Raw genomic sequence first — 57,671 nt, 5'->3', positions numbered from 1 at the left:
GGTCAGCGACTGTAAAGTCTCTGACCTATTTTTAGTCCCCCAAATGCTTATTCATTTTTTAATATCAAAACAGTCAACATTCGCTGGGCCTGTGCAATTTTTTGCAAGTGGGAAAGCGTTTAAAAAGCTGCATACAATATCGTGTTCTTTTGTGGTAATAACCAGATTGATAAAACCTCTTTCCGTTTAGGCATCATTTGTGCAACTTGATAATAAGTGAAGATATCAACCTAGCTTTAACTGAACTTTATTTATGATTTTAAAGTCATGAATTTAAACATTAAATTCCCTTTAAATTGTGTTTTAAACATAACTAAATATTGGAGAACTACTTTATGAAATTATCTATTTTTGCGATGTCTATGCTTTTTGCCTCGCAAATTGCAAATGCAGGCAATTTAGTAACAAACGGCTCTTTTGAACAAGATGTCGTAAATTCTAAATGGACATTACTCAATGCAGTTACCGGGTGGCAAAGTGAAGGGGCAAAGTTCGAAATTCAAACGTCACGCCTTGGTATCATTAGCGCTCAAGATGGCAAGCAATACATTGAGCTCGATTCGACGGCTAACCATAGCGTATTTCAAAGTGTTGCAACCAAAGCAGGGAAAACATATGAAGTGTCATTCTATTATTCACCACGGGTGACTGGCCATCAGCACACAAATAAAGTGGATGTTAAATGGAATGGCGCAACTGTGTTAAATCTAAACGCAACGCAAAGAGGTTGGCAATCATTTACATTGTCTGTAGAGGCGAGCTCAAATAGCTCAGAGATCCGCTTCACCGGAGCTGGCACTAACGACAGTTTGGGGGGCTTTATTGACAACGTAGTGGTAACCGAAAAACAGGCTTGCTACACAGGCATTTTTGGTATTAATAACTATGGTTCAGCCCAAACGGGTTATGTCTATAAGTTTAATTTAGAGACAAACACTTACAGTGTCGTCGCTGGGGCTCAAAATACGGCGTCAAACATTGCGAGCCACAATGGCAAGCTTTATTTTATGGAGCAGCTTGATTCAGGCACCAAAGCTTCGAAACTTTGGTCACTCGACTTAGAAACTGGCGTTCAAGTTGCTGAAGCTGATGCTAAGTCTTGGCCAATTTATCGTTCAGCGGTAACAGCTAGTGGACAAACATTGCGTGCCACCAGTAAAACTTATATGTATGACTACAACCTACAAACTGGCGAAAAAACAGTGTTAGGCAAGATGCGTTACTCAGGAGATTCTTTCTCTCACGGTGACATTGCTTATTCAGCTGATAACAACACACTTTATGTATTAACCGGCAAATCCCTATATACAATCGATGATGGTTCAATGGATTTAACCTTGATTGGTCATCATGGTATTAATTGGGCATCTGGTTTGGCTATTTCTGATGATGGCACATTGTACGTCTCAGGAAGAGTCTCAGGTGAAAGTGCGAAAATTTATACCGTTAACCCACAAACGGCAGCTTCTACCTATGTCATGGATGCGCCAGAGCATATTAACGATTTAACTTTCGTAGATAACTACTGTAATTAAGCTGTGCTTATAAAAATAGCCAGGGAACAGGCCGTTTTTGAGGAGCCTCAAATATGTTGGTGATGAGATTAGATCTTTATAGTCTTCTGTTGAAACCCAAAAAGTATTGGTATTGTGCGTTAAAGATGTTCTGAAAGAAGTACTTTGTAATAGCACCAATATTTGTGCGCCCTCATAGGAATTTTGTCTCTTGGTGTTTTATGCTGACTACGAAAATGGCCCATAATAGTCATATTGAGTTACGGGCCCTAATACTTTTAATGAAAAAATTAGTACCAGTGAATTATCCACTCTTTGTTGGCATAATGTCCTGACTGGCAATTCCAAACATGAATATTGTCACCATTTTTTGGATAGTGAGTGCCTTTCTTTTGTAAGCAGTAGTTACCGTAATTATACAAATGGATTTGCTCGTAGTTGGGCACCCAATAACTGTTGCTGATAGATCCTGAGTTACAATCCCACAAGTGAATATTATCGCCGTTTGACGCGGAACTTCTACCTTCTTTGCTTAGACAGTAACCAGTATTTCCTAGTTCTATTTGACCTAATCCATATCTGACCTGTCTCCAATACCATCGACTATTTGAATTATTGCGGTCACATTTCCAAACGTGGACATTGTCTCCATTACTTGCTGAGTCAGATCCTGCTTTATGTAAGCAATAGTTTGTATCAAATGAATTGATGATCTGTATTTCTTGAGATGATGCGTGGAACGATGTTGCAAAACAGCTAGTTAATGCGGCTGCAAAGATGGATTTTGAAAGATACTTTAAAATCATGATTAATCTCCTTGTTTAATGATTAGCACTACACAATTCGAGATTAAATGTATGCTTAATTGGCCAAAAGAACATTACAAATCATTACAAAAATTCAAGAGATTGGAATAATTATTTTCTACACAGCAGAAGAAAAATTAACAGGGAACCAATGTTAATTTGTAATTGGTATTTTCCTTTTGAAAGGGCATTGCTAGCCAGTTATTATCGTAAGGGAGTGGCTATTGTTGAATGGCCGTTGTCTATTAGGTAAAGCTAAAATTAGACAATCTATAGTGTACGGTTTTGTTCCCCAAAAGTTACAGCTGATTATTATTGCCGTATATTTACGGGGTTATTTAGTAAAGTGATTTAATAGTGAAGCATTCGCAAGAGTAACTTTTAAAAGTAGTAGATGAAATTTTGTTTTATCTTTGGGATCCGTTGGACTGCAAAAATATTCCAGCCGCAAGGGACGAGTATCGTGATTATGTGAGCCGAGTGTTTAAACTACTAATTTCTGATGCCAATGAGCAAGAGATAGCTGAATATCTTACAAAGATAGAAATTGGCACTATGGGTAGAAATTTAGATTCAGATAATCTAATTGAGATTGCTAGAACGCTCCACGAAGCTAAGGCGTGGTATTGTGGGTAAACTACACTACAAGCGCACGCAGCAGTTGCGTAATGTTATTTGTAGTCACCTGTATTGCAATACATATTTTTTGTGAGGCAGGCTTTTTGAATTGATTCGTCAGTGTTAGACCTAAAGAGACAAGGTTTGTATTGCCATTTTTGATAGGTAGTGCTCTTTTAGGTATGCTAAATAGAGATTGTACTTGTCGCTTTGCAGGTGGCTTGCAAATGCGTTATTTATTTTATTGATCCAAATAAACATGAGCTTTATTGGTTCTGTTGTGGGTTACATGGAAAATCAATCTAACAAATCAAATTATAAGTGCGAGCAAAAAACAGTTGGCTTTGTTCGCACCTTAAAAATGACAATTAACTGTTTTTTACCGTTTTAGTGCAGTGCTATTTTTGGAGTGACCTTTGAAATATTTCGTTTTATTTTTCGTTTTTGTATTGGCGGGCTGCAGTAGCACACACATAGATACCAGCTCAAATATTATTTACGTAAACACGGAAACGGATTCACCTGCTAAGTGGGTGGTTAAAATTGAGCCTAAATACCCTACAGATGCTTTTGAGCAAAGCATTGAGGGTTACTTAAAATTTAGAGCTGTCATAAACCACCGAGGAGCGTTAGAAAATATTGAGGTCATTGAGTCTTCACCAAAAGGGGTTTTTGAATTTGAGGGGTTACGTGCTTTAAAGTTTTGGAGATTTAAACCCGCGCTACTAAACGGTAAGTTAGTGAAGGTTGAATATCAAGATAAGCTTGTTTGGAAATTGAATAATTAATAGATAAAAAGTAATTAGGGTAACAAACTTACGGGTCTTGCCCATCTTAAGTGTGATATCTAATAGGATTGTTTTATAAGTAAAGGAGAATATGTTGGTTGCTGTTCAAATCGCAAGGTACATCATTACGTTCAGCTGGCTGTATCATGGTTTAGCACCAAAGCTAATACAAATAGCACCTCTTGAGCAATTAATGTCTGCTAGCGCAGGCTTGGGAGAGGAGCTAACCTACATATTTATTAAGGCGGCTGGTGTCGCTGAGGTTATCTGGGCAATTGTATTCTTTTGCTTTTACAAAGTTAAAACTGTTTTAGTATTAAATATTGTGGCTCTGGTTGGGCTACTTTTAGCTGTGGCTGCGCTACAACCTCAACTATTAGTCGAAGCGTTCAACCCTGTAACTACCAACATTCCACTGATTGCCTTTACGGTTATTATTCTGAATGTCGTGCACTCAAAGAATAGCAGCTTATAATTTGGTAGTTAGAAATGCTAATAAATTTACTAGAGAAACAGTTAGTAAGCAGCTGGTTAATTTTAAAAATATGCCTTTAATAGACGCTCTGAAGCGAGTGTGTGGGAAAGGTAATAATAACTCTGTCCAGTAAACTGGATGAAGTTGAGTTGATAAATTTAGTTTAATAAATACGCAAAGAGTTAAATTTACCTCTAAAGGGAGCTTTATTATAGAAATCTAGTTTTTTATTTTACATGGATGAATAAAGATACTTTATGGCTAAGCACAGTAAACTTAAAAGATTGAATCTTAGTAGAGACTATATCGCAGGTAACTTTCAAACTCCGCTTAACCTATCTGTTATAGCTGAGAGCTCTTATATGTCTCCATATCACTTTTTGCGTGTATTCAAGGAGACTTATGGAGAAACGCCCAACGAGTTTTTAATTCGACTTAGAATCCAAGAAGCTAAGAAAATACTGATAACGGAAAATTACAGTGTCTCGGAAGTTTGCGAGAAGGTGGGTTACGTAAGCCTTGGCAGCTTTTCATCGTTGTTTTTAAAGCAAACGGGTTTGGCTCCTACATTATACCGCCGTAAGCTTTGGTCTTTGTCTTCTGAAGCATATTGTTTTCCTGTGCAGGCAATACCGGCTTGTTATGCCTACCACTTTTTGGGCAAATTGGTTAAATGAGCAATATTGGAGAAACATCACTTTGCTTATTTCTATAAGATAAAGGTGAATCAACAACAGGAAATGTAGATATGATCACATCCATAGCGCATGCAACAATATATGTACTTAATCAGGACGAGGCTCTTGATTTTTATAAAGGTAAGCTAGGCTTCGAGATTGGCGATGATATGAAAGTAGAGGGCGGTTTTCGGTGGTTAACAGTTTACCCGAAATCTAAACCTGAGCTTCAGTTGGTATTGGCAGAACCAAAAGAGGGACCAATGTTCACCAAAGATTCTGCACAAAAAATACGAAGTCTAATCGCAGAGGGAGCATTTGGTGCAGGCGTTTTTGAAACGGACAATTGCCAAGAAACGTATGAGGAACTTGTAGCTAAAGGCGTGGAGTTTATTCAGCCACCGACAAAGCAGCTATATGGTATTGAAGCCCTAGCAACAGACAACTCAGGAAACTGGTTCAGTTTAGTTCAAAGGTAAGTCAAATTTTACAAGTAAACAAAGCATCACACTCAGCATAACGTGATGCTGCAGGCTCCATGGAGTTAGGGGGGATTACCAATAGGAAGCGTGAAGGGGTGTCATTTATTAGTTGAAAATGACTACTTTGCTTGATGCCTATTCTTAGGTAGCAAAGCGGTCCGGCTTCCTCGTCATTTATTTAGGTGCTTTAGTAAGGTGGTACACCGTTGTCAAAAGAGAAGAAACTACTGATTTTAGATTTAGATGAGACCTTGATTTACGCAACAGAAAAGAAGCTAGCAATTGAGCATAGCTTCGTTGCTGGTCAGTATTACGTATATGAGCGGCCGCACTTAAAAGAGTTTTTAGATTATTGTCTTAGAGAGTTTTTAGTTGCAGTTTGGACGTCATCAAACGAACTATATGCAGAAACGATCGTGTCTCACCTTTTTGGTGGAGACCACGATCTAGAGTTTGTTTGGGCTAGACGCCGGTGTGTGAGAAAGTTTGACCTGGAATATTATGATTGGTTTTATGTTAAAGATCTTAAAAAGGTAAAGAGGCAAGGCTTTAACTTAGATGCGATGATTATGGTCGATGATACACCGAAAAAGCTAATAAGGAATTATGGAAACTTAGTTAGAGTTTGCAGGTTTGAAGGTAATCAATGCGATAAGGAGCTACGTGATTTAATTGCATATTTAGAAGAGCTGAAAGGCATAGATAATGTTAGAACCGTAGAAAAACGCAACTGGAAATATAGAAACGCATAATAACTACCTCACTAAGACTATTAATGTTTGGTTTTATAGCCTTAACTGGCAAAGTGGTAGGTAAGTATAGCGTGACCTTACATTGTATCCATTTACTTTTTAGACTGTTTTTTGTTCTGTATCGCACTGCCTTTATTAATCTAATGTTGTTACATATGTGTGGCTTTGTTTGTATAAATATAAAATTTGTAATTCCGTATTGTTTTTTTATTTATTATTTTAAATAATTTTTAATTTTTAATTTTTAATTTTTAATTTTTAATTTTATATTGAATGTGGGGGTTCTTTGTTTGGCTTTGGTCTTTTCTTTTAATTGGTGGTGCGGCTTGGTGGAAGTAAATGGATTTTTATAGGTTGTAGGTAAAGTATAATAATGTAAAAATAAAAGGCGTGCTACTAGGTTTATAATTAATTAATTTTATTATGATTTAAAGTTGGAGTTGTCAAGCATTCGTCTATTCTATGTTAAGTGTTGCTTGCTACTTAACCCAGGTATTGCCATTAATGAAAGCCTATTAGGAGATAAGTTTGAAATTTAAAGCGTCGGTAGTTGTATTTTCTTTATTTACATTAGCTGGTTGTGCTACTACTTCATTGTCAGAACAAGCTTTTGGTACAAAGCTCCCAAAATATGAAAATACCGAAGAGCAAAAAATTGCCACCATTGAATTTAGCGCGGATAAAAAATATGAAACTAAAAAGGGCGTTCCTTTTAGTGGAGAGCCAGTAGTTTGCACACCTTCTGGGCTAAAAAGCGCATTTGGTGAAAATGAACGAAGCACCAAAATTCAAGTACCAGCAAACGAGTCTATTATAGTGACGTCAATTATCAAGTGGTACAATTCAGGCTGGGAAAAATCGTGCTGGCCTTTTGTTAGTTTCGTACCTGAACTTGGAAGTAATTATGTACTGGTTAATGAACGAATTGGAGGAAAAGGCATTTCGGCACTGTGGACTGGCGTGGCCTTCCAGTCTTGTAAAGTTTCGGTGTATAAGTTGGTGAACAATAAGCCAGTAAAAATAGAAGCTAAAAAAGTTAATCCCTCACATTGTGGGTCATAACCAGAGTGGTGGGCAGGCACTTAACGAGCTGTTAGTGCTCTAACTTCTGTTCCCTAAGTTCAAGCTTTCTTTGCTTCTGATTGAATATACGTTAAGTTAGGAGTTAAGCTTGAACGATTAATTTTCAGCATTGTTAGAGATTTTGAGAATTGGAGCTTAAAAGGTATAGTTTTTATTTAAGCCGAGAGGGAATTCAAAAGGTGTTTAAATAAAACTATAATATAAATGTAAAGTTAAACTAAAAAATAACACGTCAGATTTGAACGTAGTATACTAACTTAAGCTTTCAGAGAGAAAGTTTAATGTAGTAAAGTGGGTCTATATCAATAGTACCACAGCGTAATGTATCGATGAATTTTGTCAAAAAATAAATGGCCATAGTTTCAGTTTGGTATTTTCTACTCGTAAGCTTTTTTAGTGGTTATTTTTTTTGGTAAAAAATCACTTCAAGTTAATAATGATATTTATTATTTTTTGTTATTCCTTATTTTGGAATTGGAGCTTTATTTTGGTTTGCCTTCTCAGGCTTTGGCGTATTTGTTATTTTAATCGAAATGTGTTTTAGTTTCTTTTATGTTGGTAAAATATAAAGTTAGTTATATTTTCACATCTGGTAATCGGTTTTCTTGGTGGTTTAAATTCTAAATTTGTTATTTTAGATTTTTAATTAAATAAGCTTCCAAATAACATGAGTTATTGAACAGCTCAATTGCTAGGATGTAAGCGGGCTTATTCCAGCTCTATGTAGTAAACTCACTGTTTTGCTTTTTCTATACAAGGTTAGTTAAATGAGTTCAGGTTTTTATGGAGGTATCAGGTTTAGTGATGACCATTACCGAGTTTAATTACATAGAGTCATGTTTGTGGTTTGCTATTTCCATTGTGCTATTCTTTGTGGCGCTCAAAACAGGAAGAGCAGATAAGTATTTTAAAACCATGGTTGTCGCGTCTATTACGTTTTTTGTTTTTGGAATATCAGATATCATTGAAGCTCAAACAGGGGCCTGGTGGCGACCTTTAGAGCTTTTAATGTTAAAGGGCGCATGCGTTATTGTGTTGGCTGCATGCTTTCTAAAATATACCGAGCTTAAAAAATCGCAACCTAAATAGGCTTGGCTATGTACACATACATGTGAATAAAATTAAGGCAATGATAATAGCGAAAGTTGGTGTTTCAATGCATCTTTACTGCACTTTACAAACAGAATGGTAATTTAAGAATGGAAGAGTTGCTGGGCAGCCTAAGTAAATTTGTGATTGAGCATAACATTGAATCACGTGCCCATGAGGGGGCGAGGCAGTGGGCTGAATCTGAAGATTTTGAGATTGATAACTCAATTACTAAAAAATCTGAATTCAATTTTTCTGCTCATAAGCTTTGTTTTAAAGATGAAAATAGGTCAATAGTATATATAGAAACCTACTTGAATATCATGCTTGATGACGAAGAAACTGGTTATTACTGTTGGGTCTCGAGCTAAGCGGTGAAGTAATTGACGATATGCTGGTGATAACTAAAAATGAATTAAAATATTGCTGAATTTTTGGATATGACTAAATTAATAGCTTTTTAGTATATATTGTTGCCTTTAAATTTTTACAAGTATATTTCGCTTTTATTGTGGCGGTATATAAGCAGAGGTAGCCTATGAAATATATATTTTTACTCATGTTTCTCTCAATCAATGCATTTGCAGGAGAGCAGAGCTTAGATGATGTTGTTAAGAAAATTGACAGTGATAAAAGTTACCGAACACTTGTGTCTCAATGCCCTGTAGAATTTTTTCCTAAATCGAACGTAGCTTACAAAAACTTTATAGAATACTGCTCAGTCAATGCTTCTCTATGCTTGGAGCTTTGCAATAAAGGGGATGCCAATTATTGTTCTTCTTTAGCAAATTACACGCAAAACAATTTAGAGAGCGAGTATTACTCCGAAGCTTTGTTTTCTAAAGCATGTAAATTAGGCCTAGTTAGTGCCTGTACAAACAGAGCTTCAGGTTTAATAAAGTATAATGGTGATGCATCTTTAGATTGTGCAGTTAAAACCTTTGAACTTGCGTGTTCCCAAAAAGATGAGTGGGGCTGCACGATGTTCGGAGCTTACCTTGCCCAAGGACAAGGCGTTGAAAGAGATTTTAATAGAGCCTTAGAAGTGCTTAAGGTTAGCTGTAAAAATGGTATTGAAGATCCTGCGTGCCAATATGCTCAAAGTATCAGTAACCAAATTAAAGCTGTGTTGCGTGAAGAGCAATAAGCAATACATTGCACAACAATTGGACACCACGCCGCGACTGGTGCCTATCTTCGGATATTTCTGTATGCCTTTAATAGCGGATATCGACGTATAAGGGTTAGTGAGGATGTATGAAAGTTTAAGTGAATTCTATAAAGCTGATACATAAAGCTTTTTAGGGTGGGCAGCATGAGCCATGATTACAACGGTGTTTTACTTTATATTATTTAGTTTAATAATTATGTGGATTTCAAAGTAAATACCAGATTTGCAGGGTAATGGCTGGAACCCAACACCATACGATGCGCAACTTCTTTTTACTCTAAATGAAGTTGCGCCAGAGTATATTCCATCAAGACAATCAAAGCGCAAGGTTTTGATCAGTGAAATCTACCCACTAGTAACAATCTATTGCAATCGTATTCCAAGGGTTAGGGCTACCATCGGCATATTTGTTACAAATGCCTTTAGCAAATAGGTTTTCTAAGTGATAACCAAAACTTGTGAAATCAACAAGGCTACCAAAGAAAGGAAATTTGCCATAGATGTGCAGTTCTCTAAGCATGTTGTCCAAGTTATAACTCGTTTGCTCCGCAATAAAAGCTTGGTCTATCTCTTTTAAATTGATGATTCTTGGATCAGGGAACCCAGGGATAACAACGTGTAAGTATTCCTCATCGTATTTGCCGTCAAAAAATTTCACGTTTTGCATCATCTCAGTGGGAGAGAGCTGAGTCATTGCAAGTTTAAAATCGGTGACTTCCAACACTTCTTGAGTAAGGTTGCGGTTGATGTTTATTTTACCCGGTAAAATATCATGGAGTGCACGCATTACTCCCTGTTCTTCGTCAGTTACGCTTTGAGCAAGGGCGTAAGTTGGGAATCTCGCATTTGTAAAACGTTGGTACGACTCTTTCACCATCGCGATGAAGAACTCATTGGTTTGCCTTCTGGCGATTATATGGGCCTGCTCTTCAGTCACCTCTCTAGACATCAGAAGGGTTGCTTTTTTACCGGCATAAAAACTTACTAGATTTTGTGTAACCGAGTAGACAGCGGCATTTGAAGAGTTTTTAGGGTTTCCTCCCTGGTATATTTTTGTGCCGTTGGCAAAGTCAAAGATAGTACTTAAGTCAAAGCGTCCATTTTCTTCGTTTTCACGAGTCTGAGCGTTCCATTGAAACAGATCGTGAGAAGCTAGGCCTATCACGCCGATATCTACGACACGAATTGGTTGCTTTGCAAAAGCTGGTACAGATAGGAGCAAGAGTAACAGTACAGGAATTAATTTCATCTAGTTATTATCCTTTAATAAAAATGAGAATCATTATTATATTGATCGTTGCAGCGTGAATCAATGAGTATGTGTGAATTTAATGTGAATTATTTTTTGATGGTTGCTCCAAGTTTTTTGACGTTATGTAGGTGGTCAATTTGTCTATTCAATCAGAATTATAAATATGTTTTTTAAAAAATTGAGGGTTTTATCAGCAATCAAAAGAACCGCATTGAGATAGGGAATATGACATTTATTAATTTGATCTTGAAGCTTTTGGTTTTTACACTTTGTTAACTTTTATTCGGGCTAGCGAACACATTTAGACGAGCCTGTTTATTGAAAATGTAAATTTGAAATAGCCTTTCAAAAGGAAAACATGACATGACGGACACATTATTACACCTGCTAACCAACAGGGAAGCTTTAACCAAAGATCAGTTAGATCAATTCGTACAAGCACAGTGGCAAAGAGGCAACCATTTCGATCATGTACCCTTAGATGTATTACCTGATTACAAGAATTTTGAATCCTTTTCTTGGGAGAAGATTGATTGCATGCTGACAAAAATTGTTAAGCAGCAAGCTGATGGACTCTCATTTGGTTTCGATATGTTCCCACCAAAATCGGCAGCAAAAGGAGATATGCATGTTCACCCATTGAGTAGTAGGTTAATAGCCGTGTTAGAGGGTTACGGAACAGCCATTGTACAAACTTGCAGTGGAAAAATGGCGAAAAAGGAAGTTGGGCCTGGTGATATCATTCTTTTCCCGCACGCAACGCCTCATTGTTTCTGGGGGGCGGAAGAAGAGCCCATGGTTGTAGAAGTACTACTTGGCCCATATGTGCCCTTTGAGCATCCATTGCATACAATCAGTCCTAATAGAGCGAAACGAATAAATCTAGCGTTTCCTGAGTTATTTCAACCATGTGAAGTCCAAGAGCTTGATTCGCTTGCATCTAGAGTTGTTGAATTACAAAAGCAAGGGCTCATTGAACTTGAGGAAAATCATGTAATGGATTGGGGGGATGAGTTTATTTATGAATCCGGTGGTTTGGAAGCAGAAGCAAACTGAACTTGTTTATCTAGATAAAGAGAATTAATCTGATTGGTTTAAAAGAGCAAATAACAGTATTTCTACCGTTATTTGCTTTCGATTTGTTGAATTCTATCTTCAAAGCTTGGGTGTGTGCTTAACCAACTCATCTCGTTTGGATATTCCTCAGAAAGCTTTGTCAAAACTGATTGCATTGCACGGGCATTTCCATATAGGGCAACTAGTTGATCAGATGCATATTTGTCCGCTTCAAGTTCTGCTTGTCTCGAGTAGCTTTGATTAATACCAACAACAGCACCTTGAAGAATGACATCGGCCAGCGCTGATACATCACCCAATATTAAGGTTAAACCAGCAAAAACAATGGATGAACTGACAATGGACTCCATTACATGGTTGTGTTCTACGTGACCAAGTTCATGAAGTAAAACAGCACTGAGTTCTTCTTGTGCTGAAGTTAAATTCACCATGGCGTCTGTGATCACAATGGTACCATCTGCAAGTGCCATTGCGTTGGCTTTACCGCCCCAGCTACGGAACTCTAATTTAAATTGGCGCTCACTGGTGCTGTCTTTATTTAAAAGCGACGAGAATAGGGTGCGTAATTCCTGCTGTTTGGCTTCACTTAACTGGGAAGGTTCAAATTCGGAGTCATCTAAAGACTCTAACGTACTTTCGTCAACCGCTGTATAGACGGAGGCGGGTATTGTATCTGCAATTTCCTCAGCTAAATAAGGAAGCCCATGTGTGTAAAATTTATACCCCGCGATGACCACGATTATCAATGCGGTCGAAATCATCCATAGCCAGAGTCTTTGCTGCTGAGCCTTAACTCTGCTCTCTATTGAGTTCATCAATTACACCTTCCATTACGTCAATATTATGCTTTCTAACTATTTTTTGACTTTTAAATAGTTGTGGCAACTCGATAACAATGACCAAAACAATAAGTACCCACCCGCCGACAGCGAAAGTGATAAGGCCTATAAGCATCAATATTGCGTTGATCAATCCTCGTATTACTTTACCTAGGTAAAAATGATGCAACCCAGCGGCGAAAAAGTAATTGAGCACGGCATATGTGTCAGGGTCTTTAACGAGCTGTTCTTCTAGTTGGTAGTAACGTTTGCGGGCATCTGGGGAAAGTGATGAGATAGCCTCTCGTAGGGCTTCTTCTTTTTCTCTTAAACTTGAATCATCCATATTAATACTCCTTAGGGCAGGGGATCTGACTTTATTTCTACACAGTCGGGATCATTGCAACGACGAATACGCTTAAACCCCAACCATCCACCTTTTAGTAAGCCGTATTTTTCAATGGCCTGATACGTATAATGAGAACAAGAGGGAGTAAAGTTGCAAGATAAGTTGAAATGCGCTTTGGCACCGCCATTAGCCTGGTAGCGGCGAATGGCGTTAAGTGCAAAACGTTTAAGCACGCTTTCTACCAAGCGTTAAAATAACGGCTTCGCGGCTCCAAAATAACATAAAACGTTTGTTTTCTATTACTTGGAAAACTAATTGCCAGCCGTCTTGTGCTTCACGGTTTAAAGTTGCTTCAAGCTTTTTAAGTGGAAGACCACTTGAGCCTAATAGTAACGTACCGCATCCACCTTCTACTACGTGGATAACTTTATATTCATCGTATTGAGTCATATTACTTCCATGATTGAGTTTATTAGATTTTTGCCAACTATATCCATAATTTTCTATTAGAACAAGATCTTAGACCTATTTAGCAGGTAAATTGTTGATCTTTTTCAATGCAACCATCAAGTGGAACCGTATACTATTGCCTAAATCTTTGTTTATGAACACTTATCAGCAGTATGCTTGATAATAGGGCTGTCGCGTTACTAACTGCGGTTATTTGAATTAAATGACGTATTCTGAATGAGCTTCTCCTAACCAGCGAGTTAAAAGCATCAACCCCTGCCCAATTTTACGCAAAATAAAAAAGCCTTAAAAGCTACACAATAAATCCAAAAATCCTTCATAAAAAAAGCAAGTTAGCGCAATCAATCCGACATGTTTCGCGATTATTTTGGCATCGAAATTTTTACTCTCTCAGCCTAGTTAGCACAGTAATTAGTGAGATGAGTAATCGCAAAATTAAGACCAAACATGACGAGTATTGGAGAAGTACATGAAAATCAACCCCTTTCTGCTATGTGCATTGATGATAGTGAGCACGCACAGTATGGCCGGTTCACTCAAAGTGATGGCCTACAATATTATGCAATTAAATGTACAGGACTGGGATCAAAGTAACAGAGCGCAGCGCTTGCCTGGCGTATTGGCATCTATGATTGATAGCCCTGACGTGATCTTGGTCAGTGAAGTGTTTAATAGTGATGCAGAGCAAGCGTTGGCTGCACTGTCAGATCTTTATCCATATCAGACTCCAAATGTTGGGCAAGATTGCAGTGGTAGTGGGTGGGACAGTTTATCAGGTAACTGTTCAACGAGCCCTTTTGTCATTCGAGGTGGTGTTGTAATTATTTCTAAATATCCAATCATCTCTAAAAAAGCACATGTATTTCATAACAGCTTAAATGGCTCATGGGATTACTTGGCGAATAAAGGGTTTGCGTATGTTGAGATAGAAAAAGAAAACCTGCGCTATCATTTAATTGGCACGCATTTGCAAGCAACGCATGATGGGAATACAGAGCAAGAGCACAGAATTAGAATGGCTCAATTGGGAGAGATTCAGTTATTTATTGAAGCTGAAAATATACCTGTGAGCGAACCAGTTATTATTGGTGGAGACATGAATGTTGAGTGGAGTAAGCAGCATGAAGTTGCAGATATGCTTAGCATCGCAAAATCAAGGCTGAACTTTGAAACTCCGCTTATTGGTTCTTTTTCAGCCAAAGACAACTGGTTTACGAAGGCCAACGCCTATTACTTTGAATACAGTCTAGATTATAACGATACCCTAGACTATGTGTTTTGGCACCGCGACCACAAACAGCCAAGTAATGCTCCTCAGATGACCGTACGTTATCCAAAAGCATCCAAAAATTGGTATTGGAGTTATTTGAGAGGGAATTGGAACCTGAGCGATGGTCGCTACTATCATAATGGTTATTACAACGAGCTTTCAGATCATTATCCGGTACAAGTGAATTTTGAGTTTTAACATTACTATGAGCGATGCCGAAATGCATCGCTCGCTGTTTCAACTTTACGGCTGTATTGTGACTGGGTCGTATACTCTTAGCCAAGGCTGCTTTTTATTATTTAACTTTGTAGAGTCTGATTGGAAGACTGTATCAACGTGTACGCCATCGACGCATACGTCGTTGTATCCAGTTGTCTTATCTTGCAGTTTGGGTGGGTTCCATTGACAAAGGCGGACCCCATTGCCTGATTTATTGGTCGAATTTAAGCCTCTGAGTGAATCTACATTGAACAGCCATTGGCATTTCGGGACTAGCGCGGCAGTCACAGGGGACATTCCCCCGCTACTCAATATCTGAATTTGAACTTTGTCACTGCCGTCAGTTTTTTGTAGTACTTTTTCTGCATGATCTAAGCAAACTTCAACCCCCACAACGGCCTTACCGCAGTCGATTATACCTTTAACCGTAGGAGTTATTTTGCTTTGGTCGTGATGGGTTAATTCGTTCGTAGGGCTGCTGTTAACGTTTTGACCATCCATGATTTTTGTACTCCGGCCATAATCGATATGTGAGGTCCACCTTTTTAGTACGTATCGGATATTTCCATGGCCTACAGAGTCAAACTTAATAGTAGGTGTAAAGTTACAAGGCAAAGCATTAGAATCTGTTAAACTGACGTTTCCATCTTTTAGCTCATATTCTGTGGTGCTCCCTAAAACAAAGAGCCAGTCAGTTAATTCGGGGCTTTGATCACTAAGAAACGTGACTAGTTCATTGACCACGATAGCCATGTGCTCATTTTCTACAGAGCTTGCGCCATAAGATGTTTGAAAGAAAAACTCAGGCGCGACGAATATTTTCACGGCGTCTTTATACGAAGGTTTTTTACTCGCTTCAGAAATTGCTTTTGTAATACATGACTTCATTACAGCTATTTTTTGATCGAGTTCTTCCTTTTGCTTTGAGTTGTCATTGCCTTTCTCTTGGGGGACTCCAACTTTTACATGTAAGCCTATAAATATGACATCTTGGCCTATTTTTAATTTGGGCATTTGCCTTCTCCAATTCAAGTTATGAAATCAAATGATTCATGGTTTCTGATAGTGATTCAAAGCAGCTCCTAAGTGGCGCAATTGTGACTATTCTTTAAGCCGCTTTTATTTTGTTGTATACAAAATTCTAAACACTAGGAGAGGGGCGTAATTGGCCCAATTAACGATTTAATCGGCCATATTTATGGATTAATTCACAGCGAATTAGCACACATATGAAAGTGACAGCGCTCGTAACCATAAAGGTAGAGCTGTTTGGCAATCTCTGATATTGCCTATTTACCATGCTTCCATACTCACTCCATAATTAAGGACTAATTTACCCAGCGTAGTTTGTTAACGTATTGGTGTGAATAGTGGTAGTTGCTTACCTGTGTATTGCATTGCTTGGTTTATTACTCACTTTGGGTGGGTTTTACGTGTCTTTGATTCGCGGGAAGACAAATGTCGTTGGGGGCGTACCCAAGCCACTAGATGACAAACTACATAAGGCAATTCGCGCCCATGGCAACGCTTGCGAATACAACGTTTTTATCGCGCTGACATTTTACATACTTTCCCAGCATCAGCCGCCCACTTGGTTACTTATCTGTATGATTTGGCTTACCATAGCGAGATATGCGCATTTCTTTGGATTACTCTTCTGTGAAACCATGGCCAAACCTAATCTTTTGCGGTTTTTTGGAGCAGGGAGTACGTTTGTAGCTGGCTCTTTAATGTGCATTTCATTAGCTATGGTTATATTGGGCTGAACTAACATTGCGTATGAATAAAAAAATTGGCTTGCTTGTAAGCTTAGCCTCTTTCAGAGCCTATGCGGTCTCCACAGAAAGCAGTGGTGGTATGTTTGAAATTCTGCTCATTATGGCGCTGATTTTTGCTGTATCTATGTTTACCTATTTTTGTGCTAAAACCCTTTCATACAAACAAGAGAATAATGCCTTGAATAAAAAACTCATGGGCAGAGTTCAGACTTCAAATACGCCGGATTTGGCATCAATAAATCCAATCGTAAGTTTGCCAAAGCATGCCTCAAAGGATGAGCGGTTTTGCTCTCAATTTACTGAATATATTGAGCAAAATTACAGTGAACAATCATTAGATATCACTTTGATAAGTGGTGCTTTGGCAATTAGCGAAAGACAATTGCAAAGGAAAGTTAAAGCACACTTTGGTCAAACTACAAGTGAGTTTATCCGAGTTCACAGGCTAAATTTGGGAGCTAAAAAGCTCTCAGAAGGTCAGTCAGTGACGATAACTGCGCTTGATGTTGGATTCTCTTCACAAAACTATTTTAGCCAGTGTTTTAAAGAGCATTTTGGTGTTTCTCCAACTGAATATATTAATAATCAGTCTGTTCCTAACTAATGTTATGCCTTGTTTGAGATGCATTTAAATTAAAAATCGCCACCCAACGGCTTTGTCTCATTTCAAATCGCAGCCAAAAACACAAAGCCCTCCTTTTATCTCAATGTATTAAAGTTCGATTGCAATTTAGATTTCTATATTTGAGTGCTGAGTGCTGAGTGCTGAGTTCTGATAGGTATTATCTTTAAGTTAAGTTTAAGACTGCATGCTAGTTTTACTAAACCTATTGAGGTACTCAGGCATATATTTAGATGATTAGAAGTGTAGATCATAAAGTGTCGTTGCAAATATAAAAAGGACACACAAAATAACGACATGGTAAATTATAAGTTATTAATTTTATTGCTTATTATGTTATTTGAATGTTGTCGTATATCTGAATGCAAGCTTTTTTGAGCCAGCTATATTACGCCCATGGGAGCATAGAGCGCCCATAATTATTTAAAACATTTGGGAGTCAATATGGCGAATAAAATAGGCACTTTTAGTACAGCTTTAGTAATGGTGGGTTTATTGTCGACGAGTCAGCTTGCAGTTGCTGGTCAGCATAAACTGAATATTAAAAATACGTTTCCGACCAATGTGAAAGTTAAGTGGTTCTGCAAAGGGAAGCACAAAGACTCAGACACGTACCCAATCATGCAAGGAAAAACAAGACAGCTGAATACCGACAAGTGCGAGAATGAAAATGACTTAACTATTCAATTTTACGTTAAGACTTTTTTAGGCTGGATGGGACCCAAGAGCAGAATGGGTTGGTGGGGGATTGATTACTATGGTCAAGCGAACCAGTATGCCCATGTAAGAACCATCAAATACGCCAAGCTACCGGGTAAGAAAAACAGTAAACGGTGTATTGTAATCGCCCCTGATCCGATTTGGGCCGCAACAGGGTGGGCTTGGCCGGCTGCATTTGAACATAGAAACTGCTAATAATTAGCTGAATGGATTGATGTGCTTCTGAAGGATCAGCTTTCTTAAAACTTAAAAACAAAGAATTCGCAAATGAAGATTAAATTGATATTAATTGCTCTGATTTACTTTTCTGCGGGGGTGGCAGTCAGTAGCATATTTATCGCAACGACTGAGCCTGTAAGGCAACATCATGAATGCGTAGGCAGCCTTGTTGATAGCTATGTAGAAACGATACCAGTGAGCAATATCCAAACGGTTGTTGATAATGATTTGAATTCGGCTGCATCACCGAGTTATCGTACTCATGACAGGCATGGATTTGATGACAATGTGTATGAATTGATATTGCACTCTGAGGATATCAACGGTGCTATTGAGCATATTCAATCGAAGCAAATCGCTCAAAAAGTACAGGTAGAGCAGGCAATATTAAATAGAATTTTACAAATACAGATTGGTGATATAGAGGCCATATCTGAGGCTTTAGCGGTCATGCTAGAGTTAGATCTGGCTATATCGGAGCCACAAGTCGTTTCTCACTTGCTGGAAACCGTACTCTTAGCAGATCCTAATCAACAATCTGAAATCACTCAGGTTTTGTCTGTGCTCAATGGCAGTGTGACGACTGAAAGTATTCCATCGCTTTTGAGCATTGTTGAATCTCATTCCGAGTTTAACCCATTGGTCGCTTGGCAAGCGATGGCGTTGCTCGCTCAAACAAGTCATTCTGATAACGTAAAACCATATTTTGACAAGTTAAGTCGCTCAAGTTATACCGCGATTGTTGTCGAAGGGGCGCAGGCTTGGCTTGATTCTAATGGCACAATGAATTTTAATGATGCGAAATACTTAGAACGATTTATTGCGCCAAAAAGCTAAACTTGCTTTACCTGACTTGCCGATTTTCATTGGAAAATAGTTTGAGAGCATTTTGCAAAAGAGGAAGCTTAAAGCCTTGAAAAGCATAAATGTATATTTATTTTGGCGAAAAACTCACAAGAGCGAAAAGGAAAAACTATGAAAGTCGTAAATGGAGACTTGATAAAATTGACGCAAGAAGGTGAGTTTGATGTCATCATTCATGGGTGTAATTGCTTTTGCACAATGGGAGCAGGTATTGCTAAGACGATTAGGTCTGAGTTCCCAGAGGCATATAAAGCCGACCTTGCTACCGCAAAAGGTGATAGAAAAAAATTAGGGACATACTCTCAAGCAACAGTCGAAAGAAATGGGAAGATATTCACGATTATCAATGCTTATTCGCAATTCAATTGGCGGGGGCGAGGCATTAAAACTGACTATGACGCTATTCAAAGCATATTCGCCCGGATTAAAGAAGAGTTCAGTGGAGCGCGGATTGGCTACCCCTTAATTGGTGCAGGCCTTGCTGGTGGTGATTGGAGTGTGATTTCTGAAATTATTGAATCAGAATTGCTTAATGAGAACCACACCTTGGTTAAATTCACGCCTTAGAACCTAGGTTTTAACTTTTAAAGAGAATAAAATGCGATTTATATACGTGATGGATCCCATGTGTGGTTGGTGTTATGGGTTTCAACCAGAGTTAGAGGAGTTTTTAGAAAGACATTCTGACATTGAAGTTGATTGGATTATGGGTGGATTAGCACCTGACACAAACCAACCTATGGAGCAAAGCCTGCGAGAGACGATTTCTTCCTATTGGTATCAAATAGAAGAGCGGACTAGGGTAGTGTTTAATCACGACTATTGGGCTTTAAATACACCATATCGTTCAACATATCTTGCTTGCAGAGCTGTTATTGTGTCGCAAAACTTGTCAGTTAACAGTGCGCAAAAAATGGTTGAAGCCATACAATCTGCGTATTACCAACAAGCAAAAAACCCTTCTCTAGAAGAAACGTTGATTGAGTGCGCAAGTTCAATTGGCTTAGATGCTGATACATTTAAGCATGCCTTAAGTTCAAATGAGACAGAGAGTGTATTTCAACAACACCTTGACCTAGCTCGACGATTGAACGTGAGTGGATTTCCTGCGCTGTTTTACGTCAATGATTTGAATCATGCATACCCACTTACACTTGGGTATTGCCAAGCGAAAGAGCTAGAACAACGTTTTGAACAAGTTAACGACAGCAAATAAAGCAATGCGATTGTGAAATGTTCGCTACATAAATAGTTTTTAAAATATGCCGTGTTGGCAATGGTTTTAAACTTTACATTGCTGGATACGAATTTATAGCAATGGAAATAAGGAGGGTTTGTGAGCGTTGGAGTTGAAAGCGAGCATTGGTCAAAGACTTTTGAGGGGGAGGACTTTTCTGGAGAAGAGTTATCTTCAATTGAGTTCGAGAGCTGCACGTTTATTGGGTGTAACTTCTCAGAGGTGGTTTTCAATCGATGTAATTTTATTGATTGTACGTTTTTAAAGTGTAATTTGAGCATGGCGAAAATGCAGTACAGTAAGTTTTCGGATGTCGTGTTTCGCGACTCAAAAGCCATCGGAGTAGATTGGAGCAAAATAGCATGGCCTAGAATAGTGTTTAACTCTCCGATTAACTTCTACGATTGCATGATAGATGACGGATCTTTTTATGGGTTATCGCTCCCGGAATTGGTTTTGGATAGTTGTGTAGCTCGTCGCGTTGATTTTAGAAATGGAGAATTTCGTAACGCCAATTTTAAGCATACGAACTTCAGTAGTGCGCTGTTTTCTGAAACAAACCTTTCTGGTACAGACTTTACGAGTGCAACGGACTTCGATATTGATATATTTAACAACAACCTTAAGCGCGCAAAGTTTGACCGCTTTGAAGCAATGAGGTTACTGGGAAGTCTGGAAATAGAATTAGTCTAGTGATGTTTTGTTAGCGTATTTTTAATTGTTTAATCAATTAAGGTGTAGAGTCGGCATAATTTGTGGCTCTACACTTTGGCTTTTGATTGATTATTCATCAATTCCGTAGGTTTCATAGATAGTCACTAATTAGTTAGAATCCAAGAACCTTGTCGACGCTATGTTTTATCCTGCGAAACATGATCTCTGCTTTGGTTGGAATGAGCGTTTTTTCTGAGTAGTCTAATGGCTGAACTTGAGGGAGTTCACCGGTTCTCGGGTGCGGAATGGTTTTTATCGATAAGTTGTTCTTAAAGTGGCTGCCTAAAAGATAGGACAGTGCAGGGTTGTGATCGCCAAGTATAGACAAGGCACCTTTAAATTCATCGAGCTGTATACTCGCATTTTCCCATCCATTGGTCTGGATAGACAATTTTAAAATCCGCTGCCTTTGAGGTGAACGGTTGACATTAAATCGATGGTAGAGGTCGCGATTCCACAAGAAACACGTTCCTTTTCTTCCTTTTATATTACAACTAGTTAAGTTACTCTTAAGTGGGCCAGCGTGGTACCTGGGGATGATTTCAAATGAGCCGTGATCTGCATCATTCACATCTGAAAGATAAATATAAATCGAATAAGGTCTACAGCCCCTAACAGATTTTTTACGTGGATCGCTTGGCTCGCGGTGCCAGCCATCCAGCCTGCTTGTAAACTTGTGATGCTGTTTTTGCGCTCCCTCTATTTCAAAGCAACAGCAATGAAAAAACACTGGGCAAGGGTCTAATACACTTATAACGTTAAGCAGTTTAGGTACCATTACTTGACTTAAGATCCCAAGTTCTAACAGTTCATCACTCTCTACGTAGCTGCGGCTTGTTGATGTTCTTTGGTTGAAAATAGGGTCCAGCAGTTTGTTCCATTTGTCTATTGTTTGCCGGGAGTACAAGTTTTGAAATTGTAAAAGCCCATGCTCTTGATACATTGAATGTAAAGCTGTCTCTCTGTTATCCAAAGTTATCATCATTGTCTCCCAGTAATTGCCTGACTTTTAGAGATGTTCCGTTCTCTTTGTTTACGAAATGAATGTTTTAATAAAGCTAATCTCATGCCATAAATGAGCAATAAAAAATATTATTAAATTTCAGTTGTTTACATTTTTTCTTTGGTTTTTTAAGTGGGGTTTTTCAGTTTCTTATTCAATTTGAGAATCAATTTGCAAAGGAAGAGATGTTAATTAGAGCTGGCTACTCAAAGTTGATGATCGGCGTGATTAGAGCGAAATAGAACGTGCTTGGTATGCGGTTTGAAAAAGCGACAATAAAACGGCTCCGATTCATATTAAAATGGGTTAGTTCAGCTATCTTTGTCACATACTCACCGGTAATATCTCTTGACAAAAAGGTGCTATCCCCAAATCATTGCTTATCTTTTATTTTCCTAAAAAAGAGCCATGACATCTTCAAATAATTTTATGTTAAAACTAACCGCGCTTGTAGAGGCTAAGTGGTTCCAAAACTTTTTGATTGCGATCATTTTATTTAATGCTGTTACCTTGGGTCTAGAGACTACACAGTTTGGTAAAGACAATGCTGGACTTCTGCATAAAATAGACTTCGTAATCTTACTGATTTTTACAGTGGAATTAGTACTTAAGCTAACTGTATATCGCTTTAAGTTCTTTAAGTCAGGCTGGAATTGCTTTGACTTTATTATCGTTGCGATTTCATGGGTGCCAGCTGGTGGCGCATTGTCCGTACTTCGTGCATTCAGGATTCTTAGAGTATTGAGGCTATTTTCGGTTGTACCACAAATGCGTCGTGTCATTGGAGCATTGGGTCATTCGTTACCCGGTATGGCATCGGTGATTGGCGTTTTGGGAATCGTGTTTTATGTATCAGCTGTTTTAACTACGAAATTGTTTGGGCAGCACCCAGATGCCAATATGCAAGAGTGGTTTGGTAGTATAGGCGCTTCTGCTTATACTCTTTTCCAAGTCATGACGTTAGAGAGTTGGTCAATGGGCATAGTACGCCCAACGATGGAGCTATTCCCACTTTCATGGCTGTTCTTTGTGCCTTTTATCATCATAACCAGTTTTGCAGTACTGAACCTTTTCATCGGTATTATTGTTGATGCAATGCAAATCATGCATGACGAAGAAGGTAAGCCAGAGCAGGCACTCGCTACTAAAGATGACATCTTACGTGTTGAAGCTAAGCTCGACGCATTGCTAAAGCAGAATAAAGATTAAAAGTATTTATACCGTATTGAAGCCGCGCATTTTGCGCGGTTTTAAAGTTTATTATCTTCATCGAAAAACGCTCCTATTCCATGTCTATTCCGTGTGTAAAGCCTTTGTAGAGGCTGCTGGCCGTATCAGAGAAACTAAATGACTAATGACCGAGCGGAAAACACTAAAAAACCCTCCTGTTGCCAAATAATGACTAAATCTATCGTCCCCTAATACGACTAAATAGTGTGAACATCAATTTTTGAGAACAGATTAATGACAGAGACAATTACTTGGCCGTCTGATACTGATGGAGATATGTTACGTACTCTAGGAGAAAGAGATTTTGACTTCGATACAGTCCATAACATTGAATTTTATGTTGAGTTTGCTGCATGGCCTTTAAGTGAGGTTCAGCAAACTGAAATATCGAAAATATTGCCAGAGGCCAGTTATGTTGAACCAAATGAAGAAGATGAATTGCCTGGTCATGTCCTATTCATCGTGAAAAATAAAGTGACACACGAGTTTGTAACAGAGGAACAAAAAAGGCTGACTAGCATGGTGGCTGAAATAGGTGGATTTTGCAATTCTTGGGCTGTGTGCAGCCCGTGTGGTAGCTAAAGTAACCCCTTTTGAGCAAAAAATTGTTTGTAAGCATAATCATTTATCTCAAACAGCTAATTAATTGCTATATCTTGCACTATCAAAAGTTGTAAAATGGGCCGAAGTGATGAGTGATGCGTCTAAAGCTTGGCTGGCGCACATTCTTAGTAAGTTCTAGTCAAGCTTTTGTATGCCTTGTTTTACGGCGTTAAGTGCACATAAATATGATCAAATTTATAGAGTCCACCCCTTGGTGGTTCTTAATCGTTTTATACATTACAACATTGGTTATTGGCGTTTTTATTGGTGCTCCTATGATGATAGAAGCGTACGATTTATCAATGTCTACTGAAGTTAAGCGACTGTTTGTTTTAATGCCTCTAATTAGAGTTCATTATTTACTTCCGCTGCTAATAATCGCTGCATTTGGACTTAAAGTGGTGAGAAGTAAAAATAACAAACTACTTACTAAGGTATTTATTCTTGCGAGTGTGCTGCTAACTCCAAGTATCTTCTATGGCCTGCATGTGTCTTACATCTATGACCTAACAGGCGCTTAGTCAGCCTGTTCATCTAACACGCAACACACTTGCTTTAGCTAAAAAAGCTAGCAGTGTGTTGTGGAGTAAATTTTTGACGTGGGCAGTTCAAGGTCAAGCAAAGTAAACTACAATTCCCCATTTAACTATATGATTAATATGGTTATAAAATTTTAAATCCCGTCTTTTTCGCGTAAGTGTATATGTAGTCTGCAATCAATAGGCTTTTAGCCTTGGCAAGATTGGCTGAACGACTTGCTTATTTATCAGAATCAAATCATCTCAAAGTCATGGTGACGTCAGGCCTTTTTGACTCGGTTTACCTAGATTGAGTTTAGACATCAGTGTCGCACCAATAAAAATGTTTAACTCTTTGTTCTAAATTATAAAGGTGAACTATGAATCATATTTATATGTCAGCTTGCTTACTAATGTCTTCGATGGCTGTAAGTGGTAGTACTTATGCAAACGAAACTCCTGCGATGACAAAGCTGGACTATTTTGGAGAAACACCGCCAGGTTTAACCCCTAAGCTTTTTGACCCAAAAATAGTATCGCCTGATGGCCGATTTGAAGGGGGGACTTTTTCATCGGATATGAAGGAGTTTTATTTCACAAGAAAAAATGGGAAATATAAAAATCGCGTATTTTTTGTGATTCGGTATGAGAATGGTCGTTGGGGTAAGGAGTCTGAGACTGACATTAGGTGGCCTCAATTTTCTTTGGATGGCAGCATGATGTACGGAGGTAAGTGGTATCGCCAGAAAACAGACGCGGGGTGGTCTGAGCTTAAAAAGCAAGGTGATTTTTTAAAGGAGCAAGGACATGGCGTGTCTATTTCAGCTAAAGGTACGTACTTTTTCCCCTTTTATAAAAAAGAAGATAAGGGCAAAGGGAATATAGGTTACTCCCGTGTAGTCAACGGAAAGAACCAAAACCCAGTTAAACTAGGTCCCCAAATCAATAAAGGAGAATGGATTGCTCACCCTTATATTGCACCTGATGAGTCTTATCTCATGTGGGATGTTGTCCGTGACGATGGGCATGGGAAGTCTGATATCTATATTAGCTTTAAAGACAAAAAGGGCGCTTGGCTCCCCGCTGTTAATATGGGGCCTCTGATAAATACCAATCTAAATGAGAGCTCTCCGCGAGTTACACATGACGGTAAGTATCTATTTTTCTCTCGAGGAGATTGGCATGTACAAGATGATGGTAGCCAAAATTGGGTTGGAAAAAGCTACTGGGTAGATGCGCAAATTATCGAAGGCCTCAGACCTAAATTATAACTTTACACTAGCCTAGGGTACTTGGTGTTAAGTGCCTAGTGCCCTGTGTAATTAGATATCTAATCAATTTTTGAGAGAATATTATGAAGTGTTCGCAGGCTTTTCTTTTAGTCGGTTTAATTTATAGCCAACTTTGTCATAGCGTACAAACGAAACTTGAAGGTCCATACCTAGGTCAAAAGCCACCGAGTTTAATTCCTCAAGCGTTTGCACCTGGAATTGTATCAACCAAAGGGTGGGAGTACGGCGGTGTTTTTACCCCAGATATGAAAGAGTTTTATTTTCTCAGAGAGAGTAAGGCAGATAAAAAACAGGAATTTGTCGTTTTCCAATTCAAAAATAATAATTGGCATGAGTCAATTGTGTCGCCAAGGCGTGGGCAGCCTTTTATCTCACCGGACGGAAAGATAATGCATTTAGGCAAGCGATTTAAACATCGCACAGCAACGGGTTGGTCAGACATCAAAAGCTTGGGACCTGAATTTGACGAGCTTCCTATTATGCGTCTCACATCCTCAATAAATGGAACGTATGTATTTGACGATGCTGATAGAGAAGGCAATGGCATACTTCGTTATTCGCGACTAGTAAAAGGACAGCGTGAAGCACCCAAACCTTTAAGCAAAGAAATTAACACTGGTACATGGAATGCGCACCCATTTATCGCAGCGGATGAGTCTTTCATTATGTGGGACGGCGTAAGAGAAGGAGGGTATGGAAATTCAGATATTTACATTAGCTTTAAGCAAAGTGATGGCAGTTGGGGCGCAGCGATTAACTTGGGTGAAAATGTCAATACAGCTCAATGGGAAGCTGCTGCTGGCATTACACCTGATGGAAAGTACCTGTTTTTTAGTCGCAATACGGGCTCAGAAAAACATCCCAATATCGATATATTTTGGGTAGATGCAAAGGTGATTGAAAACCTTCGACTCAAGCTTTAGCAATAAAACAGAGCGTCGTGCACTTGGGTCTAAGATAAATTTTAGAAAGTTAAGGTTTATTGTCATTTTCCCAAAGGTTAGCAATAGATAGAGGGGGGCAGTAGACTCTTCCCAGACCTTGCTAAAAAAAGCCTGAAATGGCATTCAAGCGATGAATGATACTGAGCGATTATGGCATTAACCCTATGTGCGCTTTTTTTGCAAAACTTGATGCCGCGACAAATCCAAGCGATTGCATTTTTTTAACTTATTTGCTTAAAAAATAAATAAAAACTCGTTTTTTAGTGTATAAAGTTAAAAGATTAGCAGCGCTTGGATTAAAGCCTTTGACATGACGTCCGCTACACACTCTAAAGAGACACTTAAACCAAAGCCGTCGTTGGGCAAACTAAATTATGCGCCCCGCATTATTGGATGCGTATTGATGGCGATTATGCTCATCGGTACTTTTTACAACGACTTTACGTTAACTATTGGTATTTGCATCTTCTTAAATTGCGCAGTATGGCCTCACGTAGCGCGATTGCACAGCAAGCTTTCTGCGGAGCGAGTGGGGGCTGAGTACATAAATTTATACATGGATGCGTTACTTTACGGGATATGGTGTGCAGCAACAGGGTTTCAGATTTGGGTTGTATTTGCCCTTTTAATCGTTAACTCATTAAATAGTTTGATTTTAGGCGGTATCAAAAGATACTACATTAGCACATTGGTTTTAGTCCTAGGAGGTGCTTTGGGTGGGGGCTTTTTGGGGTTCGAATTTGTAGAGCAATCGCCCCTTGTCACTAAAGTGGTAGCTGCTGCAAGTGTTTATCTATACTGTTGCAACGTTGGTTTTTTCAATCGCAAATATTCCGCACAAATCAAACGTTCTCGCGATAAGATGCAAGAACAAAATCAAGCACTCATCGAGGCAAAAGTGAAAGCAGAGCACGCTTCAAAAGCCAAAAGTGAGTTCCTGGCCAATATGAGTCATGAAATTCGCACGCCTATGAATGGTATTTTAGGTGCGTTGCAAATTATTGAACAAGAGCCGCTCAATAACGAATCCAAACATCTAGTGTCAAAAGCCATTTATTCTGCCGATTCATTACTTACGGTCATTAACGATATTCTGGACTTTTCAAAAATAGAGGCTCATAGGTTAGTACTCGAAGTTACGCCGTTTTCAATCAAAGAAGCCGTAGAATCAGTGGTAGCAGATTTATCTGTTGAAGCTCAGAAAAAGGCGATTTCATTGACTGTTAATTTAGAAAAAGATCTCAACTTAGGCTGGTTGGGAGATTCTGTGAGGATAAGACAGATCCTACTCAACCTCGTGTCCAACGCGGTAAAGTTTACCGAATCAGGTGGCATACATATTACTGTGAAGTCAGTTAAATATGAGCATCAGTCAGCGTTATGCATTGTTGTCACCGACACTGGTATAGGAATGGATGAAAAGACCCAAAAATCAATTTTTAATCGATTTGAACAGGCAGATTCTTCTACAACTCGAAAGTATGGCGGTACAGGACTGGGATTGGCAATTTCAGATAGCTTAGTGAAATTAATGGGCGGTGTAGTTGAGCTCGAAAGTGAGATTGGAAAGGGGACGCGCGTATGCGTAACCTTGCCATTGAAGCAAGCTACGTTAACTGACCAAAAGGAAGGAGCCAATACTGAATCAGTACCTAATTTTGATAATGTAAATATATTAATCGCTGAAGATAATGATATTAATCAGCTCGTCATTAAAAAAATGCTGGAGAAAACGGGTGCTAAACTGGATTTGGTAGGCAATGGAAAATTAGCGGTAAGAGCTTTTGAAACTAGCACATACGACCTAGTGCTTATGGATATTCAAATGCCTGAAATGGATGGCGTTGAGGCATTTTCGATAATTCACCAAATTAATGCAGCGGTGCCTGTAGTCGCTTTAACTGCCAATGTGATGCCGCAAGATATCGAACATTATAAAAACTTAGGGTTTGCCAATCATATCGGCAAACCAGTCTCTATGAACGCGATGTACAAAACACTTACACACATTCTTAAGAGATGAAATCGAATTTTAGTGATGATAGATCAAAAAAACGATTATTATAAAACCTTTCCCTTTTTAGGTAAGTTCAAAGAATAAGAATCAAAAATCCACTTGATAGGCCCCCCTCAAAAAAATACAGAGATAGTAATGAAGTATTATAAATATTGGAAAAAAGAAAACTTTACAATAAAAATAGACAACCAAGATGAAGTTATAACGGTCCTTGCGGGTTCAAACATCTCGGTAGAAGACGCTTATAACGAGGCGCGAGAGCACTCTCAAGATATTGAACAAAGAATCGCAGCTGGCGAAGGGAAAGAGTCATATCAAAGCGCGATACGAGAGCATGTAAGCGATATTCTTGATGATGAAAATATTCTTACTGTTTGCCGGTATGGTGCAAAAGTATTAAATACCACTCAATACACAATTTTGGACTTAGATGACTACCCAGCAAGCTTCTTTGACCGATTTAAAGCAATTAGTAAGTTGCCAAGAAAAGCCCGAATCATCGCTAAATTTGAGCAAAATATTAAGAAGTACCCTCAACTCGGGTCAGATTTTAGAATTTATGAAACCGCAAAGGGAATACGTGTAATCGGCAAGAATTACATTGCACCATCTACAAAAGGCTATGTGAAGTTGATGCGAACTTTAGGAGTCGATCAAATTTATATTGGCCTATCAAAAAAGCAAAATTGTTATCGCGCTAGGCTGACACCTAAACCTTATAGAATGAAACACAAAGCAATAAAAATTAGAAGCCCACTTGATTGCGAAACCATTCAGTATAAAGATTGGAAAAGTTCTTATGAAACAGCAGCCGAAAGATACAGTGTGGTGAAGTTAGTGAAAACGCTTGGTACAGACTTCGAAAAGGACTCAGTAATTAAACTTCATGACTCTGTATGTAATTTACAAGCAAATAAAAGGCTTGCCTAGCAAATACCCCCCGCTTATTGCGCTCTAATATTGTTCAATTAAAAAGTAGCACGAATACTGTATAAATTAACAGTATCTGTGCTATTGTACTTCAGATAATCAAAACAACGAAGGATTAGACATGTTAGGTGATTTAGAGCTAACGGCCCCCGCCGATTTTGACTTTATTATTGGAGAATGGAATGTAACGCACCGTCGTTTAAAGGATATTCTGGTTGGCTGCGATGAATGGGTAGAGTTTATAGGGGAATCTTCTACTGTTAAAACCCTGGGCGGGTTTGGGAATGTTGAAGATAATCATCTTCACTATCCGGATGCCAGCGTTAGAGCAAAGGCTATTCGCTCATATAACTCAGCGACGAAAGAGTGGTCTATTTGGTGGCTGGACGGACGTAATCCTCATACATTAGATGAACCTGTCATAGGTCGTTTTTTAGATAACGTGGGTCGCTTTTATGCTCAAGATTCATACCAAGGTCAAGCAATTAAAGTCAGATTTATCTGGAACTCAACCGATCCTGATATGCCGACATGGGAGCAGGCATTTTCTAAAGATAATGGCGAAACATGGGAAACAAACTGGAAAATGACGTTTACCAAAAAGCAATCATGACCCATATAGTGGCGATTGAGGCTTCCACCTCTTATTAAGCGCAATACAAAAGTAAAGGAGTTATATGATGTTTATTGTTCAATTGAAATTTTCAGAAAATAAATCACAAGCCAAAACCTATATGCAAGGGCACAATGAATGGCTCAAAACATGGTTTGATAATGGAATATTTGTTCTTTCAGGTAGTATCCAGCCCAATGTTGGGGGCGGAATTATCGCAATCAACATTACTAGAGAAGATCTCGATGAGATAGTGGCTGGGGACCCTTTTGTCAAAGAGAACATTGTTACACCCGAGATAGTTGAGTTAAGTCCGTCAAAATATGATGAACGTTTAGCATTTTTACTTGATACTTAGCTCATTAGTTTGCCTTATTTACTTGCTTGAAGTAGCGGGTATTTTTGGGTTGTTTGTATAGGCCGCTTGGGTAAAGGTTAAACGGTTATTTGAAAAAGAAAACATGAAATACTTACTGATAATTCTGCTAAGTTTTAGCCTTGTTGCTTGTATTGGGGATGAGCATTTACGAGGGCAGGTTGAACCATCACAAGATGGGAAAACATATTTTGGTATTGTTGATGATAACGGTGGTCGATGTGGTTCTTTGCTATTTGATGGCAAGCCTTGGGATCTTCCACTTAGTGAAGTGGTAGAAATTGAAGCTGGTGAACATACTATCTACTGTGGAGCATCAATTAGTTTCATTGTTCCTGAGGGGGTAGTTTTTAAGTTTGATTACTGGGGCCCATAGGTAATGAACAAACGCATAAACCCAAAAGGGCGCAAATTGCTAGGTTTGCGATCCTTTGTAGTAAGTTTTGCCAAACTACTGTATGTGAGCAGTTAAGCGTTACGACCGTTTGCGTCAATACATATGAAACAGTTAAATTTGATTAAGTCTCAATAGTCAAATTAAGCAGAGCAAGTGGAAGCTTGCTCAATCTTATCCCTTGTCAGTGATTGATCCTTGAATAGCCTCTGCAATTTTTTCAGCAATGTCTGGATCTTTTACGGCGCGCGCCAATGTAACGCCACCAATCATCATTGAGAGTGTGGCCCACGCGTTGTGTTTGGTCTCCTCGCCATAATTTTCAATGCCTCTATTAAAAGTCGCAACGACTTTGAGTAACTCTTCTTGAAATATTGCACGGGTATTGTCGTCAGACCGAGTGACTTCTGGCGTCAAGCTTTGGAGTGCGCAACTCTCACTTAAATCGCTACATCTTTTTTCACCCATATAAAAAAGAACAAACTGCTCGAGCCAATCTTTTCCATGCGTCTCTTGAAACTGAGTAAGCACAGCATCTAACTGATTCACCCCTTCAGTAACAACTTCCTTAAATGCATTAGATTTTGAGCCAAAATGAGCATAAAAAGCACCTGATGTGACGCCTGCTCCATTGGCAAGGCTATTAACACCTGCACCATCATAGCCGTTTTGTCGAAATGTTTGGTGCATGGATGCCAAGATACGTTGATGGGTTTGTTGTTTTTTACTCGCCATAAAAGTGCCTTCTATTTCTTATCAGAAAGACTATAACATTAAAAAATAGTGATCACTATAAAATGTGTTGACAATATAGTGATCACTATATTATTTTTTATAGCGATCACTATATTTTAACTGATGGACATAGATAGGAGATAGGATAATGCCACTTACACTTACATTGACTGAGGGAGCGCTTCCAAATGGAGCCGAAAAGGTTGCTATTGAAAAGATTACGAATGCGATGCTGAAATGGCACGATTTGACAGGCAATGAAACCATGAAATCAAATATCACAGCTATGGTTCAAGTTTTGCCCAAAGCATCGACATTTTCGGGAGGAAAGGAATTCACGGGAGTTTGGGTTGAATGGAAGGTACCTTCATTTGCCTTTATTGAGCGTGATGTGCAAATTGGTTTCGGTATAGATGCGACAAATATAATTTATGAATTATCTGGTGAAAGGCAACCAAAAGAGAACATTTACATCAATGTTGTACATGCAGTAGATGGCAGCTGGAATTTCAACGGCAATTCCATGACAAATGAGCAGATCTTGCATGCCATTTCCTTGGGTTAGTTAGCAGACTGGAACTAAGTCAGGTATTTGAGAAGATATCCTCATAACTTGCAAAAGGCCTTTAGGCGATTGATGGTAAGAATCGTTTTTTGAATGTAAGCATTCTTATCATCTTTCTTTACTGTTGGTGTTAACTAAAAAAGGACACAATGAATCGCATTTTCCTCAAAATGTTTGACCTGTCTATTGGTATAGGGATTAAGGTAGCGCTTTAACTCCAAGCTATCGGAAATTTCAATGCCCAAGAATACAGAATTAGATGACCTCACGTTCCTAAAACAGTTTAAGGAATTGTCGTTAGACCCAGTTTATTTTGACCATATCGGCCACATTCGCATTGCCTGTTTATACTTAAACAAGTACTCAGAAGAAGAAGCCAACACAAGGGTTTGCCACGATATTAAAGTATATGCAGAGAGTTTAGGGGCCAAGGATAAATTTAATATCACAGTAACCGCTACATTAGTCAAAATAATCGCCCGACGCATAAACGTGAGTGAGGATAACTCTTGGAAAGCATTTATAATTAATAACCAAGACTTAGTAACAAATGCTATCGGTGTTTTGGCCGAGCATATGTCAAAAGAAAGAATGTTCAGTGCCACCGCAAAAGTGCAGATCCTTACACCAGATCTTAAACCCCTGTAAAAGTGTGCAGTTCACTCTTGAGGAGAGCGTCATGTTATCTGTGACTGAATTAGCGAGAAAGTGTGATATTTCACGCACCACAGTTTTATATTATGAGAAAGTTGGCCTGTTATTGCCAAGTAGCAGAGACCCGAATGGATACCGCAGGTATGGCGATAAAGAAGAGACAAGACTGAAAAACATATTAGCGTACCGTGCGTTTGGGATGCCAGTTGCTGATATTGTCCAATTGCTTAGCTGTGGAAATACTCAAGAGCAAGGTACGCTTTTGCGGGAGCAGTTTCACTGTTTAGCACAACAAATTAACGCTCTAAAGAAACAGCAGCAAGCTATTGTGGTGATGCTACAAGAACCTGAGCTTCTTGAGGAAAAGGTGTTAACGAAATCTCGGTGGGTAGAGATCATGGTATCTTTGGGATTCAGCGATGCTGATATGATCGAATGGCATCGAAATTTTGAACAAATGAAGCCACACCAGCATCAAGCATTTTTAGCATCCTTAGATATTTCCCCTAAAGAAATCAAAGCAATAAGAGCGCTCTAAACGGCAGCCGCTTATTAATTGAAAAATGGCCAGTCCACACGACCATAGTTACGCCATATTGACTGCACAAATGCAGGTGATAAATACTGCGGATATAACTGGTTTTTGCTAGCTCAACAGGGTTATTTATTACATGTTGCTTAATAAGTTTTATCTAAGCTTGGTAAACACGAATGGTATTGTTGTTATTTACGGCACGGATCTGCCGAGTTGGAAAGGTCATTGATTATTTTTTCTCAATTGATTAGACGTTACTTATGTTTGTTGGGTTGAGGACATTATTTCTGATTACTTTGGTGCGAGCAACTGAGATGGCTTGAATTTTTTCATAAAATTTAATAAATATAAATAGTTAGAAACTTAATTGTGCTATAGATGAAGTAACCTAGTCTGCCTCCATAAAAATAACAAAGGTGAAATGACGATGAGAAGAGAAAGGAGGCAAGGTGATATTGTATATGTCGTATTTACGACTGTATTGGTGTATTTCCTGTTTAAGATTACCTTGATTTTTTCGATAGTACTAGATCGAAAAAACCGCTGCTTGAGTTCTATTTGGGAAAGTACAAATGCTTATTTTAACCCCTATTGGACATTTCTAATTTTAGCGATTTTAAGTTGTGTATGGTTCTTTTATAGTAGCCTGAAGCTCAAATTACAGTTCGGAAAAACAACCTATTTACTTATCGTTGTTGGCCTTACTTTTTATTATTTTTGGTTCAAAGGCTTTTATGGTCTTTGGTTATTTTTACAGTATGAACAGCAACAAATTTCTCAGAAAATGTTCTTTGAAAAAACAGGAGAACCCGAAAGGCTTAACTTATATGGCGTGCATTTAGATAAAAATAGGCGATGTATTCAATAATGTAATCAATCTTTTTTCGAAATATAAATTTAGAGGGAACTTATATGAGGGGGTTTTATTTAATACTCGCCCTGCTAGGGCTTTTCATACCATATAGCGCATTTTTACCCTGGTTGCTAAACAATGGTTTGGACATTTCTCTTTTGCTTGACACCGCAGTGTCAAACCAAGTTAGTCAATTTGCTTGGCTAGATGTACTTGTATCAGCAGTGGTACTAATAGGGTTTATTTTAGTTGATGGCCATAGAAAGCAAATTAAGCATAGATACCTCGCGGTATTTGGGACTGTGACAGTGGGGGTGTCTTTTGGGTTACCTTTGTATCTGTATTTGAGAGAGAAAGCGGAAGACGAAATATAAATTGTTGCTCGCCAATAAGGAATATTCGAGTTTTTAGATAGCTTTTCAAGGTGATAGATTTAACCAAGGAAGTGATAGATGTCAGAAAATAAACTAAGGGCGATACTTTCATTTTCTCCACTTATTTTTATTAGCTTTTTTAAACCAGATTATGGCCATGAATTCTTCGAACTACTTTATACGCTAAGTTATGTTGTGAGTTTGGCGATTGGCACTGTATGCCCAGTTACTTTGGTTTTTAAAATCAGAGCTAAGTTCAGCAAGATAATTTTTGGAACTCTCGCTCTATTTAACATTCACCTTATTATCATATTGCTTCTGAATCACTTTGGAGGAGCATGTTGAAACTTACTAATTTTAGTCACTAAAAAGGTTTAAAATGCCAACAAAAGAAGTACAAAGAATTATACGTGTAGACCATGCCGGAGAGCGAGGTGCAATCTGCATCTATAGAGCACAGCGCTTTATAGCTCAATTGTTTTATAGGGATTTAGTCAAACATCTCGATGAAATGTTGGCACATGAAAAAGTGCACTTCGATACATTTAACACATGGCTTAGGGTAAATCATGTTAGGCACTGTTATGCGCTTTGGCTTTGGTCATTAGGTGGGTATTTACTTGGTGGAATAACCGCTTTAATGGGTAAAAAAGCAATATGGGTATGCACTCAAGCAGTTGAATCGACAGTCCTTCACCATCTAGATTGGCAACTAGAATACTTAGAAGTTCATGACCAAAGTGCCTTTCAGGCTGTCATAAGTATTAAAAAAGACGAAGAGGAGCATTTAAATTTAGGTGTAAATCTTGGTTCGAATTCAATCATATATTTACCAATACGATTGGTAGTAAAATCTTCAACCAAGTTTGCTATTTGGTTGTCCACTAAACTGTAAAGTCATATCAGGATAAATGTGGTGTGATGACTTTTATCTTTATGTGTTTGTAAAAGACCTAGGTTTTATACCAAGTGGTTTGTAAAAATTTATCCATAAACTCAAATCCCCCTTTAAAAAGCAATGCTATATCTAGTCATATTAATAGAGTTGTAAAATAATTTTTTTATATGGTTTTTGAATTATTTTTATTTTTTAAAGGTTTATGTATGAAATAATTAATAATCGAGGTTTTAATTCTGTTAATTTTGTGTGTTTTTTGTTTTATTTTGGTTTTTGTGATGTTTTTATTCTCTGGGTTTGTGATTTTTGTGAACTATTTTTAATCTGATTATTTTGTTTTTTGGCTTTGAAATTTTGTATGTTGTTGTTATTTAATGTTGTTAAATTTATTTTGTTGATGTTTTTGGGTTGTTATTTTCGTTTCTTGCATTGATGATTTTTAATGTTTAAATTGCGTTCGTTAAATTTATTAACATTAAAAATAAAATATAAATATAAGGAAAATAGAAATGAAAAAATTACTTACTTCTGCTGCAGCTTTAGCTATGGGTCTATCATTCAATGCACTTGCTGGTGGTAACACGACAACAGGAACTATTGCTAGCGTTTACGTTAACAACAGTTGGACGATGGTACACGCGCCGGATATTACAGGTAACCCTGACAACTGCGCTGGGACTTCTCACTATGCGATTGTGCCTTCACATCCTAACTATGAAACAATGCACGAAACGTTAATGGCGGCTAAGTTATCGAACAGTAAGGTAAGATTTTGGGTAGAAGGCTGTTCAGGACAAAATAGCAAATACCCAAGAATTGTTAGCATTTGGTTGTACTAATTGGTAAGTGGGTCTTACGTTAATTGAAAACTCAAAGACCAAGGAATAAGCAATTAATACACTAAAGGTTAGTACATGATAAAAAAACTAATAACGTATTCAAGTGTACTGTTTAGTATGAGCACATTAGGTGCGTATGCATCTCAAGTACCTCAAGTACAACAAACACAAGACACATACTTAATTGACTCAGGCGAAGGTTACTCTGTGTATGAAGTGTCAGGCACCGATTATCAGACCTACGTATCGAGTTTACAAAGGCAAATGTCGAGCGCAGCATTAAATGTGAGCTCTCAAGAAATGTCGGATACGCCAAGCAGCGCAGACTATCAAGTTGCAAGCCAAAATGTTTCTACTCAGGCTTATGTATTTGATAGCCTAGTTGGTGTGATGAATTCTGACTTACCTTATTCTCATAAGCTAGATATTTTATCTGACTATGATGTAACACCAAACGATGCTCTTGATAAGGTTGAAATTGGTCTTCTGATCGTTGATAAAAACCAAGCTGACTATCAGTTAGGCAATGGGCTTGCGTTGAAATCTGCTACTTTACAAAATGGTGAAGTAACACCTTTTGGTTTTTGTAAAAAAAGGTGGCATAACAGAACTAAAGCAGGCAGCTTTTCGCTAGCGTCTTTATCTGATTCTTATGACAAAGGGAATCTGAGCTTTAATGTAGATTCTGGTATTAGCGGTAATATCAGCTACGAGCTCAGCTATAAATACAAAACCAATCGTTGTTCTTTTAAAGTGCCATATAAGCACTCTATAACAGGTTTTAAAGCGAAAGGAAGCTTGCATTCTAATGGTGGCTCAATTTCGATCAATGGTACCGTTATCGACACCACTCAGAATATGCTATTTGATGAAAGCTTACTCAATGGTGGTATTGATAAAGAGCTAGACTTTTGGGTCGGTCCAGTGAGAATCGTGTGGTCACATGAGTTCGATCTGCGCGCTAGGCTTGCTGGCGGAATCAGAGTTGATGCTCAAATGGGATTAAACTTTGATGTAAACGGTAAATATCAATTTGACTTCAAGTGTGACATGGTTGGTGAAAACAATTGCTACAATGCAAGTGAGACAGTCAATACTTTTGAAGCTAAATTGAAAAACCCAACGTTAACAGGTGGCGTATCGGTACGAGCTCGGGTTCAACCTGAAATTGCTGCTGTGTATACGCAAAGAGCTGGTATTTACTTAAAGGGCCTTTCACCAGTTAGGTTAACACTTGATACCTTTTTATATGGCTATGCTGAATTGTGGGCCTACTACGGAAATTCCTGTGGTGATGGTAACTATGACGGCGTTAACGAGGTAATTGGCGGTGCGGCTATTGACGCGGGTGTTGGTGTTGCCGGTAAGTTTAGCTGGCGAGTGTTTAGTAATCGCAATGAAGAGCCACTTAAAATCAAACTTTTAGATGGCTGGATTGAAAAAGAACTAGATGGTCGTGGTGAGTATATGGCTATTCAGAAAAGTTTATACTTTGATGAATTAATAGAGTCAGATGCTTTTTTACCGGTTGTTGATGCGCCTGATGTCATCCTATCTGGGGACAACAAAGTGAAAGTGGCTATGAGAAGTTGCTTCCCTTACTCGTCACCTATTACTTATCAAGTAATGTTTGGAGACGGTACAACAAAAGAGGTAACCGGGAGTCCGTCGGGTGTCTTTGTGGATCATACTTTTAATGACTACGTAAGTTATCCAATTACGGTAAAAGCACTAAAAGATTCTGAGAGCAGAAACTTCAGGTCGATTAGCTCAACAAGAGAAGTAACAGCCTCTCCGGATGGTATTACAACTTTTAATCCAGTTTATTTTGTAACAGTATTATAAGCTTCAATAATCTACTGTTAGCATACACTAACAATAAAACCTCAGTAATGATTTTTAGCATCGTTGCTGAGGTTTTTATGCGAATTCATTACTAATCATATAATCTCCATTACCGATTTTTTATTTCTAAATAATTGTTCGGCAATCATTAAAAATAACTTATTGCTGTACATCTGCAAGGTTGATGTTCGTTATTTTTAATTTAAAATCCTCCAATTTATATAGTGGAGAGTTTTTTTGAGTAATAAGAATGAAAGCAATATTTTAGATGGTGTAAAAGAAGTTGGCAGCTCTGGAAGAAGACGCTTCTTAAGCGCTGGGGCGATAATTAGCGCTGCGATACCAGTTGGGGTAGCGACCTATTCTACAGGACTGGAAGCGTCAACAGGTACTAGTAATATACATTTTTTCAAAGCGCTATCTGATGCGCTTAACAGTCACCAACTGAGTGAAGGTGACACCGTATTTATTCATCAAGCTACAGCATCTATTATTTCACGAAGCTCATCGACTTATTATCGAGTTGTGTATTCAAATTATACATCACCGAAAAGTGTGGAATTACATCCTTGCAACGTTAATAGCGAATTGGCACTTTTACTTATGCATGGAGATTGTATTAATTTAAACCAAGTGGCAAATCCAACCAATATCAATAATGTCAGTAATTTATTGATAACAGGGGATAGTATTACAACGGGTGGCGTGATTGATATTCCAATTGGTAAAAATAATGTTAGCTCAAGAGCATATTTTAGAGTAGACGGCCACAACAACTTTGTAAATAGAACTATCCTAGGGAGTGGTAAAGCAGCGAGTGCACTCGATTTTAGTAAAGCGAACGGGGCTGATAGTGGTGTAGTTTTTGAACCTGGTGTTTTTTACTCACTAAGAGATCTAGCTGTGTATAACTCTAAAAGTGATGGCGTAGCGCAATTAGGTGGAGAGTTTACGTTAGACCAAACTACCGGTATTGCTTGGAACCATGCATATTTTGCAGATCTTAGAGTATCTTACAATGAAGGTGATGGTGTTAGCTCTGGTCGTGGTTTCTTGGGAACATATAGTAGAGTATTTGCGTCTCATAACGCCGGCCATGGGTTTAACATGCAGGGGTTACACACTTCTTTAAGATTTGATAACTGTTATTCAGCAAGAAATGAAGTTGGGTATAAAATTAACCAAGCTTTTTATAGCTCTATCGGTAGTTGTGCATCAGACCTAAATAGCCAACATGGTTATGAGATATCAAACAGTCATTCGTTGGATATAGCAGGCTCTGGAGCAGAGCATAACAGGAAGTCAGGTTTCTATTTGACAGCTTCAAGCACCAGTGGAGAAAACAAAAATATCAGCTTGAACAGTGTTTTTGGATTTAACAACAATTCGGCTAATCAAGGGTTTGCGAATCTTCTTCACCTTAAGTCGGAAGGTGGAAAAGAAAATACAGCTACGTTAATTAATAGTGCCTCAAAACAGTCAAATTCTGCACACTTAATTGAAGACGTTATTGTGGATGGAGAAGGGGCTTACTTAGTTGAAGGCTTTAATGATCTGCCAAATGGTGTTAGATCTCAGCGGGGTGGCTATATTCAGCACTTACCCAAGCACACTGTAGTGCCCAATAAAAGTGTTACCTCACCGACAGCGATTTGCCGGCTTTTGTCTCCCCAAGGACACAGCAGCGCCTATGGTGGAGAATTAATGATACAAGCTTCAAATGGCGACCCTGCAAGCAGTTTGAATAAGAATACTGCGTTATACAAAATTGCTGTGTGCAAATCAGACAATACGGTATTTGTTGAACAGCAGTATGCTCTAGGACGTATCGAAGGTGCAGGAAGAAGTTGGCCATCATTTAGTTGGAGTGTAGAGAATGACCAACTAATCGCAACACCTATCAATGCGGCCAATGGTCAGTTTTACTTTGAGGTTTTAGGTACGGGTTTTGTGAAGACAACTAAATAAAGATTATTTTTAATAAAAGCCGAAGTACAATGACTTCGACTTTTATAGGGTGGGATTAGTCTAGACCTCTGTTACGCAATAGTGCGTCAGTGGTTGGCTTTCTGCCTCTGAAGCCTTCATACGCTTCAAAGTAATCAAGCGTGTCGCCACGGCTGTAGATAAATTGGTACAAGCGTTCTGCGGTTTCTGGATCAAAAATGTCTTTCTTCTCAAGGAAAGCGTCGAAGCCATCTGCATCTAAGATTTCAGACCACATGTAAGCATAGTAAGCAGATGAGTAACCGCCCGCAAAAATATGCCCAAAGTGTGTACTGCGGTGACGCATGATGATTTCTTCAGGTTTACCGTACTCAGTGAGTATTTTATTTTCAAAGGCACGAACATCGAGATCTTTTACGTCGGTCATTTGGTGGTAAGCCATATCTACAAGCGCAGATGCGGTAAACTCAACTGTTGCGAACCCTTGGTTGAATGTACCAGCTTGCTTGATTTTATCCAGTAGCTCTTTTGGCATTGGCTCATTCGTTTTGTAATGAAGCGCGAACTTTTTAAGCATTTCAGGTTGAGCAATGAAGTGCTCAAACAATTGCGCAGGGAACTCTACCCAATCACGTGGTACGCTCGTACCTGCGAGAGTCGGATAAGTAACATTTGAAAGTAGGCCGTGTAGTGCGTGTCCAAACTCATGGAATAAAGTCACCGCGTCTGAGTAGCTCATTAACGTCGGCTCACCTTCAGCAGGTTTGTTTAGATTCATATTGTTTAGAATTAATGGCTTAACATCACCAGCGAGTTTCTGCTGTGTGCGGAATGAACTCATCCAAGCACCAGAGCGTTTTGTCGAGCGCGCATAGTAGTCACCATAGAACAAACCAATTGCTTTGCCAGCTTTGTCTTGTACTTCCCATACGCGTACCACTGGGTTATAAACTGGGATGTCAGTACGTTCAACAAATTTTAAGCCAAACAAGCGCTCTGCTGTATAGAATTGAGCCTCAATCATGTTATTCAGTTCGAAGTACTCTGCAATTTGGCCTTGGTCTAGGTCAAATTTCGCTTTACGCACTTTCTCAGCGTAATAGCGCCAATCCCATGGTTCAAGTTTATGAGTGACCCCTTCAGCGGCCATCAGCTCTTTGATCCACTCACGCTCTTGTTCAGCTTTCTCAACAGCTGGCTCCCAAACCTTTAATAACAGGTCCATTGCAGTTTCTGGCGTACTTGCCATCGAATTGCTAAGTACGTACTCAGAATGGTGTTTATATCCTAAGAGTTGAGCGCGTTTTGCACGCAGCTCTACGATTTCAGCAATGATAGCTTTGTTATCAAATTCGTTGTCATTGTCACCGCGGTTTGCCCACCCCTTGAACGCTTTTTCACGTAGATCACGTCTATCAGAGAATTGTAAGAAAGGCTGAACACTGGAACGGTTAAGTGTAATGACGTATTTGCCAGGTAAATCTCGTGCCGTCGCAGCAGCCGCTGCTGCGTCGCGTTGTGCTTGTGGTAGGCCAGCAAGATCAGACTCTTCCAGTACTAAAGTGAAAGCGCGAGAGTCGTTGAGTGAGTTCTGACCAAATTCAGTCGTCAGTGCTGAAATACGCTCGTTAATTTTTGCAAACTCGGCACGCTGCTCGCCCGTTAGCTCTGCACCTGAGCGAACAAAACTGTTGTAAACACGTTCAAGTAAACGCGTTTGCTCAGCATTCAAAAGTGCCGAACCACGATTTTCATATACCTTAGCAACACGCTTGAATAGCGCTTCATTCATGCGGATTTCATTGCGGTGACGCGTTAACAGTGGAGAAATCTCTCTCTGCAACTTTTGCATCTGATCGTTTGATTCAGTATTTGATAAGTTAAAGAATACCGCAGAAACACGTGAAAGCGTTGAGCCGGCTAGTTCCATTGCCGCGATAGTGTTGTCAAAGTCAGCAGGGCGCTCGTTTTCAGTAATTGCATCAATTTCTTTTTTGTGTTCTACGATGGCTTGATTGAATGCAGGCAAGAAGTGCGCTGTTTTAATTTGACCAAGCGGCGGCGCGCCAAATGGTGTATTCCACTCTTGGAAGAATGGGTTTTGTTTAATATCACTGCTTGATGCTTCTGCAACAGTTTTTTCTGCAGTTGTCGCTTGTTGCTCTTCAGGCGCTTTCGAACAGCCCGCAAATAAAACGGCTGCTGATATTGCCAAAGCTAGATGAGTTTTTCTTAGCACTGGGTATCCCCTAATAGAATTGGTGTAATGTTATAATATACTTGTATCTGAAATGATACCTAACAAAACTTGTAATATGTGGGTGCTTGTCGCAAAAAAGTCACAGTTGAGCTTAAAAAACCGCAAATTGAGCTCGTTTTTTGTGGATTTAACCTTGTTTTAGGGGAATTTTAAATAACCTCATCAGTTAGTAATGTGAACTATATGCACTACTTTTGAAGATTAGGCGTGCAAAAATCTACAAATGTTATTGCAAAAAATTGAAGTAATTAAGCGGGTGGGCAATTTCCCCAATGTGTACGTATCAAAGCTTTTAAATTTGAAGGATTAAGGTTGAAGAAAGTTATGACTATTAATAAGAGAGTGGTGCAATGTATCTTCAGGCTAATTTGGCTAGTTAATTTGTCACTATGTTTGTCAAGCGCTGTGTCTGCTTCGCCAGATGTAATTAACAAACATTTGACAGACAGCCAGTCTGATCCCACAAAACTTGGCTTGATGACTGGATTTCCACCACCAGTTGATAAACGCGTAATGTTGCCAGATTCAAATTTCTTTAGCTTTCCAAACCTGCGCTGGTCAGTGTGTAACATGCGAGCTTTGTTACCTACAGAAAACATTAAACGTGACCCATTCAATGCAACGCCCATGTCTTATGCACTCATGCAAGGAATAGACAGTGTTACATTCTCGCCTATGAATAGCTCGACTCGCATGAGTTGGCATGACAGTTTAGCTGCGAATTATACCGATGGGATACTTGTATTACACAAGAATAAAGTTGTTTATGAAAGGTATCGAGGATGTATGGACGAACATACCAATCATGCAGCAATGTCGATGACCAAGTCTTTAACAGGGTTAATTGCAGAAATTCTTATCGCAAGAGGCAAGATAGATGAAAGTGCCAAAGTACGTTCTATTATTCCAGAACTACAAGGGTCCGCTTTTGGAGATGCAACCGTTAGACAGGTGATGGATATGACAACCTCATTGAGATATAGCGAAAACTATGCGGACCCAAATGCCGATATATGGCAATACAGCTATGCAGCTAATCCACTTCCCAAGCCCAAGGAATATGCTGGTCCAGTTGGATATTTTGAATACTTGCAAACGGTACAAAAAAGCGGAGTTCATGGTAAGGAGTTTGGTTACAAGACCGTGAACAGTGATGTTTTGGGTTGGATTGTGGCACGTGCGTCAGGAAAAAAGTTTAATGTATTAGCAAGCGAGCTTATCTGGTCAAAGCTGGGTATGGAATACAGTGCAGATATTACGGTAGATGGAATAGGCACACCATTTGCGGGTGGTGGCCTAAGCGCAACACTTAGAGACTTAGCCAGAATTGGCATTGTAATGCTAAATAATGGCAAGATTAATGGCGTACAAATTATACCGACATCAGCAGTAGCAAGTATTCGTCAAGGCGGTGACAAAAGCGTATTTTCTACGGCTGGATTTAAAACAATACCTAATGGAAGTTACCGCAGTATGTGGTGGCATTTTCATAACGAGCACGGAGCTTTTGCTGCCAGAGGCGTACATGGACAGACAATTTATATAGATCCCAAAGCAAAAATGATCATTGTACGGCTCTCTTCACATCCTGTAGCGGCAAATTCAGCCATTGATCCAACATCTTTACCTGCATACCATGCTTTGGCTAAGTTTTTATTAGCACAGTAACTTCTTTTTATACCTCAAGCTATTACATCGAGGCGGTGCTTTGGCAAGCGCACGCTTCGGCCTTTTTACATAAAAAGTAAACGTGATACCACGATTTACAGTGAATAAAACTTGGGCTTCTGTTGTGCCTAAGAAGCAGGTTATTTATTACAGCTTGAACGATGATTTTATCCTTATTATTTCAGTATATACAATTGAACAGGGGCTTAATGGTAATTTCATGAGGTGTCACAATGTTCAGAGATATGACCCAACAAGCCCACTAGAGTAAAGTACGTAGAGTTGGACTATTTGTTATTTGTTCTTGTTTTATGCACAATGTGGTAACTGCTAGATTACAATTGCCTATGCGGTAATAGAGCGGTTTTATGTCAGCTTTTTGGCAAAGCAATGATCTCAATGAGTATAAAAATAATAATGGAAGGTAACGAATCGAATGGCAATTATCGGAATAGACCTAGGGACGACGAATAGCGCTTGTTGTGTATGGAAAGGCGATGAGCTCATTAAAGTCCCCAATGCACTAGACTCCTACCTTACCCCCTCCGTTGTGGGAATCGACGAAGATAAGAATATAATTGTTGGTCAAATTGCTAAAGAGCGCCTTCTTACTCACTCAGACAAGACGGTAGCGGTGTTTAAGCGGTTAATGGGCAGTGAGCACGAAGTAGAATTGGGCTCAAAATCTTTTTCTGCCCCCGAGTTATCTGCATTTGTCATTAAAAGTTTGATCAGAGATGCTGAAACCCTGCTTGAAGAAACAGTTACTGAAGCTGTGATCAGTGTGCCCGCCTATTTCAATGAAAACCAAAGAGCTGCTACCAAGTTAGCTGGGGAACTTGCAGGTATAAAAGTGCGAAGGCTAATCAATGAACCAACGGCAGCAGCCATGGCCTACGGATTGAATAAGCGCGAAGAAGGTACATTTCTAATCTTGGATATGGGAGGCGGTACTTTCGACGTTTCCATTCTAGAGTACTTTTCTGGGGTAATGGAAGTACATGCTTGCTCGGGAGACAATTTCCTTGGCGGTGAAGACTTTGTGCAAGTAATGATTGACGATGTGCTCAGCCAGTTGAATGTCAAAAAAACAGTATTGACCGCGCAGGAATATCATTTACTTTATCTGCAAATGGAGTCGCTAAAAAAACGTATTGACCAAGTTGAAGAAGAGACTTTACAGCTTCAATTAAACAACAAGAGTGTAGAGTTTAAAGTAAGCAATCAATGGTTTATTAGCCTAATAAATCCCCTTTTGCTACGCGTAAAAAATCCCATTCAATTGGCACTCCAAGATGCGGATATGAGTCCCAGTGAAATTGATGAAGTCATTTTAGTGGGGGGAGCTACTCGGCTTCGTCAATTTAGAGTAGCTGTTGCAAAGCTGTTTGGTAGGTTTCCATCATGTGATTTAGATCCCGACACCGTGGTTGGTATTGGTGCCGGTATTCAAGCCGGGTTATTAGCAGCTAACCAAGCTTTACAAGATGTCGTTTTAACAGATGTTTGCCCCTATACATTGGGTGTTGAAGTGCTGGATCAAAATAAAAATCCAGGCGCATTTTTACCTGTGATTGAGCGCAATACCGTCGTGCCAGTTAGTATTGAAAAACAGGTAATTACCGCCAGAGATGATCAGAAATTGGTGATGATAAATATATTTCAAGGTGAAAACAGACTCGTTGAAAAAAATGTATTTCTTGGTTTTGTCAATGTGCCTGTACCAAAAGCAAAAGCTGGAGAGCATCCAATCACCGTTAGGTACAGCTACGATATGAGTGGGCTTTTGGTCGTGGATGTTACCGTTGACTCGACGGGTAAAACATACAACAAAGTAATTGAGAATGCGCCGGGTATGCTGAGCGAAAAAGAAAAGCAAAAAGTGCTCTCTAAATTAGAAAAAATTAAATTTCACCCAAGGGATAATCAAAAAAATAAACAGTTGATAGCCAAAGCAGATAGGTTGTACGAATCATGCTTGGGGGAAATCAGAGAACATATTGCAATCTCAGTTACAAATTTTGAACGTGTTCTCGATGGACAAAATGAAATAGCAATTAAGAAAGCGCAAATTGAATTTTCAAACTTTTTAGACGCATTGGAAATAGAAGGGCGCTTCTAATGTCTGCGTGGGATATTTTAAAAATACAACAAACAAACGACATTAAAGTAATAAAAGTAGCCTATGCCAAGCAGCTAAAAGTTTGTCGACCCGAATCTCACCCCGAAGAGTTTCAGGCACTGCATCAGGCGTATAAAAGTGCGCTCAATTGGGCTAAATCGATTACTGAAGAACACTTCGAGGCGCAAGCGCCCTTAGATAACATGCTCTCTGAACAACCTGAAGTTATAGAAGCTGCTGAGATGTCGGATACTGTCGATGACGTTGACAGAGAAAGGCAAGCTGAATTAGACGAGATGCACATTGAGTATAAACAGCACATCGAAGAGATTTCAAAGGTGTTCGATGATAAAGTGGCCAGAAATGACATAAGCGCGTGGCGATTTTTACAAAAATCTCAATCTATCTTAGATCCGGAGTATAACACTCAGTTAGGAATGTTTGTTTTTGAAAGTATTTTGAAAATAAATAAAGAGTTTGAACAGCTTAGCCGAAAGAAAAAGCGTTATAGTGGCGATCGAGAGAAAATTTCGATTGAGACAATTTTGTATCTTGATGGTGTCTTCAATTGGCGAAGCCAAGTAAATGCTTTGTGTTATTTTTTCGGTGAGCAAGATACTGTGAAAGTTTTAAACCTGATTGAAACGCACGCTCACAAACCTGACTCCAGCCTTGCCATTGATTCCGTACAAGGTGCAAAAGTAATTGGAAAAAGAACAGTTAGTACTAACCAAGCTGATGAATATCTGGCTGCGGTTGAGGCATTGGCTCGACTGAAAAGCTTAACGTATCGGAGTTTCTGTGTTTGCCTCTTACTATGCGGCATACTTATGACGGCATTTATGGACCAAGGCATAGATGGTGGGGTACTGTTTTTACGCATTTTTATAGTGGTGCACTTTGTTCAAATGCTAGGTGTTGCGATACGTAATAAATACATCATATATTCAATGTGGCCAGTTTCGATTCTATTTATATTGTGTTTTCCCATTATGACTTTAACGGGTATAGCAATGTTATCGAATTTAAGGAAAGTAAAAGTCTATTTTAAGTATGAACAGAAGCAATAAATTTATGCTTTCTCGAGGTTTACTCTATACCTGGCAGTCAATCTCAATCGATATCTATTGAACTTAATATGCACTTTTTTATTTCGCTAATGAATAGCTGAATTGTAATATCAGTGATATTTTTATGGGCACTGGCAAAGTGCCCTGTACGCTCGGGGTTGCTTACCTTATTGTTCTCACTTTTTTAAGATGAATTCTATTTCATTTCATTGGTATTTTTGTATCCTATTTTCTGGCTGCAAAGTGACCTTTGGGCAACGTCATAATAATTGCGATTTTTGGGGTTATTATTAAGAACGATGTGTCATGTCCAGACTGCAACTAGAAAGAAGCACTGCTGGTTGTTTTTCGTCAGTCTGGATCGTCTGTATAAAACAGTACAGGGATCAACACCAAGTAGGTTAAGTTTTTATATAATTCAATTCCCTGATTTTCATGGTTATTTTTTTTATGATGCTTTTTTGAGCCTAAAGGCTTTGCTAGGTAAGCTATAAAAGCCTCAAAAAAGAGAGTTACGTCATCGCTTTCCTTAGCTTAAAGTCTAGATAAAGTCAGGCAATAAGTTGGGGGGATTTGAATTAAATCATAATATATTGTTAAATTACTTGCACTGAAGTTTTTTTATTTATTAGAATATTCATCAGTTGGTTTAGCCATTTTTTTGAAGGATTATAAATAGTGAGCATTAAATCGAGCAACGATGAGTTGCTGCGAAGTGCTGTTGCGTGTTCAAATATATTGTTAAAAGTTTCAGGTATTGATGCGAAACCTTCCTTTTCTTCGTCAGACTACCCTTCTTTAAAGCAAGTAATTAAAGCGCTAGGTAAATATAATAACGCAAAATTAAAACTCAAATCCTTGAAGCTTGATAAAGTTTCACAGGAAAGCCTACCTTTAGCGTTCAAGGATAAAAGTGGAAAATTTATTGTACTTGCACGAGTATCGGATGACCAAGCTTTACTGCAGGATCCTGACTCAGAAACTCCGCATATTATTTCACTCAAGGAGCTAGAGTTAAATTGGACTGAGCAGGTAATCATGCTCGGAAATTCTAAATATCAATTTGATATTTCCTGGTTTATTCCTGAGTTTGTTAGACACCGTGGGCTGCTGAGTGAAGTTTTACTGTTTTCATTATTCCTACAGTTATTGGCGCTCGCACTTCCATTATTTTTCCAAGTAATCATGGACAAGGTGATTGTTCACCAAGCGCTGTCCACTTTAGATGTACTCGTAATCGTACTGGTCATTGTTGGATTATTCGAAGTTGGCTTAAAAGGACTTCGAGAATATATTTTAGTCCACACTACAAACCGCATAGATATTCGTCTCGGGGCTAAGTTATTCTCACATTTACTTGGGCTCCCTTTATTGTATTTTAAATCACGGCAAATTGGTGCCATCGTTACCAGAGTACGCGAGCTAGATAGCATACGTAATCTATTGACGGGCGCCGCACTGACACTATTAGTGGATGTTGCCTTCACATTTGTTTTTTTTGCTGTGATGTTTTACCTCTCTCCATTATTGACCTGCATTGTATTAGCCTCTTTACCTTTGTATGTTGCTGTTGCTTATTTTACTTCTAAACCACTCAAACAACGAATCGAGCACCAATTTGCATGTGGGGCCAAAAACTTGTCCTTTTTAACAGAATCTGTAAATGGTATTGAAACGGTAAAAAGTTTAGCGACAGAGCCCAGTTTGCAACGAACTTGGGAAGGGCAAACTAAAGACCTAGTTGAAGCCAATTTTGACCGTCAATCTTTGCAGGCGATGTCGAATCAAATTGTTGCGATGTTACAAAAAGTGACATCTGTTTTAGTGATTTGGGTTGGCGCCAGTATGGTAATGTCGTTGGAAATTACTATCGGTCAATTGATTGCCTTCAATATGATGGTTAGCCATGTCCATCAACCTGTAGCTAAATTAGTTGAGCTATGGCAACAGTTTATTCAAACACAGGTAGCCGTTGATAATTTAGGCGAAATGCTGAACTTGCCAACCGAATTAGAACAAAAAAAACTTATTGTAAAACCAGTACTACGTGGTGACATAAAGTTAGAAAACGTCTGGTTTAGGTATCAACCTCAGTCACCTGCCATATTGAAGGGGGTTTCTTTACATATTAAAGCTGGGGAATCCGTGGGTATAGTCGGTGAATCAGGGTCAGGAAAAAGCACTATTGCACGCTTAATACAGAAGCTATATCTGGCAGAAAAAGGTCGGATTCTGATCGATAACTTACCTATAAATCAGTTGTCTGCCCCGGAACTGAGAAACTCTATGGGAGTGGTACTTCAGGAAAACTATTTGTTTAATCGCAGTGTAAGAGAAAATATTGCAATCAAGTATCCGGCAGCCCCGCTAGCAGACGTTGTTCGTGCTGCGGAGTTAGCTGGGGCGCATGAGTTCATTCTTAAGTTACCAAAAGGGTATGACACGATTTTAGCTGAAGGTGGAAGCTCTCTTTCTGGTGGACAAAAACAACGAATTGCAATTGCCCGTGCGCTTCTCACACAGCCTTCGGTACTTATTATGGACGAAGCTACCAGTGCGCTTGATGATGGATCTCAGCAAGTTATTCAAAACAATATGAAGCACTTTAGCCATGATAAAACCACTGTGATTATTGCTCACCGCCTGTCCACAATTAAAGAATGCGACCGCATTATAGTGCTCGAACAAGGCCAAATAGCCGAGCAAGGAACACATGAACAATTGATAGCACTTGACGGTCGCTATGCAAGACTTTGGCACATGCAAAAGGAAAGTAAGCTGGAGAACATACTATGAATTTTTTAAAAAAGGTGCTTGAAGCAATAAACAAGAATAATAAAAGCACAGCCGTTACCAAGAGAAACAAAAATGAATATGAATTTTTGCCGGCATACCTCGAAATTATTGAAAAACCAGCATCTCCATGGGCACGAAGAATTGCTTATTTACTAACTGGTTTTGTTGTAATTGCACTGGTTTGGTCCATTGTTGGCAAATTAGATATTCACGCTAATGCACTTGGTAAAGTAATGGTATCTAGTCACAGTAAAGTGATTCAGCCTCTTGAGCAAGGAGAGGTTCTGTCTATCAATGTTAGAGACGGGCAGGCTGTAAAAAAAGGGGATGTACTTATTCAGCTAAACCCTATTGGTGCAGATGCAGAGTCAAAGAGGCTTGCTGAGCAACTTGTATACTACAAGCTAGAAAGTGAAAGGCTTAGAGCTCTTTTGTCAGACGATCCCATTAACTCCTTTGAACCACCAAAAGAAGCCAGCGCATTGCAAGTAGAAACAAGCTTTGGTCACTTAAGTAGTGAACATAAAGAAATGAACGCTGTGTTGGACCGTTTTAGTGCTGAGGTGCAAGTAAATGAGGCACAGCTTGAAGCGAATATTCAAGATCTTGCAGCACTCAAGCGCCTAAAAAAGAACATTGAAGCTCGATTGGACGCAAGAAAAAACTTAGAGTCATCACAGGCTATCGCTAGAGTGGAAATTTTAGAGCAGGAAAAAGAGCTGTTAGAAGCGGAGCGCACGATGGTTAGTTTAAACGCCCAAAGCGAGGTGTTAAAAGCAGAGGCATTAAGCCTTGCTGAGCAACGTGATAGTTATCTTGCGCAAAAGCGAAGAGAGTTTCACGAAGAGCTTAATCAATCTGAAATTATTACAACGCAAACAGAACAAGACTTGATAAAAGCACGCGAAAAACAACGTTTGCAATCGCTTCGCTCGCCAGTAGATGGTGTAGTGCAACAATTAAGTATTCATACCTTAGGTGGTGTAGTAACACCGGCTCAAGCGCTAATGGTGGTAGTCCCTAAAGTGCATCAATTAGAGGCTGAAGTAAATGTCTTAAATAAGGACGTTGGCTTTGTTGTCGCTGGACAGACAGTTGAAATTAAAATCGATAGTTTTCCCTTCACAAAATATGGAACCATTTCAGGTAAAGTACTACACGTTTCTAGAGATGCTGTAAAAGACGAGCAGTTAGGATATGTGTTTCCAGCAAGGATCCAGTTAGATGACGAACGCATCCTTGTGGACGAAAGTTGGGTCCCTGTAACTGCAGGAATGAGTGTGACAGCTGAGATTAAGACAGGCTCAAGAAGGGTCATTGAATACTTACTAAGTCCACTGCAAAAGTATCAGTCTGAAGCGCTAAGGGAGCGATAGCTATGGAAGTTAAGCACTGCTCATTGCAAGTAATGTATGGTCTGCAGGCGCTCGCTTTTGCTGCAAAGTCATTCGATAAAAATGTTGAAGTCAATTATTTAAAGCATCAAACAGGTGTACATGACGAAGAGATAGATCATTTGACATTGTGCCGCTGCGCCAAATGGATTGGATTAAAAGCAAGTGTTCAGACCACAGGTATTGAACGGTTGCATCTTATGCCATTGCCGGCTTTGGTTCAAATTGATGGGCAATTTTGTGTCTTATTGAAAATTGACAAAAATGAGGTACAACTTTACTCCCCAAGGAAAGCGCAAATTATCGGCATGTCTTTGCCCGATTTCTCTAAAGTTTGGAATGGCGAGCTGTTGATGCTGGCAGAAAGTGAAATTAAGCAATCGGATGTAAAATTTGGATTCAGTTGGTTTATCCCTTCTTTAAAGAAACACGCCAGCCAAGCTCGAAAAATCATTTTGATTTCTTTCTTTATCCAGCTTATTGCACTGGCAACACCAATCTTATTTGAAAATGTCATTGATCGGGTTTTGGTCAGTCGCAGTGTTTCCAGTCTGCAGGTACTGGGTATTGCTCTTTTGGCATTGGCTATCTTTGAACCATTGTATACGTATATGCGAACTTGGTTGTTTGCAAACTTAGCGAGTAAAGTCTCAGCTGAATTAAACGCACGTTTATTTTCTCACTTGGTGTCATTGCCAATGCGTTACTTTGGGCAGCGCCAAACTGGCCAAATAACGGCGCGAGTTAGAGAAATGGAAATGATCAGGCAGTTTTTGTCGGGCTCTGCATTAACTATGCTGATTGATTTAGCTTTTGTAATCATCGTGATCGCAGTCTTATTTGCATATGCGCCGTTGTTAACATGGATTGTGCTGGGGTCATTGGTACTTTATATCCTCTTTTGGCTCGCAATTGGCCCGAGCTTGCGTCGCAGAGTACAGGCTGAGTTTGAAACATCAGCGGACAATACCGCATTTTTAACTGAAGCTGTTACGGGCATTGAAACTATTAAAACCAGTTCAGTGGAGCGTGGTTTTGAAAAGCAGTGGAAAAAAAGCCTTGCTAGCCAGCTCATCGCAAGCTTTCGAGCACGAGTAATCTCGATTTGGGCGGAGCAGGGTATTAGCACGATTCAAAAGTTAAGTGCTGCGTTAGCGCTTTGGTGGGGCGTAAAGTTGGTGATGAGTGGAGACCTAACCGCGGGTCAACTAGTTGCATTTAATATGCTTGCAGGGCAAGTAACTATGCCTATTTTGCGACTGGCGCAGATTTGGCAAGACTTTCAGCATTGTTTGATTTCATTGCGTCGGGTTGGTGATATTTTAGATGAAGAGCAAGAAGCCGGTGCAAAAGGCCTTGCGTCTTCGCCTGATATGAAAGGTTCAGTTCAGTTTCATCGTGTTCGATTCCGTTACGACGATGAATCTCCAGAAGTCATCTCTAACTTGTCTCTAGATATTAAGGCTGGGGAGTGTATTGGTATCACTGGTCAATCAGGTTCGGGCAAGAGTACTTTGACTAAACTATTGCAACGATTGTATAGCCCTACGTCTGGCGAAGTAATAGTAGACGGTATGGACTTAGCAATTGCAGATCCAATAGAGCTAAGAAGAAACCTGAGTGTTGTATTGCAAGAGAGTCGCCTATTTGCAGGTAGCATCGCGGCAAACATTAGTCAGTGTCTACCTCAAGCGACGCCTGAACAGATAATTGACGCAGCGAAATTGGCGGGAGCACATGAATTTATCTGTAGCTTGCCTCAAGGGTACCAAACGCAAGTTGGTGAAAGTGGAGGGCGTCTATCCGGTGGCCAACGACAAAGGATTGCCATAGCTCGAGCGCTTATAACCAATCCAAAGATTTTAGTTCTAGACGAAGCAACCAGTGCTTTAGATTATGAATCAGAAGCAACCATTATCGCCCGTCTGCCGGAGATAGCGAAAGGCAGAACAGTAATAAGTATTGCGCATAGGCTCAATACTATTCGATTTTGTGACCGCATCATTGTTGTCGAAAAGGGAAAGATAATAGAAGCGGGCTCTCACAATGAATTAACGAACACACAGAGTCGTTATAAAGCCTTATGGGATTTACAAACCTCTTCTTAATAAGCACACGCTTTCACTATGTTGAAGGCGTGTTTACGGGCGGTTTAAAAATCATTTGGGTACTGGAAAAGAATCAGCACAGTAGTATTTAAAGGAGATAAGTCGATGTTTTCAATGAACGACGCTATGCGTCGGTTACCTCAGTTTATTCCGATTTTGGCTGTACTCGCCCTCGTCATTTTCATGTTTTTTAGGCATAACTTTTTTTCCCAAGAAGCCACAGTGAGCGATACACGCTATCACGAAGTGGACTATGTCGGAATTACCTCGAGTTTAAAGGGAGGAACGTATAGCCAGTTAAAGGATAAGCAGAGCGGGTTCAAATTCATTGTTAATTACTATCCGTTTGAGCGATTGAGTGAACAAAAATTAGATAACTTAAGAGTGGGAATTGTTGATGTGCCAGGGGAGCACGCATTTCATCACTTAGTCTTTGTTGCGACAGAAGGAGAAGTTCTATTAGACGAGTTAAGTGGTATTGAACAGTTAAACAAAGAAAACGAAGAGCAATTGGCAGAGCATATATACCTGCTTATAATTTCTTTTGTTATTATTTTCGCAATAAAAACCTATACCCGAAAGCGTTAGGCAAGGACCCAATTAGTGCCTGCGTATATCATAGCTCTCTTCAACCTTGCAGTAGGTGAATCAAAGGTTTAAGGGAAATAAAGCATAAAACTAACCGTGAAGGAATACTAAATGAACTTTAATAATTTAGTAAAATCAATTCTTGATTCTAAAGAAAAAGGTTGGATAGAACTACACGCCAATCTAGCTGTATTGGATTCAACACTCGAAAATTATAAAAACGGTAGCTCTGAAGTTATCGATGTATTTTTAGCAACTGCAGATGTTTTAGTTGCGACTGCCGGGCTTATGGGCGCAGATACTTTGCCAGGGGTCGTATTTAACCTCGAAAGTATTAAGCGTAATTATCAAAAATACAAAACAGAGAAAGAAGCCGGTGTGGTTGGTAATGACACTATTGCCGCACTTGTAGCATCTATGGCTGCCGTTGTTAATGATATTACAGATGCTTTAAAAACGCGTCATCCGGGCTTCGCTGCTGCTGCGGTTATTTCTGCCATTATTACAACTGTGGCCAAGTATGTTTCTGTTCATGCATCTACAGCTGCCCAAATTACTGAGCAGTTACGTCAAGAGCAGCAGGGCATGATTGACATCATTCAAAATCAGCTTTCAAGCCGCAAACAGGCGGTACTTGAGCAATATGAAGCACTTGTCCGTCAAGAAGCTGCACTGGCCGGTGTTGACCCTGCAATGGCCATTGATGGTCAGTTTACTACTGATGTTAATGGCTTGATTCGTGATCTAAATGACGAGATAAATTATAAAATTCAACAAAGTCTCGAATTGCGAATTGACTTAAGTCACTCTGAAATTGAAGAGCTCAAAGATCAGTATATTGGTGAATTCAATACCATTTTAGGCGGTTATGGAGATGGTGGTGAAGTAACCCAATACCTCAATATGTACCTAGGCATTAGTGTTAAGAAGTCACGAACTAGAATCATTAATCAAGCAGAAAGTGACTTCGCAGCAGAGTTGAATGGTCAAGGTGATGCGCGCCAAAAAACAACTGAGTTTATTGACTCTGTGCGTCAGGCTTTCGGCCAAGCAAACATAAAAAATGGGAATGTCGATAGCTTTGTTAATCAATGGCTAGCTAAATATGAAGGCAATCTCTCTGAAGTTAAAGCGCGCATTTTGTCTGAGTTGGCTGCGTTTAAAACACAGGTACTCAATGGCGGAATTTTACTTGTTGATGAGATCAGCGAAGATCTTGTTGGGCAGTATATGACCAAGCAAAATGAGCTGGACTCTGAGTTCGGTCATTTTGAAACAATTGCTGTCGATCAGCAATTAACCTTGATGTATGCTGAATTGAGCGGTCTTGTAGTTGACGACAAAAAGCGTTACATGTCATCAGTATGGGATATGCATCGAGATTCTGCTGAAGCGCTGAGACACAAAGCACAGCGTTTGGCAGCTCAGGTTGATATGCAAGAAGGGGTGGATATCCCTGACTCACTCTTCAATCAGCTTGGGGAGCTCTATTCAGAAATTAATGGCCAAATTGAACTGTCTCAAAAGTCAGTGAACCACGTTTTGGCAAGTTACCTTCAAGATATTCATAGCTTTGACCATTTTATATCTAACACGAATGCTTATATTGAAGCGGAAAGTAACCGATTGGATGCAGGTTTTAGCAATATTATTGCATTACTTCAAGACATTATTAGCCAACTTGAAAGTCTATTAGAGCAACCACCAGAAGAAGAGCCAGATGAAGATGGGGATGGTATACCCGATGATGAAGATCCAGATGCTGATGGCAATGGTATTCCTGACAGTGAAGAAGATCCAAATAACCCTTCTGAAAAAGACAGTGATGGAGACGGGATCCCAGATCATTTAGATCCCGATAGAGACGGTGACGGTATTCCGAATGAGGATGACCCAACACCTGATGGTGGCTCAGAGGGTGGTGATGGCGGAACACCCGGTGACCCAGCAGAAGAAGGCAGCAATAATGCAAATCGACGCAGACGTATAGATCCATTGATTCTTGATTTGGATGGAGATGGACTTGAGTTCATCAGTCTAGATCAGAGCCAGGCAAAGTTTGATTTAACCGGAGATGGCTTTGCTACGCATACATCATGGGTGAAGGGCGACGATGGCTTTTTGGCGCTTGATAAAAATGGTGATGGTAAAATTAATGACATTAACGAGCTATTTGGTAGTGAAAGTGTCACAGGGTTCGAGGAACTCAGCGCATTAGATAGTAATGGCGATGGCGTAATTAATGCACAAGACGCTGCGTTCAATGATTTACTAATTTGGCAGGACTTAAATGGTGATGGACATTCCTCGGATAACGAAATCAGTCGTTTATCTGACTTTGGCATCACGGAAATTAGCCTGACGCGCACTGCGGTAGGTAGCGAGTCTAATGATGTCATTTTAGATGAGATTGGTAGTTATGTCCGAACAGATGCCGACGGGAACCAAAGTAGCCATATTCTTGGTGATGTTCAGTTCACAATAAGAGCCACATATTCAGAATTTATTGGTGAAGTGACGCTTACACCAGATGCAATCGCGACAGGTAAAGTCAAAGGTTATGGCCTGATGCCAGATTTGGATATCGCCATGAGTTTGGATTCTGCTTTCTCGCAAATAGTTATGGAGACACGTGCGGGCCTTACCAGCGAAAATATATTTGATCGATTCGATGACATGTTAATTAGCTGGGCAAATGCAGAAGCATTAACGCTTGAAGATATCGATAGCACGCCAAATCTATCTTTGGGAGAAGATGGCAAAGTTCACTTTGCTCAAGCAGGTGTTTCACTGAGCTTGGCTCAGCTAGGAGTGATCAAAGCCTACACCGGAATAAACAATTTAGAGCTTAATGACGGAGTGTGGGCTGGTAATGGTGGCATGCAGTCTACAGGCCGACTTTACGAGCAGGCTTGGAATAACATACGCAGCAACTTACTTGTGAAGTTTGCCGTTAGCCAAGGTCTAACAAAAGACGTTTTGTATACGCTTAATTACGATGCGGCAACAGATCAATTGCACGTACCATTTGATATGTCTGTCAGTACACAGCGCATGTTTGAATTAGCAGTACAAAAACAAGGAGCACTAGATACCAAAAAGAAAGCTGCTGACTTACTATTGTTGGTTAACATCCTGAACCAGTTTGATGGTGAATTTTCAAATACTGCAAGCCAGTTAATCAAAGATACCTTAGTTCAAGCGCAAGGTGCTGCTCATCAATGGCTGGTGGACCATCAAGATACCGTAAACAGTGTTAGTTCAAATCTTATTTTTGCTCATGATGTTACTGGTACTGCACTCAGCGAGCATATTGTGGCATCAGACCTCAATAATGTTATCAATGCTGGCAACGGCAATGATGTAGTCTATGCGCGCGGAGGTGATGACACTATTCAAGCAGGATCTGGTAACGACACCGTTTACGGCGGTGCG

At 39.3% G+C, this 57,671-nt stretch carries 55 protein-coding genes and 1 pseudogene; 46 read left to right on the top strand and 10 right to left on the bottom strand.

Annotation, left to right across the window (positions count from 1 at the left end; translation table 11 throughout):
* Positions 1-335 precede the first annotated feature (335 nt).
* Complete coding sequence (locus N475_RS04115; protein WP_063364726.1) at positions 336-1,535, top strand: DUF642 domain-containing protein; 1,200 nt, start codon at positions 336-338, stop codon at positions 1,533-1,535.
* Positions 1,536-1,804: 269 nt separating this feature from the next.
* Here the strand turns inward: N475_RS04115 and N475_RS04110 are convergent, their stop codons facing one another.
* Positions 1,805-2,320 carry an RICIN domain-containing protein gene (locus N475_RS04110; protein WP_063364725.1) on the bottom strand — a complete coding sequence of 172 codons (516 nt, stop codon included), beginning with the start codon at positions 2,318-2,320 and terminating at the stop codon, positions 1,805-1,807.
* Between the two features lie 402 nt (positions 2,321-2,722).
* Here N475_RS04110 and N475_RS04105 point away from each other — a divergent pair, with 402 nt between their 5' ends.
* The 10 genes from N475_RS04105 (at position 2,723) to N475_RS04055 (ending at position 9,431) form a co-directional block, all read left to right on the top strand.
* Positions 2,723-2,956 carry a hypothetical protein gene (locus N475_RS04105; RefSeq protein ID WP_227008395.1) on the top strand — a complete coding sequence of 78 codons (234 nt, stop codon included), beginning with the start codon at positions 2,723-2,725 and terminating at the stop codon, positions 2,954-2,956.
* 398 nt (positions 2,957-3,354) lie between these two features.
* Positions 3,355-3,726 carry a TonB family protein gene (locus tag N475_RS04095; RefSeq protein ID WP_227008396.1) on the top strand — a complete coding sequence of 124 codons (372 nt, stop codon included), beginning with the start codon at positions 3,355-3,357 and terminating at the stop codon, positions 3,724-3,726.
* 91 nt (positions 3,727-3,817) lie between these two features.
* Positions 3,818-4,201, top strand: coding sequence for a DoxX-like family protein (locus N475_RS04090; protein ID WP_063357063.1), 384 nt, complete (start codon positions 3,818-3,820; stop codon positions 4,199-4,201).
* A gap of 257 nt (positions 4,202-4,458) precedes the next feature.
* Positions 4,459-4,878 (top strand): helix-turn-helix domain-containing protein, encoded by a 420-nt coding sequence (locus N475_RS04085; protein ID WP_063364723.1) that lies wholly within the window; start codon positions 4,459-4,461, stop codon positions 4,876-4,878.
* A gap of 71 nt (positions 4,879-4,949) precedes the next feature.
* Positions 4,950-5,357 carry a VOC family protein gene (locus tag N475_RS04080; protein ID WP_063357065.1) on the top strand — a complete coding sequence of 136 codons (408 nt, stop codon included), beginning with the start codon at positions 4,950-4,952 and terminating at the stop codon, positions 5,355-5,357.
* A gap of 209 nt (positions 5,358-5,566) precedes the next feature.
* A complete protein-coding gene (locus tag N475_RS04075; RefSeq protein WP_063357066.1) occupies positions 5,567-6,112 on the top strand; it encodes an HAD family hydrolase in 546 nt (181 codons plus the stop codon).
* A gap of 528 nt (positions 6,113-6,640) precedes the next feature.
* On the top strand, positions 6,641-7,174 hold the full coding sequence (locus tag N475_RS04070; RefSeq protein ID WP_063364722.1) for a hypothetical protein: 534 nt from the start codon (positions 6,641-6,643) through the stop codon (positions 7,172-7,174).
* A gap of 804 nt (positions 7,175-7,978) precedes the next feature.
* The gene (locus N475_RS04065) at positions 7,979-8,284 is read left to right on the top strand and encodes a hypothetical protein (protein WP_063357069.1); all 306 of its coding nucleotides are present in this window, start codon (positions 7,979-7,981) and stop codon (positions 8,282-8,284) included.
* A 110-nt stretch (positions 8,285-8,394) separates the two neighbouring features.
* Entirely contained in the window at positions 8,395-8,655 is a 261-nt protein-coding gene (locus tag N475_RS04060) for a hypothetical protein (RefSeq protein ID WP_063364721.1), read from the top strand.
* Between the two features lie 167 nt (positions 8,656-8,822).
* Entirely contained in the window at positions 8,823-9,431 is a 609-nt protein-coding gene (locus tag N475_RS04055; protein WP_063357070.1) for a tetratricopeptide repeat protein, read from the top strand.
* Between the two features lie 376 nt (positions 9,432-9,807).
* Here the strand turns inward: N475_RS04055 and N475_RS04050 are convergent, their stop codons facing one another.
* Positions 9,808-10,704, bottom strand: a complete 897-nt coding sequence (locus tag N475_RS04050; protein ID WP_063357071.1) for a hypothetical protein — start codon at positions 10,702-10,704, stop codon at positions 9,808-9,810.
* Between the two features lie 366 nt (positions 10,705-11,070).
* Here N475_RS04050 and N475_RS04045 point away from each other — a divergent pair, with 366 nt between their 5' ends.
* Positions 11,071-11,763 (top strand): cupin domain-containing protein, encoded by a 693-nt coding sequence (locus tag N475_RS04045; protein ID WP_063357072.1) that lies wholly within the window; start codon positions 11,071-11,073, stop codon positions 11,761-11,763.
* A 68-nt stretch (positions 11,764-11,831) separates the two neighbouring features.
* Here the strand turns inward: N475_RS04045 and N475_RS04040 are convergent, their stop codons facing one another.
* Genes N475_RS04040 through N475_RS04030 form a run of 4 tightly spaced genes read right to left on the bottom strand, consistent with a single transcriptional unit; the run spans position 11,832 to position 13,401 of the window.
* Positions 11,832-12,599: a M48 family metallopeptidase gene (locus N475_RS04040; protein ID WP_227008397.1), complete on the bottom strand. Its 768-nt coding sequence runs from the start codon at positions 12,597-12,599 to the stop codon at positions 11,832-11,834.
* Positions 12,574-12,948: a TM2 domain-containing protein gene (locus N475_RS04035; RefSeq protein WP_063357074.1), complete on the bottom strand. Its 375-nt coding sequence runs from the start codon at positions 12,946-12,948 to the stop codon at positions 12,574-12,576. The genes N475_RS04040 and N475_RS04035 overlap by 26 nt, the downstream gene beginning before the upstream one ends.
* A gap of 11 nt (positions 12,949-12,959) precedes the next feature.
* On the bottom strand, positions 12,960-13,184 hold the full coding sequence (yidD, locus tag N475_RS25050) for a membrane protein insertion efficiency factor YidD (RefSeq protein ID WP_081215917.1): 225 nt from the start codon (positions 13,182-13,184) through the stop codon (positions 12,960-12,962).
* A complete protein-coding gene (locus N475_RS04030; protein WP_063357075.1) occupies positions 13,177-13,401 on the bottom strand; it encodes a DUF4177 domain-containing protein in 225 nt (74 codons plus the stop codon). The genes yidD and N475_RS04030 overlap by 8 nt, the downstream gene beginning before the upstream one ends.
* 490 nt (positions 13,402-13,891) lie before the next feature.
* On the opposite strand from N475_RS04030, the gene N475_RS04025 reads away from it, so the two are divergent.
* A complete protein-coding gene (locus tag N475_RS04025) occupies positions 13,892-14,890 on the top strand; it encodes a sphingomyelin phosphodiesterase (RefSeq protein ID WP_063364720.1) in 999 nt (332 codons plus the stop codon).
* A gap of 45 nt (positions 14,891-14,935) precedes the next feature.
* Here N475_RS04025 and N475_RS04020 read toward each other — a convergent pair whose 3' ends face one another.
* Positions 14,936-15,925: a hypothetical protein gene (locus N475_RS04020; protein WP_063357077.1), complete on the bottom strand. Its 990-nt coding sequence runs from the start codon at positions 15,923-15,925 to the stop codon at positions 14,936-14,938.
* Positions 15,926-16,281: 356 nt separating this feature from the next.
* Here N475_RS04020 and N475_RS26260 point away from each other — a divergent pair, with 356 nt between their 5' ends.
* From N475_RS26260 to N475_RS03985, 7 genes are all read left to right on the top strand, one after another.
* Entirely contained in the window at positions 16,282-16,677 is a 396-nt protein-coding gene (locus tag N475_RS26260) for an MAPEG family protein (protein ID WP_162269583.1), read from the top strand.
* 13 nt (positions 16,678-16,690) lie between these two features.
* On the top strand, positions 16,691-17,293 hold the full coding sequence (locus N475_RS04010; protein ID WP_063364719.1) for a helix-turn-helix domain-containing protein: 603 nt from the start codon (positions 16,691-16,693) through the stop codon (positions 17,291-17,293).
* 462 nt (positions 17,294-17,755) lie between these two features.
* The gene (locus tag N475_RS04005) at positions 17,756-18,226 is read left to right on the top strand and encodes a hypothetical protein (RefSeq protein ID WP_063364718.1); all 471 of its coding nucleotides are present in this window, start codon (positions 17,756-17,758) and stop codon (positions 18,224-18,226) included.
* A gap of 72 nt (positions 18,227-18,298) precedes the next feature.
* Entirely contained in the window at positions 18,299-19,087 is a 789-nt protein-coding gene (locus N475_RS04000; protein WP_063359715.1) for a hypothetical protein, read from the top strand.
* 138 nt (positions 19,088-19,225) lie between these two features.
* Positions 19,226-19,681, top strand: a complete 456-nt coding sequence (locus N475_RS03995; RefSeq protein WP_063364717.1) for a macro domain-containing protein — start codon at positions 19,226-19,228, stop codon at positions 19,679-19,681.
* A 31-nt stretch (positions 19,682-19,712) separates the two neighbouring features.
* The gene (locus tag N475_RS03990) at positions 19,713-20,330 is read left to right on the top strand and encodes a DsbA family protein (RefSeq protein WP_063364716.1); all 618 of its coding nucleotides are present in this window, start codon (positions 19,713-19,715) and stop codon (positions 20,328-20,330) included.
* Between the two features lie 120 nt (positions 20,331-20,450).
* Positions 20,451-21,044 (top strand): pentapeptide repeat-containing protein, encoded by a 594-nt coding sequence (locus N475_RS03985; protein WP_063359712.1) that lies wholly within the window; start codon positions 20,451-20,453, stop codon positions 21,042-21,044.
* Between the two features lie 133 nt (positions 21,045-21,177).
* Here N475_RS03985 and N475_RS03980 read toward each other — a convergent pair whose 3' ends face one another.
* Positions 21,178-22,050: a phytanoyl-CoA dioxygenase family protein gene (locus N475_RS03980; RefSeq protein ID WP_155731022.1), complete on the bottom strand. Its 873-nt coding sequence runs from the start codon at positions 22,048-22,050 to the stop codon at positions 21,178-21,180.
* Positions 22,051-22,476: 426 nt separating this feature from the next.
* On the opposite strand from N475_RS03980, the gene N475_RS03975 reads away from it, so the two are divergent.
* The 10 genes from N475_RS03975 to N475_RS03930 all read left to right on the top strand — a co-directional run bounded on the left by N475_RS03975 (position 22,477) and on the right by N475_RS03930 (position 30,967).
* Positions 22,477-23,277: an ion transporter gene (locus N475_RS03975; protein ID WP_063358986.1), complete on the top strand. Its 801-nt coding sequence runs from the start codon at positions 22,477-22,479 to the stop codon at positions 23,275-23,277.
* Positions 23,278-23,532: 255 nt separating this feature from the next.
* Positions 23,533-23,880: a ribonuclease E inhibitor RraB gene (locus N475_RS03970; RefSeq protein ID WP_081216080.1), complete on the top strand. Its 348-nt coding sequence runs from the start codon at positions 23,533-23,535 to the stop codon at positions 23,878-23,880.
* A gap of 206 nt (positions 23,881-24,086) precedes the next feature.
* Positions 24,087-24,422 (top strand): hypothetical protein, encoded by a 336-nt coding sequence (locus N475_RS03965; protein ID WP_063364715.1) that lies wholly within the window; start codon positions 24,087-24,089, stop codon positions 24,420-24,422.
* A gap of 377 nt (positions 24,423-24,799) precedes the next feature.
* Positions 24,800-25,690, top strand: coding sequence for a PD40 domain-containing protein (locus N475_RS03960; protein WP_063364714.1), 891 nt, complete (start codon positions 24,800-24,802; stop codon positions 25,688-25,690).
* Between the two features lie 83 nt (positions 25,691-25,773).
* Positions 25,774-26,634, top strand: coding sequence for a TolB-like translocation protein (locus N475_RS03955; RefSeq protein WP_063358983.1), 861 nt, complete (start codon positions 25,774-25,776; stop codon positions 26,632-26,634).
* Between the two features lie 331 nt (positions 26,635-26,965).
* Positions 26,966-28,678: an ATP-binding protein gene (locus N475_RS03950; protein ID WP_081216079.1), complete on the top strand. Its 1,713-nt coding sequence runs from the start codon at positions 26,966-26,968 to the stop codon at positions 28,676-28,678.
* Between the two features lie 129 nt (positions 28,679-28,807).
* Entirely contained in the window at positions 28,808-29,602 is a 795-nt protein-coding gene (locus N475_RS03945; protein WP_063358981.1) for a hypothetical protein, read from the top strand.
* 121 nt (positions 29,603-29,723) lie between these two features.
* Positions 29,724-30,215, top strand: coding sequence for a hypothetical protein (locus N475_RS03940; RefSeq protein WP_063358980.1), 492 nt, complete (start codon positions 29,724-29,726; stop codon positions 30,213-30,215).
* A 64-nt stretch (positions 30,216-30,279) separates the two neighbouring features.
* A complete protein-coding gene (locus N475_RS03935; RefSeq protein WP_196765640.1) occupies positions 30,280-30,573 on the top strand; it encodes a YciI family protein in 294 nt (97 codons plus the stop codon).
* Between the two features lie 103 nt (positions 30,574-30,676).
* Positions 30,677-30,967 carry a hypothetical protein gene (locus N475_RS03930; RefSeq protein WP_063358978.1) on the top strand — a complete coding sequence of 97 codons (291 nt, stop codon included), beginning with the start codon at positions 30,677-30,679 and terminating at the stop codon, positions 30,965-30,967.
* Between the two features lie 192 nt (positions 30,968-31,159).
* Here N475_RS03930 and N475_RS03925 read toward each other — a convergent pair whose 3' ends face one another.
* On the bottom strand, positions 31,160-31,720 hold the full coding sequence (locus N475_RS03925; protein WP_063358977.1) for a TetR/AcrR family transcriptional regulator: 561 nt from the start codon (positions 31,718-31,720) through the stop codon (positions 31,160-31,162).
* Between the two features lie 148 nt (positions 31,721-31,868).
* Between N475_RS03925 and N475_RS03920 the strand changes: the two genes are divergently transcribed.
* From N475_RS03920 to N475_RS03875, 8 genes are all read left to right on the top strand, one after another.
* Complete coding sequence (locus N475_RS03920; protein ID WP_063358976.1) at positions 31,869-32,285, top strand: hypothetical protein; 417 nt, start codon at positions 31,869-31,871, stop codon at positions 32,283-32,285.
* A 237-nt stretch (positions 32,286-32,522) separates the two neighbouring features.
* Positions 32,523-32,933 carry a hypothetical protein gene (locus N475_RS03915; protein WP_063358975.1) on the top strand — a complete coding sequence of 137 codons (411 nt, stop codon included), beginning with the start codon at positions 32,523-32,525 and terminating at the stop codon, positions 32,931-32,933.
* 31 nt (positions 32,934-32,964) lie between these two features.
* A complete protein-coding gene (locus N475_RS03910; RefSeq protein WP_063358974.1) occupies positions 32,965-33,477 on the top strand; it encodes a MerR family transcriptional regulator in 513 nt (170 codons plus the stop codon).
* A 909-nt stretch (positions 33,478-34,386) separates the two neighbouring features.
* Complete coding sequence (locus tag N475_RS03900) at positions 34,387-34,701, top strand: DUF2834 domain-containing protein (RefSeq protein ID WP_063358972.1); 315 nt, start codon at positions 34,387-34,389, stop codon at positions 34,699-34,701.
* Positions 34,702-35,080: 379 nt separating this feature from the next.
* A complete protein-coding gene (locus tag N475_RS03890; protein WP_063358970.1) occupies positions 35,081-35,596 on the top strand; it encodes a demethoxyubiquinone hydroxylase family protein in 516 nt (171 codons plus the stop codon).
* A 512-nt stretch (positions 35,597-36,108) separates the two neighbouring features.
* On the top strand, positions 36,109-36,438 hold the full coding sequence (locus N475_RS03885; protein WP_063358969.1) for a hypothetical protein: 330 nt from the start codon (positions 36,109-36,111) through the stop codon (positions 36,436-36,438).
* A gap of 75 nt (positions 36,439-36,513) precedes the next feature.
* Entirely contained in the window at positions 36,514-38,283 is a 1,770-nt protein-coding gene (locus N475_RS03880; protein WP_063358968.1) for a hypothetical protein, read from the top strand.
* A 237-nt stretch (positions 38,284-38,520) separates the two neighbouring features.
* A complete protein-coding gene (locus N475_RS03875) occupies positions 38,521-40,251 on the top strand; it encodes a hypothetical protein (RefSeq protein WP_063358967.1) in 1,731 nt (576 codons plus the stop codon).
* 55 nt (positions 40,252-40,306) lie between these two features.
* On the opposite strand, the gene N475_RS03870 is transcribed toward N475_RS03875, so the two are convergent.
* Positions 40,307-42,469 carry a M3 family metallopeptidase gene (locus N475_RS03870; RefSeq protein ID WP_081216078.1) on the bottom strand — a complete coding sequence of 721 codons (2,163 nt, stop codon included), beginning with the start codon at positions 42,467-42,469 and terminating at the stop codon, positions 40,307-40,309.
* 345 nt (positions 42,470-42,814) lie between these two features.
* Between N475_RS03870 and N475_RS03865 the strand changes: the two genes are divergently transcribed.
* The 8 genes and pseudogenes from N475_RS03865 to N475_RS03830 form a co-directional block, all read left to right on the top strand.
* The gene (locus tag N475_RS03865) at positions 42,815-44,158 is read left to right on the top strand and encodes a serine hydrolase domain-containing protein (RefSeq protein WP_063364712.1); all 1,344 of its coding nucleotides are present in this window, start codon (positions 42,815-42,817) and stop codon (positions 44,156-44,158) included.
* A gap of 436 nt (positions 44,159-44,594) precedes the next feature.
* Complete coding sequence (locus tag N475_RS03860) at positions 44,595-46,280, top strand: molecular chaperone HscC (protein ID WP_063364711.1); 1,686 nt, start codon at positions 44,595-44,597, stop codon at positions 46,278-46,280.
* The gene (locus N475_RS03855) at positions 46,280-47,350 is read left to right on the top strand and encodes a hypothetical protein (protein WP_063358964.1); all 1,071 of its coding nucleotides are present in this window, start codon (positions 46,280-46,282) and stop codon (positions 47,348-47,350) included. Before N475_RS03860 ends, N475_RS03855 begins: the two co-directional genes overlap by 1 nt.
* A gap of 678 nt (positions 47,351-48,028) precedes the next feature.
* Positions 48,029-50,146, top strand: a complete 2,118-nt coding sequence (locus N475_RS03850) for a peptidase domain-containing ABC transporter (protein ID WP_063364710.1) — start codon at positions 48,029-48,031, stop codon at positions 50,144-50,146.
* Positions 50,143-51,522 (top strand): HlyD family type I secretion periplasmic adaptor subunit, encoded by a 1,380-nt coding sequence (locus N475_RS03845; RefSeq protein ID WP_063358962.1) that lies wholly within the window; start codon positions 50,143-50,145, stop codon positions 51,520-51,522. The genes N475_RS03850 and N475_RS03845 overlap by 4 nt, the downstream gene beginning before the upstream one ends.
* Before the next feature lie 2 nt (positions 51,523-51,524).
* Complete coding sequence (locus N475_RS03840; protein WP_063358961.1) at positions 51,525-53,648, top strand: type I secretion system permease/ATPase; 2,124 nt, start codon at positions 51,525-51,527, stop codon at positions 53,646-53,648.
* A 105-nt stretch (positions 53,649-53,753) separates the two neighbouring features.
* Complete coding sequence (locus N475_RS03835; protein WP_063358960.1) at positions 53,754-54,236, top strand: hypothetical protein; 483 nt, start codon at positions 53,754-53,756, stop codon at positions 54,234-54,236.
* Positions 54,237-54,347: 111 nt separating this feature from the next.
* Positions 54,348-57,671, top strand: a pseudogene (locus N475_RS03830) (hypothetical protein); the annotation flags it as partial.

The organism is Pseudoalteromonas luteoviolacea DSM 6061 (genome assembly GCF_001625655.1).
GTDB lineage: Bacteria > Pseudomonadota > Gammaproteobacteria > Enterobacterales > Alteromonadaceae > Pseudoalteromonas > Pseudoalteromonas luteoviolacea.
This window is presented reverse-complemented; position numbering and strand designations above follow the sequence as displayed.

Coding starts and splice junctions, on each gene's coding strand:
- N475_RS04115 (WP_063364726.1), top strand. CDS start 336: ATGAAATTATCTATTTTTGCGATGTCTATGCTTTTTGCCTCGCAAATT.
- N475_RS04110 (WP_063364725.1), bottom strand. CDS start 2,320: ATGATTTTAAAGTATCTTTCAAAATCCATCTTTGCAGCCGCATTAACT.
- N475_RS04090 (WP_063357063.1), top strand. CDS start 3,818: ATGTTGGTTGCTGTTCAAATCGCAAGGTACATCATTACGTTCAGCTGG.
- N475_RS04085 (WP_063364723.1), top strand. CDS start 4,459: ATGGCTAAGCACAGTAAACTTAAAAGATTGAATCTTAGTAGAGACTAT.
- N475_RS04080 (WP_063357065.1), top strand. CDS start 4,950: ATGATCACATCCATAGCGCATGCAACAATATATGTACTTAATCAGGAC.
- N475_RS04065 (WP_063357069.1), top strand. CDS start 7,979: ATGGAGGTATCAGGTTTAGTGATGACCATTACCGAGTTTAATTACATA.
- N475_RS04060 (WP_063364721.1), top strand. CDS start 8,395: ATGGAAGAGTTGCTGGGCAGCCTAAGTAAATTTGTGATTGAGCATAAC.
- N475_RS04055 (WP_063357070.1), top strand. CDS start 8,823: ATGAAATATATATTTTTACTCATGTTTCTCTCAATCAATGCATTTGCA.
- N475_RS04050 (WP_063357071.1), bottom strand. CDS start 10,704: ATGAAATTAATTCCTGTACTGTTACTCTTGCTCCTATCTGTACCAGCT.
- N475_RS04045 (WP_063357072.1), top strand. CDS start 11,071: ATGACGGACACATTATTACACCTGCTAACCAACAGGGAAGCTTTAACC.
- N475_RS04040 (WP_227008397.1), bottom strand. CDS start 12,599: ATGAACTCAATAGAGAGCAGAGTTAAGGCTCAGCAGCAAAGACTCTGG.
- N475_RS04035 (WP_063357074.1), bottom strand. CDS start 12,948: ATGGATGATTCAAGTTTAAGAGAAAAAGAAGAAGCCCTACGAGAGGCT.
- N475_RS04030 (WP_063357075.1), bottom strand. CDS start 13,401: ATGACTCAATACGATGAATATAAAGTTATCCACGTAGTAGAAGGTGGA.
- N475_RS04025 (WP_063364720.1), top strand. CDS start 13,892: ATGAAAATCAACCCCTTTCTGCTATGTGCATTGATGATAGTGAGCACG.
- N475_RS04020 (WP_063357077.1), bottom strand. CDS start 15,925: ATGCCCAAATTAAAAATAGGCCAAGATGTCATATTTATAGGCTTACAT.
- N475_RS04010 (WP_063364719.1), top strand. CDS start 16,691: ATGAATAAAAAAATTGGCTTGCTTGTAAGCTTAGCCTCTTTCAGAGCC.
- N475_RS04005 (WP_063364718.1), top strand. CDS start 17,756: ATGGCGAATAAAATAGGCACTTTTAGTACAGCTTTAGTAATGGTGGGT.
- N475_RS04000 (WP_063359715.1), top strand. CDS start 18,299: ATGAAGATTAAATTGATATTAATTGCTCTGATTTACTTTTCTGCGGGG.
- N475_RS03995 (WP_063364717.1), top strand. CDS start 19,226: ATGAAAGTCGTAAATGGAGACTTGATAAAATTGACGCAAGAAGGTGAG.
- N475_RS03990 (WP_063364716.1), top strand. CDS start 19,713: ATGCGATTTATATACGTGATGGATCCCATGTGTGGTTGGTGTTATGGG.
- N475_RS03980 (WP_155731022.1), bottom strand. CDS start 22,050: ATGATGATAACTTTGGATAACAGAGAGACAGCTTTACATTCAATGTAT.
- N475_RS03975 (WP_063358986.1), top strand. CDS start 22,477: ATGACATCTTCAAATAATTTTATGTTAAAACTAACCGCGCTTGTAGAG.
- N475_RS03970 (WP_081216080.1), top strand. CDS start 23,533: ATGACAGAGACAATTACTTGGCCGTCTGATACTGATGGAGATATGTTA.
- N475_RS03965 (WP_063364715.1), top strand. CDS start 24,087: ATGATCAAATTTATAGAGTCCACCCCTTGGTGGTTCTTAATCGTTTTA.
- N475_RS03960 (WP_063364714.1), top strand. CDS start 24,800: ATGAATCATATTTATATGTCAGCTTGCTTACTAATGTCTTCGATGGCT.
- N475_RS03955 (WP_063358983.1), top strand. CDS start 25,774: ATGAAGTGTTCGCAGGCTTTTCTTTTAGTCGGTTTAATTTATAGCCAA.
- N475_RS03950 (WP_081216079.1), top strand. CDS start 26,966: ATGACGTCCGCTACACACTCTAAAGAGACACTTAAACCAAAGCCGTCG.
- N475_RS03945 (WP_063358981.1), top strand. CDS start 28,808: ATGAAGTATTATAAATATTGGAAAAAAGAAAACTTTACAATAAAAATA.
- N475_RS03940 (WP_063358980.1), top strand. CDS start 29,724: ATGTTAGGTGATTTAGAGCTAACGGCCCCCGCCGATTTTGACTTTATT.
- N475_RS03935 (WP_196765640.1), top strand. CDS start 30,280: ATGATGTTTATTGTTCAATTGAAATTTTCAGAAAATAAATCACAAGCC.
- N475_RS03930 (WP_063358978.1), top strand. CDS start 30,677: ATGAAATACTTACTGATAATTCTGCTAAGTTTTAGCCTTGTTGCTTGT.
- N475_RS03925 (WP_063358977.1), bottom strand. CDS start 31,720: ATGGCGAGTAAAAAACAACAAACCCATCAACGTATCTTGGCATCCATG.
- N475_RS03920 (WP_063358976.1), top strand. CDS start 31,869: ATGCCACTTACACTTACATTGACTGAGGGAGCGCTTCCAAATGGAGCC.
- N475_RS03915 (WP_063358975.1), top strand. CDS start 32,523: ATGCCCAAGAATACAGAATTAGATGACCTCACGTTCCTAAAACAGTTT.
- N475_RS03910 (WP_063358974.1), top strand. CDS start 32,965: ATGTTATCTGTGACTGAATTAGCGAGAAAGTGTGATATTTCACGCACC.
- N475_RS03900 (WP_063358972.1), top strand. CDS start 34,387: ATGAGGGGGTTTTATTTAATACTCGCCCTGCTAGGGCTTTTCATACCA.
- N475_RS03890 (WP_063358970.1), top strand. CDS start 35,081: ATGCCAACAAAAGAAGTACAAAGAATTATACGTGTAGACCATGCCGGA.
- N475_RS03885 (WP_063358969.1), top strand. CDS start 36,109: ATGAAAAAATTACTTACTTCTGCTGCAGCTTTAGCTATGGGTCTATCA.
- N475_RS03880 (WP_063358968.1), top strand. CDS start 36,514: ATGATAAAAAAACTAATAACGTATTCAAGTGTACTGTTTAGTATGAGC.
- N475_RS03865 (WP_063364712.1), top strand. CDS start 42,815: ATGACTATTAATAAGAGAGTGGTGCAATGTATCTTCAGGCTAATTTGG.
- N475_RS03860 (WP_063364711.1), top strand. CDS start 44,595: ATGGCAATTATCGGAATAGACCTAGGGACGACGAATAGCGCTTGTTGT.
- N475_RS03855 (WP_063358964.1), top strand. CDS start 46,280: ATGTCTGCGTGGGATATTTTAAAAATACAACAAACAAACGACATTAAA.
- N475_RS03845 (WP_063358962.1), top strand. CDS start 50,143: ATGAATTTTTTAAAAAAGGTGCTTGAAGCAATAAACAAGAATAATAAA.
- N475_RS03840 (WP_063358961.1), top strand. CDS start 51,525: ATGGAAGTTAAGCACTGCTCATTGCAAGTAATGTATGGTCTGCAGGCG.
- N475_RS03835 (WP_063358960.1), top strand. CDS start 53,754: ATGTTTTCAATGAACGACGCTATGCGTCGGTTACCTCAGTTTATTCCG.